Origin of the sequence: Streptococcus sp. KCJ4932 (assembly GCF_004352745.1) — a bacterium.
In the GTDB taxonomy this organism is placed as follows: domain Bacteria; phylum Bacillota; class Bacilli; order Lactobacillales; family Streptococcaceae; genus Streptococcus; species Streptococcus ruminicola.
Window position 1 is genome coordinate 1 of sequence record NZ_SJWW01000007.1, and the last position, 57,671, is coordinate 57,671.

Sequence of the window (57,671 nt, forward strand, 5' to 3'; positions counted from 1 at the left end):
GACAATTAGTCACGCCGTAAATTTAATAAAAACGAATTTCCTATTTAAGAGGTTTTCCCCACTTTTTAAAAACTTGTTAGGCAAGTACGAATGAAGATAAAGTCCCTAACATTTATTGGAAATTCAATAAAGAGAAAGGTTTTTTCATGAAAATTGGTATTGATAAAATAGGATTTGCAACAGCGCAATACGTGCTGAATATGGACGACTTGGCCGAGAGCCGCAATGTTGATCCAGATAAATACAGCAAAGGTCTCCTATTAAATAATCTAAGTATCACGCCAGTCAATGACGATATTGTGACACTTGGTGCTTCTGCAGCAGAAAGTATTCTAAGCGAGGAAGATAAAAATACTATTGATATGATTATTGTGGCAACAGAATCATCTGTTGACCAAAGTAAAGCTGCTTCTACTTATATTCACAGTCTCTTGGGCATCCAACCTTTTGCTCGTAGCATTGAAATGAAAGAAGCTTGTTATGGTGCAACAGCAGCGCTTGATTATGCTCGTTTGCACGTTCAAAAACACCCAAAATCAAAAGTTTTAGTTATCGCTTCAGACGTTGCTCGCTATGGTGTTAACACCCCTGGTGAACCTACTCAAGGTGCTGGTAGTGTTGCTATGTTGATTTCAAAAGACCCACGAATCTTGCTCCTTAATGACAACTCAGTTGCTCAAACGCGCGATATTATGGATTTCTGGCGTCCAAACTATTCTACTACCCCTTACGTTAACGGTATTTACTCTACAAAACAATACCTTGACATGTTGAAAACAACTTGGGCAGAATTCCAAAAACGCTTCAACACTTCTCTTGCAGATTTCTCAGCCTTCTGCTTCCACCTTCCATTTCCTAAGTTAGCCCTTAAAGGCTTTAACAAAGTGATGGATAAGAATCTACCAGAAGACTTTAAAGAAAAACTCAAGGAAAACTTTGAAAGCACTATTCTCTACAGTAAAGAAGTTGGAAATATCTACACTGGTTCACTATACTTAGGTCTTCTTTCACTTCTTGAGAATTCTAAAAATCTTGTAGCTGGAGACCAAATTGCCCTCTTCAGCTATGGTAGCGGTGCTGTCGCAGAAATCTTCTCAGCAACTTTGGTTGATGGTTTTAAAGACATGCTACAAACTAACCGTTTAGAAACGCTTAAAAACCGCATTCGTCTTTCTGTTAAAGACTACGAAAAATTATTCTTTGAGGAAGCTGCTATCGATTCAGAAGGAAACGCCAATATTCCTGAATACAAAACAGGTGCATTTGCTCTCAAAGAAATTCATGAACATCAAAGAATCTATGGTAAAGTAAATGACAAATAAAGTGACTTGGGGAGGATTCTCCAAAAAAACGTTGGCTGAACGCCTTGAACATCTGGAAAAAAATGAACTCATTAGCGCGGAACGCTTAGAAAGCTTAAAAAACAATGAGCTTCTCTCACTAGAAACTGCTAATCAAATGGCCGAAAATGTCTTAGGAACTTTTTCACTTCCATTTTCACTAGCGCCAGATTTTCAAATCGATGATAAAACTTTCAATGTTCCAATGGTAACCGAAGAACCTTCTGTGGTTGCTGCTGCAAGCTTTGCAGCTAAAATCATCAAACGTTCTGGAGGTTTCAAAACTCAAGTTCACTCTCGTAAAATGATTGGGCAAGTTGCCCTTTACGACGTTCCAAATAAAAGTGCTGCTAAAAAAGCCATTGTTGAACACACAGAACAATTAATTAACCTAGCAAATGATGCGCACCCTTCTATCGTTAAACGTGGAGGTGGTGCACGCGAATTGAGCATCGATGAAAAAGATGACTTTTTGATTGTTTACCTAACGGTTGATACTCAAGAAGCTATGGGCGCTAACATGGTTAATACTATGATGGAAGCTTTGGTGCCAAGCTTAGAAGAGTTATCAGGCGGTAAAAGTTTGATGGCTATTTTGTCAAACTATGCAACAGAATCTCTTGTTACCGCTGACTGTCAAGTTGACCTTCGATACCTCAGCCGTAACAAAGAGGAAGCTCAAGAGTTAGCTAGAAAATTCCACTTAGCTAGCAAATTAGCCCAAGAGGATGTTTACCGTGCAAGCACGCACAACAAAGGTATTTTCAACGGTATTGATGCAGTCGTTATGGCAACTGGAAATGACTGGCGTGCTATCGAAGCTGGTGCTAACACTTACGCTTGTAAAGATGGCCAATACCGCGGTTTAGCAACTTGGACCTTTGACGAAGAAGCGCAAGTTCTCCGTGGCCAATTAACCCTTCCAATGCCAATCGCAACACGTGGTGGCTCAATCGGACTTAATCCAACAGTTAAAATTGCGCACGACCTTCTTGGTCACCCAGACGCTCGTCAATTAGCACGTATCATCGTTTCTGTTGGTTTAGCCCAAAACTTTGCTGCCATTAAAGCTTTGACTTCAACTGGCATTCAAGCTGGTCACATGAAATTACAAGCTAAATCACTTGCACTCCTTGCTGGTGCCAAAGATAAAGAAGTCTCTGAAGTGGTTAAAGCTTTACTAGAAGCTCCACATATGAATTTGGAAACTGCGCAGCACATCTTACTAAACTTGCGAAATTAAACAAAATAATTTAATAAGTGAGTCGTGTCTAATGGGCATGGCTCATTTTCTATTTTCAGGCTCATGAAAAAACTGTCCACTGGACCTAACTCGCTTTCTTATTTTTAGGCTCGTGAAAAAACTGTCCACTGAGCTTAACTCGCTTTTCAATTTCTAGGCTCGTGAAAAACCTATCCAGTGGATAGGTTTTTTCTTGACTTTAATTTTCGATAATTATATAATCTAGTTATTAATACTAGATAAAGAGGTAAATATAACTTTATGAAACCAAATTATCCAAAATGGTCTGAATTACCAGAGATTGATTTGTACTTAGATCAAGTACTTCTTTACGTTAATCAAGTTGGAAAAGCCAATCAACAGGATGAAAAAGGCTTAACAGCTTCTATGATAAATAATTATGTCAAACATGGTCACTTAGAAAAACCTGTTAAAAAGAAATACAATCGTAAGCAAGTGGCTAGATTGATTGTTATTACAGCATTGAAAAATGTTTTTTCTATCCAAGAAATCAGCCAAACTTTGGCACTCTTGACCGCTGAAGACCAGTCACAAAAACGCTACGATGATTTTGTTGCTTGTATGAATGGTGAAAAAATTGATGATTTACCACCTGTGGTTGTCTCAGCTTGCCAAACGTTAAAATTGTATTTTCAAACCCATGAATTGGTTCACAAATTAGAAGGAGATTCCCATGAAAGCTAGCATGACTTTAAAACTTAGTAAACGTCTTTCTTTTGGTGAAGAGGTTGCAAATAGTGTCACTCACGCTGTCGGTGCTGTTGCAATGCTGGTGCTCTTGCCAATTACAGCTATTTACAGTTATCACCACTATGGCATGCAGGCTGCTGTTGGGATGTCAATTTTTGACATTAGCTTGTTTTTGATGTTCATGTCATCAACAATCTACCATTCAATGCAATATGACTCACCACAAAAATTTGTTCTACGTATTATTGACCATAGCATGATTTATATTGCTATTGCTGGTTCTTACACGCCAGTTGCTCTTTCACTTGTTGGTGGCTGGTTAGGTTACTTAATCATTGTCTTGCAATGGGGAGCAACCATTTTTGGTATTCTTTACAAGATTTTTGCTAAAAAAATCAATGATAAATTCTCACTATTTCTTTATTTGCTAATGGGATGGTTGGTTGTCTTTATCATTCCAAGTATTATTAGTAAAACTGGGGTGGTCTTTTGGAGTTTGATGCTGGCTGGTGGTTTAGCTTACACAATTGGTGCGATTTTCTACGCTAGAAAACGTCCTTATGACCACATGATTTGGCATTTGTTCATCCTGCTTGCATCTATCTTACAATACATCGCAATCGTGTATTTCATGTTGTAATAAAAAAAGCACTGATTAAAATCAGTGTTTTTTTGTTGCTTCTTGTAATTTTCCATATAAAAGGTAATCGACATCTTTTAAATCTTCGATGGTTTTGCAATTAAGAGCGCACATGATAAGACGCAAATCATCTTTCCACCCGTTAATGATATCGATAACTTTGTTAACTGGGTATTTTTCAACCAATTCTAAGACCGTTCGTGAAAGGCCAACTGCTTTAGCACCAAGTACCAAACATTTGACCATATCAAGCGGATGACGAACACCGCCTGAAGCTAAGATTTCCACTTTATCAACCATTGATTGGGCATTCAAAAGACTTTGCACGGTTGTTTGGCCCCAATCATTTAGATAAGAGCGATTATCACCACGTTGATTTTCAATGTAGGCAAAACTTGTTCCACCACGGCCTGAAATATCAAAGGTTTTAATACCTAAGTCATAAGCCGTCTCAATGGTTTTTAAATCCATACCAAATCCGACTTCTTTTAAAATAACAGGAACTGGCATTTTTGTCGCATAATCAGCCAAATGCTTTTTCCAAGAACGAAATTCACGCTCACCTTCAGGCATCAAAAGCTCCTGCATCAAATTCACGTGAACTTGCAAGAAAATGGGTTGCATTTTCTCAATGGTTTTAAGGCCAAGTTCATATGGTTTGTCAATACCAATATTAGTTGCAAGAAGCAAATCTGGGTAATCTGCTTTACTTGGATAAGAATCATCACCTGGATTTTTCAGCGCAGCACTATATGACCCAGTTACCATGACTAAACCAGTCGCTTGTGCTACTTGAGCAAGCTTACGATTGACGGCTTTTGCTTTTTCTGAGCCACCTGTCATAGCATTGATGTAAAACGGAAAGTCAAAATCACGTCCCGCAAAATGCGTATGCAAATCAATCTCGCTCAAATCATAGTCAGGAAGTGAACGATGAATCAACTCCATATCATCAAAAGAGTTATACGGTGATTGATACTTTAGTGCATACTTGATATGCTCATCCTTACGGTTCATCATGCTAATTCCTCCATGTCTAGTAGCTCAATACCAACTTCTTGCCAACGCTTGATAAGTACTTGACTATCTTCACGATTAAATGATATTGCAATACCACAATCACCACCACCTGAACCTGATGATTTAGCAATCACATCTAGACCATCTTCGGCAGCTTTTAAGGCTAAAAGTTTGTCGTTGTAAATAGCTGAGCTTAAGCCTAGCAACAAATCACTCACATCTTGAAGTGTCTTTTTGACACTTTCTTTGTCACCAGTTTGCAGCGCTTGTTTACAAATTTGAACCTCTTTTTCAGTTGCTGCTAAAAATTCTTGTGAAATGGCAGATTTAACTAGATTAATCATGTCTTTTGAAATAGAAGGCTGCATCGTCCATCCGACCAAAAACTCACATGGCAAAGCTGGTGTGATAACTTCAATTTGATAACCCCAGTCATTATTAAGTACTTCTTGAATTGATTCCTTTTCAATCCATTTTGCTACTTGCTGGCGGTCAAATGAGGTAAAAGCAACCAAATCATCGTATGCAATACAAGCAATATCCCCCATCGAACCATTGTCACCAAGTTTTAAAAGTGTGTAAGACGCCAATTTAAAAAGAAGATCAGCTGACAAGTTCAACTCATAAAAAGCTGATAGAGCTTTTAGGGTTAAAACAGTAACTGACCCGCTTGAACCAATACCAAATTTCTTACCATCTCGCTCCATTTTTCCAGTGATTTCAAGAGAAAAGGCTGGCATTTCTTCAATAGACTTGCCAAGATAATCAGCTAAAGTCTGAACACTTGCTTGAATTAAAGCATAATTTTTATCTTCAGACATTGTAGCTGAGTAATCAAACATATCAGAAGAAAGCTTGATTGTAGAATTCTCTTTAACAACCGCTGTCATATGAATTGGGATATTTTTAATGATTGCAGTCTGCCCTGGTGTCAGCACAGCGTATTCCCCAGCAATATAGAGTTTTCCGCCTGTCTGAACTTTAGTCATTTTCATCTGGTAATTCCTTAGTACGTGAAACGATGACACGATAGTTTTCTTCAAAGCGTTTTGTTAAACGTTCCAAATCTTCTTCTAAACAAAGAACTTTGACATTTGGTCCAGCATCCATTGTGAAGTAACATTTTTCACCTTCAGCACGAAGTTGTTTGACAAAGTCCATTGCCTTATAACTTTCCTCTGTTAGGTAATTAAATGGTGGATTTGCATGTGTGTTTGTGTCATGCATTGCAAGTGCGTTGCGTTCAGTTAACTCACCAACACGTTCAAAGTCGTTATTTTTAAGATAACCTAGCATGTCTTTGTAATCTTGTTCAGATTGTTTGACCCAATCCGCAAAAGTTGTTGACGTTTCTACACAACGTTTCATACCTTCTCGGCTAGAAATTGGTTTCTTACTATCACTCAAGACAAGCATAATCATAGCAAGCTTGAGGTCTGTTTGAACAGGGTAAACTTCACCAGAATCTTTGTCCCAAGCAGCAAGTGGTCCAAAGAATGAACGCGATGAGGAACCTGAAGCAAATTTTGCTTTTTGAGCGAGTTCTGCTTGATTTAAACCAGTTTCAAAGAGTTCGTTACACGCTTTAACAAGGGCAGACAGACCGCTTGAACTTGATGAAAGTCCTGCAGCTGTTGGCATGTTGTTGCTTGTTTCAACCTTGACATATTCTGAACGCTGCCCACGGTATTGATCAATGATGGCAGAAATTTTAGCGTGTTCTTTATCATCTTGTAAAACACCATTGATGTAAAATTCATCGTGGCTGGCTGAATCTGGCAGAAAGGAAACACTTGTTGTGGTAAACATATTTTCCAGTGTCAATGAAATACTGCTGGTTGCTGGAATCATCTTAGCTGCGTCAGCTTTCCCCCAGTATTTGATAATAGCGATATTGGCATATGATTTTACCGTTACAATTTTTCGATCCACGTTTGAACCGCTCCTCCTTCTGTTAATGCTTTACTAATTTTTTCTGCTTGTGCTTTGGTCTGTGCAAGGGCGATAATACATCCTCCAAGACCTCCACCACTCATTTTGGCACCTAGAGCGCCGTTTTCTAAAGAAATCTGAACTAATTGGTCAGCTTTTTCAATGCTAACGCCAATTGCTTGTAAGTGACTGTGTGCTTTTGTCATCAAGGGACCAATTTCAGAAATAGACTTGTCTTGAATCGCTTTTTGAACCATTTCTGTCAAGTCTCCTAAAGCAGCCAAATGTGGCAAATTATTTTCTTCAGCTTGTGCAACTTTTTCAACTGCTTCACGCGTATTGCCATAAATACCCGTATCTGCGATAACAAGATAAGCATCCAAGTCTAGGTCAAGTGTGCTAAAACCAATATTTCGAATAAAGGTAATTGCCTTGTCACTCAAACATGTCTTAGCATCCAGACCACTTGGGTTTGAGTGGGCAATGATTTCTGCTTTATTTACCAAAATTTCAAGAGTATCCATGTCAATACTTTGCTCGAAATAATCAAACACGGCACGAATGGCTGCAATTGAAACAGCAGCTGATGAACCCATACCTCGTTTTTGGGGAATCTCTGAACGAATATCATAAGTGATTGAAACATCAGTATGATTTAGGTACTCTAGCGCTGCGTAAACAGCCGTTGATAATGTGTCATAATAATCAAAGTGAATCTTTTCATCAGCTGGATAGATACGGCATTCAACCTCAATTCCTTGAAGTGGAATAGCAATGGCAGGATAACCGTAAACAACTGAATGTTCACCCATCCAAATAATCTTACTATGCGCCTTTCCGACGCCAATTTTCTTAGTCATTTTCTTCTCTTACAATTTTTAGTTTACACTCCATTTTATCATTGTTCCGCAAAAAAAGCGACTCTTACTAAAAAATGTTATAGCATTCAAATAAATCACGAAAAAATCTGAGACAATCAATCTCAGATTTCTTAATTTTTACATTGTTGATTTTTTAATCAACTTCACCACTCTCTACGACCAAGTCATCTGCTTTTGCAGCATCACCGTAAACTGGAGCTAATGTCTTGTCATAGTCTTCGTGGAAGAAGTTTTCATCACCCAAAGATTTAATTTCATCATTAATCCAATCAAGAAGCTCAGTATTTCCTTTTTGAACTGCTGGAGCAATGGTATCTGTGTCACCCAAACTTGTAATGCCAACTTCGTAACCTTTATTTTCCAAAGCCCATGCTAAAACTTCTGTATTGTCAGTTGATAGCGCGTCACCTCGACCATCTAACAGTGCTTGATATGCTTCGCTGTACTGATCAAATTTTAAAAGATTTACTTTTGGATAATGTTTTTCAAAGTATGTTTCAGCTGTCGTTCCTTTGCCAACGATCAAAGTTTTTCCTTCTAAAGCATCAACGTCAGAAATTAATTGATTACTTGGCGATACGACACCTAACGCTACTTTCATGTATGGCAAAGCAAAATCAACTTGTTTTGCACGTTCATCAGTCACTGTAAAGTTGGCAAGAATAATATCTACTTTAGCTGATGTCAAATACTCAACACGACTTGCTGGGTCTACTGAAACATATTTTACTTTAACTCCCAAATCTTTTGCTAAACGGTTTGCAAAATAAACATCATATCCTTGGTATTTTCCTTTGTCATCAACATAACCAAACGGTTTTTTATCTGAGAAAACTCCAATTTTAATGGTACCGCTCTTCTTGATTGCATCAAGAGAGCGAGCTTTGGCTGTTGACGTAGCTGAAGATGAATTTTTAGTTGTTGAGGATTTTGAAGTTGAGCATCCTGCAGCAAAAACAATTAATAAAAGACTAACAATCGCTAAAAAACGTTTTACAATTTTCATATATAACTCCTTAAAATTTTATTACCTATTTAACCAACTGTAGAAAAATCAAAGACATTCAAGAAATCACGCGCACGTTGAGTTTTTGCTTGCCTGAAAAATAATCTCGCATCACTTTCTTCTACAATTTGTCCCTTTTCAAGAAAAATCACACGATTTGCTATCGCTTTTGCAAACTGTAGCTCATGCGTCACAATAATCATTGTCCTACCTTCATGTGCAAGTTCCCCAATCAACTCTAAAACTTCTCTAACCATTTCAGGGTCAAGTGACGCTGTAACTTCATCAAATAGAAGCACTTCAGGATGTAAAAGTAAACTTCTCACAATAGCAACCCTCTGCATCTGACCGCCAGATAACTCGTGAGGATAACTATTTTCTTTTCCTTCTAAACCAACTCGCTTAAGTAGTTTTAATGCCTCGCCCTTCACTTCCTCTACTGACCTTTTTTGAACCTTTACTGGTGCTAATAAAAGATTTTTTAGAACTGTTAAGTGTGGGAAAAGGTCGTAGGATTGAAATACCATGCCAATTTTTTGGCGAACAAGAGGAAGATTTTTAGACTCTTTTAAAATTTCCTTGCCTTCAAGTTCAACTCTTCCTGCTTGAATTGGTTCCAAACCATTGATACAACGAAGTAATGTTGATTTTCCACAACCTGACGGACCTAGAATGACTAAAACTTCACCCTCTTCAACGGAAAACGAAACTTGATTGAGAATCTTTTGCTCGCCATAAGATTTTTCAATATCTTTAAGTTCTAAAATTGTTGCCAAATGATTCACTCCTTCCAACGTTTTTCTAAATAAACTGAAAATCTCGAGATTGGAAAACAAACAGCAAAATACATCATAAAGATTAAGCCATAAATCCAAATTGCGGTGCTAGGTACCGTCAAACGATTAGCTTCAATAATCTCTTGACCAACTTTTACCACTTCGACAACACCAATCAAAACAATTAATGACGTTGTTTTAATCATTCGTGTCATTAGGTTAACCGCTTGGGGTAATAATTGTCGTAAAATTTGTGGCATAACAACGTAAATGAATAACTGTCGATTGTTTAATCCCAGAGCAAGACCACTTTCAATTTGGTGTTTTGGTAGTGATGTCAACGCTCCGCGAACAAGATCTCCCATCTCAGCTGTTCCCCACATTGAAAAGACAATAAGTGCTGCTACTTCACCAGATAAATTGAGATTAAAAGTTCTAGCTAAACCAAAATAAACAAGAAAGAGCAAGACTAATTGTGGCATGATTCGAATAAATTCTAGATAGATTTGTGAAATAAAGCGAATCACTCTAAAGCGTGAAATCATTATAAAACCAAACAAGAATCCTAAAACCACTGAAATAAGAATGGACACTAGGGAAATATTAATCGTAACTAACAGTCCTTTAAGGAGTCGCAAAAGATTATTTCCCTGAAACAGCACCTGGAGTCCTGAAACCTGCATGATGCAACCTCCTTTCTAGTACCCTTGCCAATAGTGAAATCGGTAAAAGAATAATCAAGTAAGCAACTACCAACATTAACAACGCCTCATCGGTCTCATAATACAGTCCAATCAAATCCTTAGCAATGTACATCAAATCAGCAAGTGCAACAATTGAAAAGACAGACGTCTCTTTGACAAGAAAGATGATATTAGCAACCAACGACGGAAGTGCAACTGCGATTGCTTGAGGAAGGATGACATAAAAAACATTCTGAAGATGTGATAATCCGATGCTCAAACCAACTTCATACTGTCTTTTGGACACTGCTTCCAACCCTGAACGAAATGACTCCGCCATGTAAGAACCACCTAAAAAGATTAGACCAACAATCGCACAAAGCTCCGATGGTAAAACCACTCCAACTTTAGGCAAGCCATAATAGAGAAAATAAAGCTGTATCAAAAGCGGCGTGTTACGAGACAATTCAATATAAATCTGGCAAATTTGACTTAAAATAGCTACATTGTAGTACTTAATCAAACTAATGAAAAAGCCTAAAATAATCGCTCCCAAGATGCCAAATAGAGCCAAACGAATCGTAAGCACCAAAGCTTGTTGATACAAGGGAATATTCTCATAAACAAAGCCCCAATCTAACATAATATCCCTCCAAACGTTATAAAGGTATTATAAAGAATTCTTCTAAAGTCGTGTACTCTAAATATTTTATGCTGTGACATAAGTATTTTTTATAGCACAACACTTAAAAAGAAGCTGAAATGTATCAGCCTCCTTTTGTTTAGGTAGTTAGTTCAGTTGATAAAACCAGTCATAACATAGCTTTTTACTTTTTCTTTTTCAATAATTTCATAAGAGCCATCTATATCACTGGGTCAATATTTAATTCTGGAATAATTCGTATCAAAAATTGTTTTGTGCGTTCTTCTTTTGGTCGTGTAAAGAATTCTTTCGGGTCACCTTCTTCAATGATATGACCACCCTCCATGAAGATAACATGGGTAGCAACATCACGCGCAAAGCTCATTTCATGCGTCACGACAACCATGGTTACTCCTTCTTTCGCCAATTCTTTCATGACATCAAGAACATCACCGATTAATTCAGGGTCAAGGGCTGATGTCGGCTCGTCAAACAAAATCACTTCTGGCTTAACAGCAATTGCACGCGCAATTCCGATACGTTGCTGCTGACCACCTGATAACTGACTTGGATAATAATCTCTTTTATCAAGAAGTCCTACTTTTTTTAGGGCATTTTCAGCAATAGGAATTGCCTTTTCCTTTGGAACTTTTCTGGCAATCACTAAGCCTTCTAAAATATTTTCAAGCGCTGTTTTATTAGCAAATAGATTATAATTTTGAAAAACAAAAGCAGTCTTTTTACGAATCTCTAGCACATCTTTGCGGTTGATTTTAGCTAAATCATAAGTCTTTCCATCCAGTTCTAATTCACCCGAATCAGCATGTTCTAGGTAATTTAATGATCTTAAAAAGGTTGTTTTTCCTGATCCCGATGGTCCCAAAATAACGACAACATCCCCTTTATTTACCGTCAAACTAATCCCATCTAAAACTTTCTTTTCTCCAAATGATTTTTCAATATTTTTTACTGTTAGCATAAATTTCTCCTCACATTATCCCACCAGTTGGCTTTGTTTTTCCAGTAATTTAAAGATGTACTGAATCACTCCACATATAACAATGTAGATAATGAAAATAACAAAATAAGATTCAAAATAATGATAACCATAAGCAGCCTCCACTTTCGCAATCGCTGTAATATCTTTCACTGTCATCACAAAAACAAGAGAGGTACCTTTGACAAGATTAATCACCAAATTACAGAGATTTGGCAATGCCTGACAAATGGCTTGGGGAAAGACAATTCTCAGATAAGCCTGCTTTGCCGTCAAACCGATCGCAAGAGCTGCCTCTAACTGCCCCTTATTAACCGTCAAAATTGCAGAGCGAATAATTTCTGAAAGACTCCCAGTTGTCATAAGTCCAAAGATAACATAGGCATAATAAATCGGATTTAACTCAAAAATATTGATGCCAAGAGCTTTTAAAAATTGGTTTAATAAACTAGGAAATAAACTATAAAAGAATAAAATTAATAAAATAGCTGGCGTAGAGCGGATAAAAGCAAGGTAAATCACTGAAAAAGTAGTTACACCTTTTACCTTATAGATACGACCAAGTGCCAAGAAAAGAGCTGGGAAAAAACTCAACAAAATGGAAACCACCATAATGCCTAGCGTCACTGGAATACCAGCAAGGGCTTTAACAAATGTTTCAACAATATAAGAAAAATCCATAATCTCCTCCTTAGCCCCCTTTTGTTTCCAATTGATTTTCGACAATATGAGTCACTACAGATAATATCAGTGCTAAAATCCAATAAATAACGGCAACTGCTGTGTAAGTTTCTAATGAATAATTGCCCATATTTCTAGAAATGATGAGGTTGCCTTCACCCATCAAATCCACCAAACCAATCGTATAGGCAAGGGCAATATCTTTTAATAAATTAATCACCGCACTAGTGATGTTAGGAAGGGCAATTCTAAAAGCTTGTGGCAAAAGAATACGCACAAAAGTCTGAGAATCTGTTAAACCAATACTAAGACCAGCTTCTAGTTGTCCTTTTGGCAAGGCTAAATACGAAGATTTAAAGACTTCTGAAATACTTGCCGCAAAGAGCAAAGTCATTGCTAAAATCACAAATATCGAACGTGACCAGCCATTTACATCAATCCCTAACCACCATTCTAAAAAACGAGGTAAACCATAAAAAACAAGGAAGATAAGAACAATTGGTGGTGTACATCTTAGTGTAAAGACATAGCCTCTAGCTAAAATGGAAAAGCCATGTTCGTCTGATAGTTGTGCATAAGCTAACAAGAAACCTAATAAACTTCCTAACAAAACAGTTAATGCCAAGACCCACAAGGTAAGAGGTAGAGCTGATAAAATATCTGGAATTACTCTTATTACACGAGACGGTTCATAAGAAACCATAGCTACCTCCTAATCTGTTACATAACTAAAGACATCTTCTCCAAAGTATTTTTCTGAAAGTTTAGCGATTGTGCCATCTTTTTGCAATTCCTTGATGGCTTTATCGTATTCTTTTGCAAATGCTTTATTAGTATCATTTTTATGAATCAATGGGTAAGTTTCAATTCCCTTATATGGGAACCATGTCAATTGGTCAGCGTATTGATGATAAGCACCGTCTTCTTTTTGGACGGCTTCTTCAAATGACAATTTAATTGAGAAGTAAGCATCGTAACGACCTTCAAGAACCCAAGCATATGCGTCAGCAACTGAGAAGCTTTCAGATTCTTTGAGTTCAATCGGGTGTTTAGCTTTTTTGTTGTATTCTTGAATAACATTATACTGTGCGTTTTGTGGTGAGATTGGAACTAATTTACCACCTGCTTTAGCAAAGGAATCAATATCTTTATATTTGTTTTCGTCAGCTTTTCGAACAGCAAAGCCAATCACACTAGCTCCGATAGCTTGGTCAGGAATAACAAATTTTTGGGCGCGTTCTTCAGTGTACCAAGCACCTTTGACTCCGATGTCGTACTTGCCAGATTCAAGTCCGATTAACAAATCTTCATCACTTGTCCCAGTGTATTCAAATTTATAATTTTTTAATTTATCATCTACGGCTTTTAAGACCGCAACTTCAAATCCATCACTTTCCCCTTTATCATTAACAAAGTCATAAGGAACATAGTTTTGCGTGTGAGCGACTTGTAAGGTCGTCACTTTATCAGAACTTGATTGTGAACTGTCTGCACTTGCTGATGTCTTACCTGTTAATTGACGTCCCACAACTGTCGCTGCCACAATCGCTAAAACAACTCCACCTGAAATAATCCATTTTTTCTTGCTCATATAACCCACTCCTTTTTTACCTAAAACTTTTCTTTCATTCCTAAAAACTCTTAAAATCAAACGGCTGCTTTGACAAGAACCTCATCAAGAACAGCTTCTTTCACCCAAGCAATACGTTCTGGCGCAATATCACTTGGAACTGTGCAATCAGCTCCGATGACCACACCTTGACGTCCAGTTTCATCAAGCAATTCTTTGACTCTTGCTTGAATAGCTTCTTTACTACCTTTATACAAAAGTCCCGACTCTGTATTGTTAAAACCACCGAGAACAGTTTTGCCACCAAATAGCTGACGCCCGTTTGCTAGACTAACACCTTCCAATTCAACCGCCCAGTTAATGACATCTGCTGGATAATCTGTATAGTAAGAAATATCATTGGTTGCTCCTTCATAACCGCAGATATGAAGAATATTTGTTCCACCTGCTGAAATAGCACGATGCAAAATGTGGAGTTCACTCGGTTTAATCACATGATCATATTCGTCATGACTCAAACGTGAATCCTGCAAATTCTGAACACTGAGATAAATGCCATCAACCCCAGCTTCTTCAATCAATCGTTTTGTCAAAACTCCGATATCAAAAGCAATCACATCCAAAACTTGTTTTGTCAATTCAGCATCTTCTTTGATGAAATCTTCAATAATGTGATCGCCACTTCCACCTTTACCAGCCAAATGCCATTTAAGATAAGTCGCTGGAGCAAAGATATTATAAAAAGAAGCAATGTCTTCAGGGAAATCCTCACGAATCTTTTTAGCCAGTTCAACTTGTTTGGTAATCCAAGGATGATTTTCGCCAATAGACTTAATCCCCTCAAGGTCTCTAATTGAGGTAATCCCTTCACGAATGAAATCATTTGGATAAGTGAAGAAACCATCGCTCATGATTTTTACAAAATCAGGATTGACGTCTGAAATAAATTTTTGGTGTCCTGCAATGTTTTTATTAAAGATAACAGGATTGAAACCATCGCTTCGTTCATCATCACTTGTGAAATGATACCAAAACCCGACTGGAACTTTGTCAACTGTTTCATTTTTAAATGCTTTTAAAACCCATTCTCTCTTTGTTGTCATTAGCGTAATCTCCTTTTCATTTGGTATGGCAATTATACTATCACGCTTTAGAAGTCTTGAAAAATCTATTTTATTTATGCTCAGCCATAAAAATGAGTTATGATACCAAAAAGTAAAAAAAGAAGGCTGAGAAACTTTTCTCAGCTTTCTTTTTACTCATAAGGTAAATGTGTCAAACTCTTTAGACTATTAATGCGAATAATGTCTTCCTTTCGAATTTGAGATGATTCTTTATTAGTTTGATAGGCTTTGAAGGAAGAAAATTTTAAAAAAATAAGAAGAGATATGACAAGAATAATTGTAACAGCAATTGAGCTATTTCTTAAGTACTTTTCTGTTAAGAGCATTGACACGTCACCTCCGAGTAGCTTTCTAAGCTTATTATAACAGCTTATGCTACTTTAGAAAAATCTATTCTTTTTATCACTAGCCATAAAATCAAGTAATGATTAAGGTCATTTATCACCCGCTATAGGATTTTTTTATCAAGGCTTTAGATATTCTTATCAGAATTTTGCTGATTTTTTAATCTTTTTCATCTATAATAAGTAACAATTATTACAAGAAGGGATGATGTTTTATGAATTTCCAACAATGTCGTTATGTCGAAGTCGTTGCTCGTGTAGGCTCATTTAGCCAAGCTGCTAAGGAATTATACATGACTCAGCCCAACTTGTCTTGCTCCATCAAAGATTTAGAAAATGAATTAGGTGTTCAACTCTTCACGCGCTCCAATACAGGGGCTCGCTTAACCGAAGACGGTCATGATTTTTTGAAATATGCTAAGCGCATTATCGGCGAATTGGATTTGTTGCAGCAACGCTATCATGATGAATTCAAAAAAAGTTTTACAGTTGCCTCACACCACTATGATTTTCTCTCAATTCCTCTTGCCAAAGTGGCGCAAGAATTCAAGCAGGATTATCAGGAATTTCAAACCATTGAAACGACCACTAAAAAAATCTTGGACAGTGTCGCTTCTTTTGAAGCTGATCTTGGGATTATTTACCTAGATGATGAGAATGAACACATTTTAACATCAGCTTTGCAATATCATGATTTGGAATTTACCTCGCTTGGCGAATTTCCAACGCGTGTCTTTTTACGCCGTGACCATCCATTGGCTCACAAATCTGTCATTTCAGAAACAGACTTAAAAGGCTATAATCAAATACGCTTTCGTCAAGAACAGTCTGGACTGAATTTTGATGAAGATGCTCTTGATATTCATGATCAACAACGCATTCTCTACAGCAATGACCGTGGAACTGTCATGAATTTACTCTGTGCAACAGACGCTTACGCTTCAGGTCTTGGCATTGTTAATAGTTTTGTCAAAGACCAGATTGTTCTCATACCTTTGCAAAATAGTCCTAAACACACACTAGGTTATGTGACCAATCGTAAGAAAAAACTCTCTGATATCGGAGCAAGTTTTATCAATGAAATCAAACTCAGCTTAGAAGAATTCTCAGACAAGAGTCAACTTTTCTAGTTCAAGTCTTATCTTTTAAGCTTGTAAGACTTTTATGCTAGAATAAAGAAAAAAGGAGGACGCTTATGGAATTTAAAACCTTAAACAACGGTGTTCAAATCCCCAAACTCGGCTTTGGTGTTTGGCAAATGTTTGACCAAGATGAATGCCAAAAAGCCGTGGAAAACGCTCTTGAAGTGGGCTATCGCCTGATTGACACAGCTGCGCTTTATCGTAATGAAGAGGCTGTCGGCAATGCCATTAAAGCTTCAGGTACCAAACGAGAAGAGATTTTCATCACTACAAAAGCTTGGATTAATCAGCTTGGCTATGACGAAACCAAAAAAGCTTTTGAAGAAAGTCTTAAAAAACTTGGTACTGATTACCTTGACCTCTATCTCATTCACCAACCATACGGTGATACTTATGGCGCTTGGCGTGCTATGACTGACCTTTATAAAGAAGGTCGCATTCGAGCAATCGGTGTTTCCAATTTCTCAACTGGACGCATCGCTGATTTTGCCTTAAATACTGAAATTGTTCCAGCCCTCAACCAGATTGAACTTCATCCTTACAAACAACAAAACTTACTTCGCAAGGCTAATGCAGAATTTGGTATAGCAACACAAGCTTGGAGTCCATTTAACCAAGGAAAGGATGATATCTTCAAGGATGTTACCTTAAATAGCATTGCTGAAAAATATGGTAAAACCGTTGCTCAAGTCATTCTTCGCTGGCAAATTCAAAATGATATTTTGACCATTCCAAAATCTGTTCACCTAGATCGTATCAGACAAAACTTTAACGTATTTGATTTTGAACTCAGCCAAAATGACCTTGATACCATCGCAAAACTCGACCGTTTCCCAAACAACTATGGACCAAATGAAAGCATCGAACAAGTCAAACGCTTATCTGGTTATAAAGCATAAAATTAAGGCAGCAAGATTTGCTGCCTTTTTGTTTGTCATTATTTACAAACTAACCACAAATGTGATGGTATCGTCTTTATAATTTACAGAGATATTGCCCTTGAAAAGTTTGACCATGGTTTGTGCCATTGATAAACCAATGCCATAACCCGAAGTCTTGTTGTTATGCGATTCATCTTCTCGGTAAAAACGCTCAAAGAATTTCGTATAATCAACGTCTTTTCCTTTGGTGTAGGTATTAGAAATTTCAAGTTTAGCTTTTGACAATCTGTTCTTGCTAAGAGTCACCGAAACCTTGCCAGCTGGATCACAATATTTATTGGCATTATCAACCAAAAGTGTGACAAGTTCAAACAACGATTTTTCTTCAGCCTTAACATGAATATTTGGCTGAATATCCATAACGAATTCTTTGCCATCCTTGATAACTGGCCCTTTAAAGTCTTCGGCAGCATCTCTAGCAATATCTGAAAAATTCACATTAGTAAGGACCAACTCAGGCTGTTCTTCCAAGCGTGCCATGGCAACTAAGCTATTAATCAAACCAGTCATTCGTTCCACTTGATCATTAGTGCTTTTAGTCCACTCTGACTCACCATTCATCAACTCAACCAGTTCATTGTTAGCTGAAATGATAGCAAGAGGCGTCTTCAACTCATGCCCTGCATTGGTGATAAAACGACGTTGCCGCTCATAATTGCGAATAAATGGCTTAATCACCTTACCAGACACAATTGAAATCACTAAGACAAAGAAAATAAAACTAATCCCTGACATCCAAATCGACAAATGAACCAAAGCCATATTATCTCTAAATTGATTAGTCGAATCTAGTACCACGATTAAATCGCTACGACGACTAGTCTCAGCTACCATGTAAGAATAAGTGTGGTGGTGGTAAGAAAAATCTCCTCTCGTATCCTTAGAATGATTGATTCTTTCCAAAAATTCTTTGACTTCTTGGTCCGTCAAATCAGAAATATTACTAGAATTTAAGGAGATGATATTGCCGTCGTGGTCCATTTTAGCACTAAAATAACGGTATTGAAAAAGAGTGTCTACTGATACAGTGTCACCAAGCTCACTTGTTGTCTTTGAAATGCTAGGAAAACTTCCACCATTATCAGAAAGGAGAGTCAAGATTTTATTAATCTCATCAACAGTTTGAACATGACGAGCTGAATTCAAAACCCCAACAACAGAAAACAGCACAATTAGAATCGCTAAAGAGGCAATAGCAATAAAACGTAGACGAAGTTTACGAAACATAGCGCCACCTATAATTCTTTCAATTCATAATCACCCATGTCTTCTCCTTCAATCACAAGATTGGCTCCAACAGATTGAAGTTTTTGGCGAAGATAGGAAACGTAAATAAAAACATAACCTTCATCAATATCAGGATCGTCTTTATCATTTGCCCAGACGTGATTGAAAAGCTGCTCCGTTGAGAGTTTCTTGCCAGGATTTAACATAAAAAACTCAAGCATCTTAGCTTCTTTTCCTGCTAAGCGAATGGTATTTTGACTAGCTAGTTCTTGCTCACCAACATTTAGAGTAACACTTCCCAGTTTTAAAATATTCGATGTAAAGTTGGTATCCACTCGACGTGACATCGAGCGAAGGCGCGCAAGCAATTCTTTTAGCGAAAATGGTTTAGTAAGATAATCATCCGCTCCTGCATCAAGCCCTGTCACACGGTCATCAATTTCAGCCATGGCTGTTAGCATGATGATGTGAGCTTGGTTACCTGTTTGACGGATTTCTTGTACAGCTTGAATCCCTGTTTTTCTTGGCATCATAATGTCCATGACCATAACATCATAGGCATTTTCTTTAGCTTTATCAACAGCTGCTTGTCCATCAAAAACCGAATCAACCTCATACCCTTCATGTGTAAGAGCGGTTGTCAACACACGGTTCATCTGAACTTCGTCTTCTGCTATAAGTACTTTCATAATTAATCGTCTCCTTCAACCTGAGAACTTTCCTGAATCAAATTGCGAATGGTTTGCATGCTCAAATCACAAGAAGCCAATTCATCAGCGCAGCGTTTCAGCTCACGCACGATACGCTTAGGGTCTTTGATGTCGTGCTTGTATTTCATCTGATGTTCCAAACTCGCCCAGGAGTCCATAGCAATAGTACGAAGCTGAACCTCGATAAAGTATGAGCCCTGCTCATTTCCAAGACAATCAGGATAAGGGGTCTCAACCTCTACAATCATGTGATAAGAACGATAACCATTTGGTTTGGCATTTTTGATATAGTCTTTTTCAACGACAATCCTGCAATCTTCAAAAGATTGAATCACATCTACCAAACGGTAAATATCATCAACAAAGCCACAAACAATACGTAAACCGATACTGTCACGAATTTGTCGTAGAGCTGACTCCGTTGAGACTTCAAAACCTTTTCGTTGACATTTTTCAACCATGCTTTCTTGTGTCTTAATTCGCGATATAAAATGCTCAAATAACTTATAACCTGTCTCTTTCTTGGTCAGGTCATTTTTTTCTTGAATACGCTGGCTAAAGTCTTCTAAAATCAAAGGAAGATAAACAGCGTATTTCCCATAGATAGATTCTGTCATAATTTTTCCTAACTAAATGTTACTGTCATTATAGCAAATTATCTTAAAATAAGGATAAATCAAACTTCCTATCAAAAAAGAGACCATTAGGTCTCTTTTTTTAGGCTACTTCAAATTGTGAATTGTAAAGGTCAGCATAGAAGCCACCTTCTGTCATCAATTCATCATGACTACCTTGTTCAATGATGTTACCATCTTTCATGACAAGAATTAAATCAGCATTTTTAATTGTTGACAAGCGATGAGCAATAACAAAGGATGTGCGACCTTCCATCAATTTATCCATGGCTTTTTGAATCAACTCTTCTGTACGTGTATCGACTGATGATGTTGCTTCATCTAGAATAAGAAGCGGAGCATCTTTCAAGAGGGCACGCGCAATGGTCAAGAGTTGTTTTTGACCGATTGAAAGGGTAACAGAATCATCAAGGTATGTGTCATAGCCATCAGGAAGCGTCATGATAAAGTGGTGAACACCAACTGCTTTAGCTGCTGCTACTACTTGTTCATCAGTGATATTTTCTTGGTTATAAATCAAGTTTTCTTTGATTGTTCCTTCAAAGAGCCAAGTATCCTGAAGCACCATTGAGAATTGGTCATGGACTTCTTCTCGTGACATCAAACGTGTGTCAACACCATCGATAGCAATTTGGCCTTTATCAATTTCATAGAATTTCATAAGAAGGTTAACGATGGTTGTCTTACCAGCACCAGTTGGTCCAACGATAGCAACCTTTTGACCAGGTTTTGCCACGGCAGAGAAATCATGGATAATAGTTTTATCTTTAGAATAACCAAAGAAGACATTATCAAAGGTAACTTCACCTTTAACATCAGACAATTGACGTTCTTTGTGTGATTCATCTTCCATTTCCTCTTCTTCAAGAAATTCAAAGACTCGGCTCATAGCAGCTGTTGCTGATTGCATTTGTGTGAATGCTTGAGCGATTTGAGAAAGAGGTTGTGAGAAAATGCGCACGTAAGTCATAAAGGCTACCACATCACCCATGGTAATATCGCCATTAATCACCTTAACTGCACCAACCACACAGACCATAACATAACCAAAGTTACCAATGAAAATCATGAGCGGCATCATAATACCTGATAAGAATTGTGATTGCCACATTGATTTGTAAAGATTTGTGTTAAGTGTTTTAAATGCTTGACTAGTTTCTTCAGATGCGTTGTAGCTTGTCACCACATTGTGACCAGAATAAATTTCTTCAACATAACCGTTAACTGCAGCCAAGTTATTTTGTTGGCGTTTGAACAATGGTTGTGATGACCCCATAATCACAACAACCAATAAGAAGCCGATAAAGACAGAACCGATGGCTGTTAGCGCCATGCTGACATTTGAATGGAACATCATGAAAATAGAACCAATCAAAAGTACTGTTGAAGTGACCAATGTTCCCAAACTTTGGTTAAGAGATTGGCCAAGCAAATCCACGTCATTTGTCACACGAGAAAGGGTATCCCCTTGTGAGTGGCTGTCAAAATAGTTGAGTGGCACACGGTCAATTTTTACTTGAATAGCTGTACGTAAACGTTGTGTAAATCGTTGAACAATTGTTGCTACAGTAAAGTTTTGAATGTAACCAACAACTGCAGAAATCACATATAAAATGGCAAGGGTTAAAGCAATTTGTCCAACCTTATCTAGGTCAACACCAGGGATAGTCCCCATTTTAGTTGGTGTCAAGCCTTTCATAATGGTATTTGTAATTTCTTTTAATTTATCAGGACCGATAACAGTAACAGTCGCTGAGATTATGGCTCCAATTACCGCAAGGATAAATGGAAATTGGAAACCTTTAATGTATGGCTTCATTCTGCCATAGAAGGATACTTTTTTCTTATTTTCCATTTTCTAATTCCTCCTTAGATAATTGTGAGTAGGCAATTTCACGATAAACTTCATTATTTGCAAGCAATTCTTCGTGAGTACCTTGACCAACCACTTTACCTTCATCCAAGACCAAAATTTGATCAGCATCCATGATTGTTGAAATACGTTGAGCAACAATCAACTTCGTCATGTCAGCTGTACGCTCTTTCAATTGAGAACGAAGGATTCGGTCAGTCTTATAATCAAGCGCTGAGAATGAATCATCAAAGATGATAATTTCAGGTTTACGAGCAAGTGCACGCGCAATTGCCAAACGTTGTTTTTGACCACCTGAGAAGTTTTGACCACCTTGAGAGACTTGGGCTTTCAATTGACCTTCTTTACTTTCAACGAAGTCTTTACCTTGTGCCAAATCAAGTGCTTCCCACATCTTGTCATCATCAAGCGGTGAACTATTGCTGTCACCCATGTCCATATTTGAAGCAATGTCTCCACTAAAGAGCACAGCTTTTTGCGGAATGTAACCAACAATCTTGTGAAGGGTGTCATGATCGTAATCACGAACATCAACACCGTCAACTTTGATTGTTCCTTCACTTGCATCATAAAAACGAGGAATCAAATTAACTAGAGTAGATTTACCAGAACCTGTTGATCCGATAAAGGCAACCGTATCACCTGCTTTAGCTTTGAAGGAAACATGTTCCAAAACAGCTTCTGAGTGATCGCTATATCGGAAAGACACATCATCAAATTCTACAGAACCTTTTTCGACCGGCTGAACTTTACTTTCTTCAGGATAAATAACAGATGGTTTTGTATCCAAGACTTCATTAATACGACCAGCAGCAACAACTGCACGAGGAAGAATGAAGAAAACAATAATCATCATCATAAAACCAATAACAACTTGCATGGCATATGATGAATAAACAACCATATCTGAGAAAATATTTACCTTATCTTGCATGGCACCAGCAATCTTAGTTGGGTCTTTTGGAATGGCAATATCCTCAATCAAGAAGGCACCAATCCAATAAATGGCCAAAGTCATCCCGCTTGAAATACTTGTCATGACTGGTGACATTAAAGCCATTGAACGGTTGATAAAGAGGTTAAAGTTTGTCACGTTATCATTGGCTTTGGCAAATTTACCATCTTGATAACTTTCGGCATTGTAAGCACGGACAACACGGATACCAGCCAATGATTCACGCGTGATACTGTTCAATTTATCGGTTAATTTTTGAATCATGCGTTGTTTTGGCATTACCATCATGAGCAAGAAAATCAACATCAAAATCATGACAGCCACTGCAACAACCAGCACCATCAACCACTCATGGTTTTTATCAGCAATCTTCGTGATTGCCCAGATTGCCATAATTGGTCCTTTGGTAATAACTTGAAGTCCCATGGTAAAGACCAACTGAATTTGAGTAATGTCATTTGTTGTACGTGTTAAAAGACTTGGAATTGAAAATTTCTTGATTTCCGCATCTGAAAAGTCCAAAACACTATGGAAAATATCATCACGCAAACGCGTACTGAAACTTGCTGCGATGCGTGCGGCTAAGAATCCGACAACTACAGAGGCTGCAAAACTTCCTAAAGAAAGCAAGACCATACGCATACCTGGGGCATCTAGATTCCAAGCAAAAATATCTTTTGCTTTTGTTCCTTGAGTTGAGAGCAAGGATGTGATGTCAGACATGTAATCTGGAATTTTCAAATCCAAGAAAACATTCAAACACACAAATAAGACGGCGATAATCATCATGATGATTTCTTTTGCCGTTAAACGTTTAAAAATTTTTAACATGCGTTACTCCTTGTTTTCTAAGTTTTTCAAAATGCGATCAAAGACACGACCAGAAATTTCTAGTTCCTCACGGCTAATACCATCAAAAATTTGCTTATGAATGGCAACATGAAAAGCATCGATGTCTTTGGATTTTGCTTTACCAAGTTCTGTTAAGACCACACGCTTATAACGCTTGTCAACCTCTGACGGAACCACCTCAATAAAGCCATTTTTTTCCATTCGTTTAATCAAATTACTAGTCACAGATTTTGAAATCTTCAGTTTACGCTCAATATCTTTGATGAAAACTTCCTTGTCTTCATTTTCACGTAAATAAAGCACTGCAAAGCCCTGCGGACCAGCAAGATTTTCGACACCGTGCTGCTCACCGAGTTCATGTACCCGATTCTCCATCAAATTAATAAAGTATCTAAATTGTGAAAAGGGATCTTTGTCTCGCATTTTTTCCTCACTTTCTGAAATTTTTCAAGATTTATTCTTGTAAAATACATTGTAGTTCTTATGAGAACTAATGTCAAGAAAAAAGTTCTCATGGTAATTATTTTTTAACCAGTAAAAAAGAAAAGCTGCATTAACAACTTTTCTTAGATAATAATTCCTTCTAAATGATCTAACTCATGCTGGCAGATTTGTGCTGCTAAACCAGTTAATGTTAGGCTTTGTTTATTCCAATTCTTGTCCATAAAAGTAACATCGATTTTTTGGTAACGTCGTGTTGGACGAGACCCTAGAAGTGATAGACATGACTCTTCAGTGTCAAAAGGAAGAGATTTGTTCGTCATAACTGGATTAAACATCACCAAATCTGCCAAGCCCATATTGACAATAATCACGCGTTTTTTAACACCAATCATATTCGCTGCCATTCCAATACAATTGGCACGATTCGCATTTAAGGTATCCTGCAAATCTTGCGCTAAATACAAATCATCTTTTGTAGCTTCTTGCGACTTTTGCGCCAAGAAAAAAGTATCTTTTACAATCTCTTTAATCATGATTTCTCCAAAAATAATTCCATAATGTCAAAATCGATAGACTTGCCATCAATTTCCATAAAGCCTTCAAAGGTTCCAATCCTACGAAAACCTAAACTTTCATAAAGGTGAATAGCCCTTTTGTTGTCCGTACGAACTTCAAGTGAGAGAATTTTAAGACCTGATTGTCGACTAATATCGATTAAACATGTTAAGAGTTTACGCCCAATGCCTTTATTCCAATAGGCTTTTTTAACTGCAATTCCAATTTCTGCACGGTGTGACAAACGTTTTTTTCGAAAACTTCTACAATTGCATGTTCCAACAATTTGGCCATTTTCTTCAGCTAATAAAAAATGAGATGTCTTGGCATTTTGAAATTTTGCTAAGATTTTCTCTTCCTCAGCAACAGAAAGTCCCATCCCTTCACTGCCATAAGAAAGATTATCTGTCTCTGAACCAACCTGATTACAAAATTCAAGCAAATTTTTAGCATCTTTAACAGTTACTTCTCTCACATCAATCATAAGAAGACCTCTCTTTCGATAGAAATATTATAGCAAATTTTTCAAGCAACCAAAAGAGCCCACCTAGGTGAGCTCGATTCGGTTATTTGATATTAGAGAATTAATTTAAGACAAAATGGCTTGTTGAATCCGTCTATACGGTTCTAAGGTAATATGTTAAACAATACCTTGTGCTGACATTGCTTCAGCAACTTTAAGGAATCCAGCAATATTGGCACCAACAACAAGGTTACCTTCTGCATCAAATTCTTTGGCTGCAGCTGCTGCATTTTCGTAAATGCCTTTCATGATGTTGTAAAGTTTGGCATCTACTTCTTCGAAAGTCCAAGGTGTACGTTGGCTATTTTGTGCCATTTCAAGGGCTGAAACAGCTACACCACCAGCGTTGGCTGCTTTGGCAGGACCAAATGAAACACCAGCTTTTTGGAAGACTTCGATAGCTTCCAATGTTGAAGGCATGTTTGCACCTTCAGTAACAGCAATGACACCATTGTCAACAAGCATTTTAGCTTGTTCAGCATTGATTTCATTTTGTGTAGCACATGGGAAAGCAAGGTCTGCTTTGATTGACCAGATAGTCCCTTCGTTAGCAGGTGTGAAAGTTGCACTTGGACGAGCTTCAGCGTATTTCACGATACGAGCACGTTCCACTTCTTTCAATTGTTTAAGAAGTGGAACATCGATACCTTCTGGGTCATAAACGTAACCTGATGAATCTGAAACAGCAACAACTTTAGCACCAAGTGATTGAAGTTTTTCAGTTGCGTAAATAGCAACGTTACCTGAACCTGATACAAGAGCTACTTTACCAGCGAAATCTTCACCGCGAGCTTTAAGCATTTGTTCAGCAAAGTAAACAGCACCATAACCAGTTGCTTCTGTACGTGCAAGAGAACCACCGTAAGTAAGTCCTTTACCAGTAAGAACTCCTGTGTATTCATTGCGAAGACGTTTGTATTGACCGTAAAGGTAACCAATTTCGCGTCCACCAACACCGATATCACCAGCTGGAACGTCAGTGTCAGCACCAATGTGTTTGCTCAACTCAGTCATAAAGCTTTGACAGAAACGCATGATTTCGTTATCTGATTTACCTTTAGGATCAAAGTTAGAACCACCTTTACCACCACCGATTGGTTGACCAGTAAGTGAGTTTTTAAAGATTTGTTCAAATCCAAGGAATTTGATGATTGATTGGTTTACTGATGGGTGGAAACGAAGACCACCTTTGTAAGGACCAATCGCAGATGAGAACTGAACACGGAAACCACGGTTCACTTGAACTTGACCTTTGTCATCAACCCAAGGAACACGGAAAGAAATAATGCGTTCAGGTTCTACCAAACGTTCAAGAAGATTTTCTTCAACGTATTTAGGATATTTATCAAACACTGGAACCAGTGATTCAAACACTTCTTCTATAGCTTGTAGAAATTCGGGCTCATGAGCATTAAGAGCTTTCACCTTTTCAAAGACGCCAGCTACATACTCTTTACCTGTTGTCATATATATGTCCTCCATAAACGAGATTGTAATTTTGTATTACATTAAATATTATAAATTTTCTGAATATTTCTGTCAAGCATTTACAGTATCTTTTCTAAAAAATTTTCATTTTGATGTTATAAAACGTTACATCTTATGTCACTTAGTTTTTTTCTAACTCTCTAAGCTATAACTTCTAACAATCTTTTTTTCGTGATTTGTGGTATGATTAAGGTGACAATATAGGAGGTAGCATTATGAAAGGTTTATCACTTTGGTCAGGGATTATCGCCCTACTTATCGGACTTTTTCTCTTTATTCATCCCTTCACGACTACAGCCATGATTGGTTGGATTATCGCCATTATTATTTTCTTGTCTGGCTTCACAAGTCTCTTTATGTATTCAAGTAGCGTTAATCGTTCGCTTTGGTACTTGCTACAAGGTATCTTGTCCATTGTTTTTGGAATCATCCTGCTATCAAGCTCAGTTATGTCTCTATCAAGTGCAGTCATGACCATTGCTGCTTATTGGATTTTAATTAGTGGTATCTTACGTTTGATTGGTGGTTTTCAAATGAAAAAAGCTGGATTCTTTGATGCCAATCGTTTCTTAAGTTCAGCAGTTCTCGCCATTCTTCTGGGATTATTCCTCCTATTTAATCCAACTTTGTCAGCTATCTTTGTCGGTCGTTTGGCTGGTCTTCTTCTAATGGCTGTCGGCGTTTCCGGTATTAGTTTTTCATTTAAATTATAATCAACAAAACCCTCGGAAAAATCCGAGGGTTATTTTTTAACGATTATCAATATTTTCTGGATACAAGTCATGGTTCATCAAACGATAATCTGCCATTTTTTCATACTTGGTACCAGGTTTTCCGTAGTTAAAATACGGATCAATTGACAAGCCACCACGTGGAGTGAATTTTCCCCAAACCTCAAGATAACGTGGTTGAAGTAAATCAATCAAGTCTTTACCAATGGTATTGATACAATTTTCATGGAAATCACCATGATTACGATAGCTAAATAGATAAAGTTTCAATGATTTTGATTCAACACACAGTTTATCAGGAATATATGAGAGATAAATCGTTGCAAAATCTGGCTGACCTGTAATCGGACATAGTGAGGTAAACTCAGGACAATTGAATTTAATAAAGTAATCATTATCGATATGACGGTTATCAAATGATTCAAGAATACTTGGATCATAGTCATATTTATACTTGGTATTTTGATTTCCCAGCAGGGTCAAATCTTTCATTTCATCTGTTCTTGTCATTAAAATCTCCCTTTTAATTCCATTTTATTATCAAATATCAGTGTAATTGTGACAAAGGCTGTCCGCTTTGCCACTTGAATCGGTTATAGTGCTCTCCCCAAATCAGCGCAAGCAATTAAGCTGCGCTTTATTCATTTAAATCTCCATTTTAAACGCCACGTTTATTGTCATAAAGTAATGTATGCAGTTGTGGCAAAACTCGCACACTTTTCCATTCTGAATCAGCTGCCACTGTTTCCCAAAGCTGACGCAGACGATTAAGCTGTGCTTCTACAATATTTCCAGAAGCATGTGGTTCAGGATTTCCAGCCGATAAATACAAAACATCAGGCTGATAACGTTTTTGAATCATTTTAGCAAATGTTAAATCCTCATCATTAAAGACAGGAATTTTAAAAGTGACTTGGTCTTTATCCAACTGAGACACAATAAAATCAAGTGTTTCAAAATTCACACTCATCTGACTTGATGGTGGTTTTGGACTAAGAGTGACTTGGTCGATGTCTTTTAGCCAAGTCTGCCAACGAGACCCTTGTGTTTCAATCCCCAGTGTCACACCACGCGCTTTTAACTTAGCAACCAATTCCCCCATATTAGCTCCTAAAAGGCAGGGATTACCACCTGACAAAGTTACATAGTCATAAGCTCCCAACTTATCTAGCTCTGCAATAATTTCATCAGCGGTCATACGTTTTGGCTTTTCTGAACCATCCCAAGTAAAGGCTGAGTCACACCAAGCACAGTGATAATCACAACCAGCCGTTCTGACAAACATGGTCTTTTGGCCAATCGCTCGTCCTTCTCCTTGAAAAGTTGGTCCGAAAATTTCTAGCACAGGAATCATTAGTGGGCGTTTAGTCATCTAAAAGCCACTCCCTTCTGAACTCAGCATATGAACTTGGTGTCTCATACAAACGGACATATTCTACTCTAATTTCACGTTCCTTTGGCAAATGCTTCGCTACTTGCTCAAAAATCCAATAAACCATATTTTCAGCCGTTGTATTCATATAAGGCAAGCTTTCATTAAGGTAACGATGGTCCAAATGCGGCTCCAAATATTCTTTATAAATCTGCTTAATATCTCCAAAATCAACTGCCATTGCGCGATCATCAAGCATGCCAGAAACAGCAATCTGCAAACGATAAGTGTGCCCGTGAAGTGCTTTACATTTACCATCATAATTAAACAAATGATGAGCAGCATCAAAAGTAAATTCTTTTGAAACCATAACACGACGATGACAATAAACTAAAGACTCACCTGTTGGTTTTTTTAGTTCTTTTGGTACTGAAAACATTATTTCCCTCTTCTAGCTAAATATTTTTCCAGACCAGCTTGACGAAGTTTACAAGCAGGACACTCTCCACAACCGCTGCCTTTAATGCCATTATAGCAAGTCAAAGTATTTTCACGAACATAATCAAATTTTCCAAGTTGATCAGCCAACTCCCAAGTTTCTGACTTATCAAGCCACATCAATGGTGTATGAATCACAAAATTGTAATCCATAGCAAGATTTAAAGTGACATTTAGTGATTTGACAAAAGCGTCCCGACAATCAGGATATCCTGAGAAGTCTGTTTCACACACCCCAGTAATAATATCTGTAATACCAAGACGTTTTGCTAGCACCGCAGCAAATGATAAGAACAAATGATTGCGCCCATCAACAAAAGTATTTGGCAAATCATCATCAGGATTTTCAATCTCAATATCACGTGTCAATGCATTTTCAGTTAATTGCCCTAGCAATGACATATCAAGCAAGTGATTTTTAACACCTTGCTCAGCAGCAATATGTTTGGCAACTTCGATTTCAAGACTGTGACGTTGACCATAATTAAAAGTCACTGTTTCGACATGTTCATAATGCTCTAAAGCCCAAAATAGGCAAGTTGTGGAATCTTGTCCGCCACTAAAGACGACAAGTGCTGATTGACGTTTCATTTCAATATCTCTTTTCTAAGATATCTGGGCAAAGAAAAAGCCCCTATGGGAATCCACAGGGGCGCTAATTTCAGTCATTAGGCTGGTTTTTTTTAGCGATGGCTTTTCCCAAACATCGTTATTATTACTTAATAATCATATCATCTTTATGAAAGATATTCAATGGCTAATTGTTTTTAGCAAATTGACTATTATATAAATCGTAATAAAAACCTTTAGCGGCTAGAAGGCTTTCATGGTTTCCTTGCTCAACAATCTGACCATTGTTAAGCACCAAGATTTTATCAGCATCTTGAATGGTTGACAAGCGGTGCGCGATCACAAAGCTTGTGCGACCTTCCATCAATTTCTCCATAGCCTTTTGAATCAAGAGTTCTAGACGTGTATCAACGGATGAAGTTGCTTCATCCAAAATCAAGATCTTAGGATCAGCTAACAAAGCACGTGCAATGGTCAAGAGTTGTTTTTGACCAAGTGAGACATTACTTGATTCTTGGTTCATTTCCATGTTGTAGCCGCCTGGAAGAGTGCGGATAAAGTGATCAACATTAGCAGCTTTTGCTGCTGCCACAATTTCCTCATCTGTCGCATCCAAATTCCCAAAACGAAGGTTTTCTTTGATACTTGCTTCATAAAGCCAAGCATCTTGTAAGACCATTCCAAATTGTTTGCGATAATCTTGGCGTGACAAATTACGAATATCGTGACCATCGACCTTAATGCAACCAGCCGTTACATCGTAAAATCGCATCAACAGATTAATCAGCGTTGTCTTACCAGCACCGGTTGGTCCAACAATGGCAACCATTTCACCAGGTTTAACCTCTAAGTTAAAGTTACGAATCAATGGTTTATCAGCAACATATTGGAAGGATACATTTTCAAAGGTTACTTGACCAGACAAGTCATGTTCTAGTTTTTCAGTTACTTGTGCTGCTTCTTCTGGCTCATCAAGAACTTCAAAAATACGATCAAGTGATGATTTAGCACTTTGAAGCACACTAGACAATTGAGTAATGGTTTGAACCGGTTGACTCACTTGCCATACGTATTGAACAAAAGCTTGCATATTACCAACAGTCAGTTGACCTGAAAGAACTTGTAAAGCACCCAAAACCGCAATAATCAAGTAAGCCATATCCGAAATCGCACTTAAAACTGGCATCATAATCCCGGAAATGAAACTAGCTTTAAAACCAACCTCTTGTAAATTCTGAGTGATGTGACGGAATTCTTCACTTGAAATTTCTTCACGTCCATAAAGTTTAATGACGTTAAATCCTGTCAAATTTTCCTGAACAAAACCATTCATACCACCAAGCGCATCTGCTTGTTTTTTGAAATATGGCTGTGATTTACCAAGAATAAATTTGGCACTAAAATAGGTCAATGGAATAATCGCAATCACGACCAAAGCAAGTCGCCAGTTAAGATAAAGCACCATGCAAATAACCAAAGTAATGGTCGTAAATGCTTCGATGATACGAAGGAAACTTTGTTGAAGAGCATTTGATACTGTTTCCACATCTGACGTAAAACGTCCCAAAACATTACCAAATTGCTGACTGTCAAAGTAAGAAACTGGAATCTTATTAATTTTTTCGCTTAAATCACGACGCAAATCATGAATGGTCTTTTGCACCGCTTTGGTAATGAAAAAGTTTGAACCATAACTACTTAGCTCATACCCCATACCTCGGACAAAGTAGAGCACTAAAATAATGGCAATGTAAGAAATATTAATGTGTGCTCCAGCCACACCGTGAGCCATATTCAAAAGATTCGACGTCAATTCAGTGATAGCAAGACCAAGCACAAATGGTTCAAGTACACTCATGACACTGCTAAAGATTTTTAGAAAAATAGCTAAGAAAAGCGCACCTTTATATTGTCGGAGATAATCCCATAAACGTAGAAAAATATTTCGTTTTGACATTCTTATTCTCCTTTCATTTCTTCTGCTTTATTCAGTTGTGAGTTGGCAATTTCACGATAGATGTCATTTGTTTGCATCAATTCATCGTGTGTACCACGCCCAACAATTTCACCTTTATCAAGCACAATGATTTGATCGGCATCCATGATAGTTCCCACACGTTGCGCCACAATCAAAACGGTTGCTTCTTGCGTCACTTCTTTCAATCGAGCACGCAGTTGAGCATCTGTCTTATAATCAAGCGCTGAGAAAGAATCATCAAAAATGTAGATATCAGGTTTCTTAACCACCGCACGCGCAATTGAGAGACGTTGTTTTTGACCACCTGACAAATTGCTTCCACCTTCTGCCAAATGTGTTTGATAACGGTCATCACGACTTTCGATAAATTCTTTAGCTTGCGCGATATCAGCTGCCGCTTGCAATTCTTCACTTGTCGCATCAGACTTACCATACTTCAAGTTTTCTTCGATGGTTCCGGTAAATAGCAGAGCTTTTTGCGGAATAAAACCAATCTTTTGACGAAGAGCTTTTAGTTGATAATCTCGAACATCAACGCCATCAACCAAAATCTTACCAAGCGTCACGTCATAAAAACGTGGAATTAAGTTTACGAGTGATGACTTACCAGAACCCGTAGAGCCGATAAAGGCAATGGTTTCACCAGGTTTTGCTTTGAAGGAAATGTCTTTTAAGACAGGGCTTTCCGTCTCACCTGGATAAGCAAAAGTTACCTTATCAAATTCCAGATAACCTTTTGTAGCCGTCTCAGTCACACCATCCTCATTTGGGTCGATGGAAATTGGCATCGCCATAACTTCCGAAATACGTTCACTTGAAACCACCATACGAGGATACATGGTAAAGAAATTGGCAAACAAAAGAAATGAGAATAAGGCGTGGAAACTATATTCAATAAAGGCTACCAAATTACCGATTTGTAACTCACCATGTGCAAGTGGATTAAGGGCGAACCAGACAATAGCCACAATCATTGAGATAATGATTAGAACAAAGAGTGGTTCAGTCAAACCAGTTAAAATAAACAAGCGGCTTGATAAGTCTTTATATTCATCATTTTTACTACCAAAACGTTTTTCTTGAAAATCTTCTCTCGCAAAGGCACGAATGACACGTAGACCAGTTAAATTTTCACGAACATATTGGTTGATTTTATCAAGAGTTGATTGTTGCTTTTCTGATAAAGGACGCGTACGAGTTGCCACATAGTAAACAACCAGAACCAAAAATGGAATAGCAACTGCTACAATCCAAGCAAGTGATGGACTGGTTACTAAAATCATTACCACACTAGAAATCATCATCAAAGGTGTAATGACTCCCATACGTAACGTCTGCTCAGCAAACTGCATCAAGATAAAAGCATCACTGGTCATCCGTGTTACCAAGGAAGACACACCGATTTGTTCATATTCTTGATGTGAATATTGCTGTAACTTATCATACATATCGTTTCGCATATCCTTAATCATGTTTGTGGTAATTTTTCCTGCTGCATAAGCAAGAATCACACGTCCAATCATCCCCAAGATGATGACAACCAGCATAACCAGTGCCCAGAAATAAACCTTATCCTTATTTCCAACTGTAACCCCTTGGTCAATCATTCGAGCAAGAGCCGTTGGTAAGCCTAAGTTAACCACTACAAAGGTAAGCGCCCCAATAACATCGAGCACTAGCCATTTGGGGTATCTTTTCAAATAAGTCCAAATGAGTTTCATAGTCTTCCTTTCTAATGTTTATATGAAAGAAGTGACCTTGCTTATTCTGCTAAGTCACTTAGGTATTCATATCTTTCGTATTTTTCAAGTAAGTTTTCATTGGCTTCATCCAATGAACGTTGAAGCTCAGCTAGTTTGCCATAATCGCTGGCATTTTCTTGCATCTGAGCTTCGATAGATTCGATGTCTTCTTCAAGCTTGGCGATTTCATCTTCGATGACTTCCCACTCTTGTTTTTCAAAGTAAGACATACGTTTTTTCTTCGTTTTCTCTTTTTCTGTCTTTTGTTGTGCTTCTTTCTTAACTTGAACAACCGCATTTTCTTCAAATGCTTTTTCATCAAGATAATCTGTATAGTTACCGAAGAATTCTCTCACATGACCATTTTCAAAAGCTAAAATTTTATTAGCCACTTTGTCAAGAAAATAACGGTCGTGACTAACAGTGATAACGGGGCCTTGGAAAGTTTGTAAGAAACTTTCAAGAACTGTTAAAGTTGCGATATCAAGGTCATTGGTTGGTTCGTCAAGAAGCAGAACGTTTGGTTTTTCAATCAAAATCTTCAAAAGGTAAAGACGTTTTTTCTCACCACCAGATAATTTTGAAATCAATGTTCCATGAGTCGAACGTGGGAAAAGGAATTGTTCTAACAAATCCGTCACACTTGTTGTTCCGACACTTGTCTTAACTTCATCTGCTACTTCTTGCAAATAATTGATGACACGTTTGTCTTCGTCCATGTCTTTTGGCAACTGTGAAAAGTAACCAATACGAACAGTCTCACCAATTTCAAGTTTTCCGCTTGTTGGTTGCAAATTTCCATTAATCAAATTAAGAAGCGTTGATTTTCCGACACCATTGTCACCAACGATACCAATGCGGTCTTTATTTTGCACCAAAAGGTTAAAGTCAGTCAAAATTTGTTTATCCGGAAAAGCAAAAGACACATTTTCAAAATTGATTACTTTTTTCCCGATACGACTTGTTTCAAAATTAATTTCCAGCTCTGTTGATTGAGTCGTTCCAGACAAATCAGCTTTCAAATCATTGAAACGATTGATACGCGCTTGTTGTTTTGTCGCACGCGCTTGTGGTTGCGTACGCATCCAAGCCAACTCTTGCTTGTAAAGTTGTTTTTTCTTATGAAGGGTTGCCGCATCACGTTCATCTTGTTCTGCACGCAAGCGTACATAATCCTGATAATTTCCTTGGTATTCTGTCAATTGACTATTAGCCAACTCAAAGATACGGGTTGCGACATTATCTAAGAAATAACGGTCGTGGGTGATGAAGAGAACTGTCTTTTTAGAAGTCTTCAAGTAATTCGTCAACCAAGCGATGGTATCAATGTCCAAGTGGTTGGTTGGTTCGTCAAGTAATAACAAGTCAGCATCATTCAACAAAACTTGCGCTAACTGAACACGACGACGAAGCCCACCAGACAAGTCACCAACTTTTTGTGACAAATCTTCTAGACCTAGTTTTGTTAAAACTGTCTTCACTTCGCTCTCGATAGCCCAAGCGTCAAGCGAATCCATTTCTGCCATGACTTTTTCAAGCTTATCTTGATTGGCTTCATCATAATTAGCCATCAAAGTTTCATAAGTCTTAATCAAAGTCATTTCACGCAAATCCGATGACAAAACTGTATCCAAAATCGTTTTGTTATCATCAAACTCAGGTTCTTGCGTCAAATAGGCAATTTTATATCCATTCTTAGCTGAAAATGGCGACACATCACCATCAAAACCAAGACGTCCCGAAATAACATCTAAAAGGGTTGTCTTACCAGTTCCATTAACCCCGATAATCCCAATGCGGTCAAAATCATGAATAATAAAGGAAATATCACGAAATACTGTCTTGTCACCAACGGATTTCGTTAAGTGTTCTACGATAAAATCGCTCATTTACTTTCCTTTCTAATAAATTCAAAAATAGCTTCTTTATCATTGGCAAGCTTACCAAGTACAATATGTTGTTCGATTGCTTTTAGAATTTGACCAAGCTCAGGTCCTGGTTTGAATTGCATTTCTTTAATCAGCATACCACCGTTGACCACAATCTCATGTTTGTCATGAATGGTTAATTCCTTATCCAAGCGCTCAATCGTCGCAAAATCAACTGGTAGACCAAAACCTAAACGAAGGTCTTCTGCTTGTTCGATAAGATTACGACCATAGCAATACATTTCCATCTTATCAAGCTCATTTGTCAAACGGAAACGATAGATTGACACAATCTTTTCAACATCTTTTTGGAATTGACTTGATGTTTTCCAAGCTCGCAAAAAGGCACGAACATCTTTGACATCCAATGCTAATAGCAAAGCTGCCCAAGCTTGTTCTGATGTTTTAAAGTGATAATCGTCTGCCAAATCATCCAAGAATTGTTGCAAATGATCATGAGCATTCTCAAGATGAGGAAGGTATTTTTGAGCTTCACTTGCAATCATGGCTTTAATCCCTTTACGCCAGAAAGGTGCCATCAATAATTTGTCAAATTCAATAAAAGAGCGCTCTACTGAAATTTTTTCAAGTAAGGGCGCATGTGCTGCCATAGCAGCAAAAGTCTCAGGTTCAATATCAAAATCAAGACTAGCTGAAAAACGGAAACCACGCATGATGCGAAGGGCATCTTCATTAAAACGCTCAGCTGGATTTCCAACCGCACGTAACAATTTGGCTTTCAGGTCAGCTAAGCCATTAAATTTATCAATAATCAAACCTGTTTCATCAAGTGCAAAAGCATTTACCGTAAAGTCACGACGTTTTAAATCCTCTTCAAGTGAGCGAACAAAAGATACGCTACTTGGTCTACGATAATCTACATAAACATCTTCCGTACGGAAAGTAGTGATTTCATACTCGCCACCTTCTTCAAGAACAAGCACAGTCCCATGCTCAATCCCAATATCAACGGTACGGTGAAAAATACTTTTTGTTTCTTCTGGGTAAGAACTTGTTGCAATATCTACATCGTGAATTGGGCGATTTAGTAAGACATCTCGAACGCTACCGCCAACGAAGTATGCCTCATAGCCTGCTTCACGAATTTTTTTTAAAATTGGTAAAGCCTCCTGAAATTCAGAAGGCAGATTGTTTAATTTCATAGTAATTTTTCCAAACCATAAACAAGTTTATCTTGTTTCACAACTGCTTTAATTCCAATATTAACGCCACTCATAAATGAAATACGATCATATGAATCATGACGAAGTGTTAACCCTTCACCTTGTGCCCCAAAAATAACTTCTTGGTGAGCAACCAGGCCAGGTAAGCGAACACTGTGGATACGCATACCATCAAAATCAGCACCACGCGCTCCCTTAAGTGTTTCAACTTCATCTGGAGCACCTTGTTTCTTAGCTTGACGCACTTCGCGAATCAATTCAGCTGTTTTCACAGCCGTTCCTGAAGGAGCATCCTTCTTCTTATCATGATGTAATTCAATAATTTCAAGGTCCGGAAAATATTTGGCTGCTTTTGCAGCAAATTCCATGAGTAAAATTGCACCGATAGCGAAGTTAGGGGCAATGAGTCCACCGATTTTCTTGTCTTCAGAAAGAGCAATCAATTCGGCAATTTCATCTTCAGAAAATCCTGTTGTCCCAACAACTGGAGCAAAGCCATTTTCTAAAGCAAAGCGAGTGTTTTCATAAGCAACAGCTGGCATTGTAAAATCAACCCACACATCAGCATCAAAACCAACTAGTTGTGATTTATCAGTGAATACTGGGACGCCATCAACTTCTTTTTCTGTTGCAAATGGATCAAGCAAAGCTGCTAAGGTTAAATCGTCATCTCCCTTAACCATATTAACTGCTGCTGAACCCATTCTCCCTTTAAAACCTGCTACGATAACTTTAATACTCATGTTTTTCTTTTCCTCTCTAGCATTTAGACAATTGGTGTGAAACCAAATGCAACGGCACCTTCCCCTAAATGAGTAGCAATTACGCCATCAAATGATACGATTTCAAGATTCTTCGTTTGACCTCTTTCAGCCAAAGCTTGATAGAAATGTTGAGCTTTTTCTTCTGCGCGAGAATGAATGATGAAAACTTCGTATTCTCCATTTTCAGTCACGTCAGACAAAACATCAACAAGACGTTTGATAGCTTTTTTCTCAGTTCGCACTTTTTCATAAACTTCAATAACACCTTCGTCATTAAAGTAAAGAATTGGTTTGATGCTAAGCAAGTTACCAATCAAAGCTGAACCATTTGACAAACGTCCACCTTTTACCAAGTGATTTAAATCATCAACCATGATAAAGGCACTTGTTCCATCGATTTGCTTTTGCAATTTAGCCAAAATATCATCAAATGAAAGACCATTTTCAGCCCAATTAAGTGTGTTTTTAACCATGCTACCTAATGGTGCTGAAGTGATTTTACTATCTGGAAATGCAATCGTTAATTCAGGATAATCTTCAATTAAGAATTGGATATTCTGCCAAAATCCTGAAATGCCTGATGACAAAAACAATCCTACAACGTGTGTATAGCCTTCAGTTGAAAGCTGTGTCAAAATTTCATCTAATTTTGCTAGACTTGGTTGGCTTGTCTTAGGTAAGGTTGGTGACATAGCCATTTTTCTGTAAAAATCATCAAGGCTCAAGTCTTTACCTTCAACGTAAGAAATACCACCAATCATGATTGGGATATCTAAGACAAAAAGATTTTCTTTTGCCTTAAGGTCATCTGACAAAACTGCGGTTGTATCTGTTATAACTGCTAATTTCATTAACTTCTAAACTCCAATTTAACCCCTGGACGATCGAGGGCAATTTCGGTTACTTCGTATGTTAGGCGTTGCACAATATCAAGTAAAGGCGCTGCCAAATATTCAACTTCGTCCTTAGTGAATTCACTTGGTTCATTGACAATACGATTTTGAATGTGAACCATTTGTGAAACAACACCGCTAATGACAAACTCTTGTTTTACGACCATAAATTGTAAAACAGAAACGATTGTTGTTTGATTATTGTCTGTGTCTTTTTTCACTAATTGAAATGTGACTTCAAAATTAGTCTTCGGTGTACCATTTTCTTTTTCCCATTCAAGATTTCTTGCATCATAATGGTATTGGTTGACAAATTCTTTTTCACGTACTAATTCCATACTTATCTCCTCTTTGTATATCACTTTTCATTATAGCATATTTCAACTCTATTTTGCACGCTTTTCTTTGAACTTTAAAGCAATACTGACAATTCTTTTTTTAACTCAAAAAAGTGTGCTTACCAACTATCATAGATAGTCAAATCGTATTCTGAAATGAGTTGATTTAATTTGCTACCATAAGACGTATCAGTGGCATAAGTTCCCGTTAGTGCTTCTGTCGCATCTTGATAAGAAGCAGTTCTTGATTTATGCACACCAACATACAAATCTTTTTGAAGAAACTGAGCATAATCCTGCAGAGATTCCTCCAGACTACCATAAGAACGAAATTGCGCATCAATGGTGTAAGAATTCCCATTGCCATCATCCTCCCAAGTCTGCATAGTCACCGATTGCCCCTTATAATCCCCTTTGATGCCAAAGAAATTATAATTGGGTGCTTGACTCAGTTTTGACTGACCACTGTTCGATTCTAAAATGGCTTGCGCAATCATGACCGAAGCGTAAAGGTCATTTTGCGCAGCGATTTGACGAGCTGATTCACCAATAGTTTGAACGAAAGATATGGTCGTCGTGTCTTGAGATGATTGACTAGTGTCTGCGGAGGTTGGATTTGCTGCTTCCTGCGAGTGATAGGCGAAGAAAATCAAGGTCAAAAAAGCCAAAAAGGCTAGAAAAGTCATGCCATATAAGACAGAACGAGGGACATTTTTTCGACGTCGTCTTCCACTAACCCTTCTTCTTTTCTTCCTTTTTCTTACCTTTGCCAAATACATTCAGTCCTTTCAAAAAGTCACCTTTCAGTATAACAAATTTTTGATAAAAAAGAGACTCTTAGCCGTTAATGACACAAATTCTTGAAAAGAGCCTTAGACGAAACTCTCTAAGACTCCTTTTTTCTATTTAAATCAAACAAGACTAGCTAAAATAGTGTTAACAATATTATCAACCGTCACACCATTTTCTGCCAAAAGTTCTTTAGCATTGTAACGATCATGGAAGGCTTTCTCTACACCATAATTTTGAATCTTGATGTCTGTATTTCCAAGGTAACTTGCAATCATTTGACCATAGCCACCTTCAAGCACACCATCTTCTAAAGTCACCGCAACTGGGTGTTCAGATTCCAAACTATCAAGTAATTCTTCATCCAATCCTGTGATGAATTTTGGATTAACAAGGGTTGCTGTGATTCCGTGTTTGTCAGCCAATTCTTTAGCCACTTCTTCAGCTAAACCATAGAAATTGCCAAGACCAAAGATAGCAACCTTGCTACCTTTTTGAGTGACTTGGTTCTTGTTAAGAATTGAATAATCTGTCGTATCAGCTACTCCAGTCTCACGAAGTGGACCAACTGGAATACGAATAGCAACTGGGTGTTCATTTTGTTCAACAGCCCAATCAAGCATCGCTAGATGCTCTTCTTTACTTGTTGGCGCCAAGTAAACCACATTTGGAATGTGAGCCAAAAATGGAATATCGAAGAAACCAAGGTGACTTTCATCATTCATGGCACTAACTGACGCTGAGTAAACCAAGGTTGTCACCGGAAGGTTATTAAGCGCAATGTCATGTGACCATTGGTCATAAGTACGTTGCATAAATGGTGCTGCTACGTACCAGATTGGTTTTGCACCATTTTTAGCAAGACCAGCTGCCATAGTCGCTGCTTCTTCTTCAGCGATCCCTACATCAACAAATTGTTTACCAGCCTTTTGACGTTGCTCTTGATTCAACATAAACATCGGAGTTCCTGCATTTACAGCAACAACCGTTGGGTCTTTTTCAATTTTGTCTAAAACAAATTCTGTCGTAATGCTGTTGTAAGTTTCACCTGAAGTTGTGTGACGAAGGTATTCTCCAGTTTCTGGATTGTAAGGTCCTCCAGCATGGAAGGCTTCGCGATTTTCTTCCATAAATGACACGCCGTGACCTTTTTGTGTATGAATATGTAACAAAACTGGGTGATTCGCATCTTTTACTTCTTCAAAAAGAGCAATTAATTGGTCAAGGTCATTTCCTGCTTCAAGATAATGATAATCAAAGCCAAGTGCCTCAAAGAAATTATTAGCAGCTTTGCCATTGTTTTCACGCAAATCACGAAGTGCTGTGTAAATGCCACCTGTTGGATTTGCTGCGATTGATTGGTCATTATCATTAACAATAACAATCGTATTGGTTCCTTCTGTTGCGATTTGGTTCAAGCCTTCATAAGCCATTCCACCTGACAGTGAACCATCACCGATAACAGCAACAACATTGTAAACTTCATCATTTAAATCACGCGCTTTTGCCACACCTGAAGCCAGTGACAAAGAGGTTGAAGTATGCCCAATTGTAAACAAATCATGTTCACTTTCTTTGGGATTTGTATAACCAGACACGTCATCATAGTGAGCTGGGTCAAGAAAGGCTTGCGCACGCCCAGTCAACATTTTATGAACGTATGATTGGTGAGAAACGTCAAAGATAAATTTATCAACCGGTGAATTAAAGACGTAGTGCATAGCAACTGTCATTTCCACCATACCAAAGTTTGGTCCGTTGTGTCCGCCATGCTGACTTGTTTTTTCAAGCAAAGCTTGACGAGCTTCATCAACCACACGTTGCAAGTCCTCACGAGACAATTTTTTTAAATCTTGTGGCGATGCAATTGTTTCAAGTACCATATATTTCTCCTTTTTATTTGACAATCATTTTTAAAAACTTCTCAGCTTTTTCAAGTATCCCTATCATACACCTTGGAGTCCACTCCAAGTCAAGCAAAAAAATGATTTTTAAAAAGAAAAAAAGAGAGATAATCTCTATCTCTCTTGATTAAGGTATTATTTGGTGACTTTGTTCAACTTTCTGATGGATATATTCAACCAATTCAACAGTTAAATCATATCGCATAAATGGTGTAATGAGGTAAATGCCGTTAAAGAATTTTAAAGCATGATCAATTAATTGTTTACTTTCTTCTAAAGCCAATTGTTGGCATTTTTCCTTGTCATCTTTGACAGCTTCTAGTTTTGCTAGAAAGTTATCTGATAGCTGAATGCCGGGTACTTCATTGTGAAGGAAAATAGCATTGTTATAGCTAGTAATTGGCATAATACCAACAAAAAATGGCGTTTCATAATCTCGTGTTAGCTTTGCTAAATTTTCAATAATCTCACTATTAAAAATAGGCTGTGTAATAAAACAATCTGCTCCAGCAGCAATCTTTCTTTCAATCAATCGACCGCAACGTGATAAATTTTTAACATTTGGATTGAAAGCCGCTGCTGCTGTAAAAGTTGTTTCTTTTTTAATGCTTGCGCCACTGTAACCTATTCCCTTGTTAAGTTGCTTAATCAACTCCAATAACTTGAAGCTCGTGGCATCATAGACGCTGGTTGCTCCCGGAAAATCTCCTATTTTAGATGGGTCCCCTGTAATCGCTAGTACCTGATGAAAGCCCAACACATCCATCCCCAAAAGACGTGATTGAAGCCCAATCATATTGTGGTCGCGACAAGATAAGTGTAGTAAAAACGGTGTTGAAATCTCATTTTTCAAAAGCGAGGCAATACTAACATTACAGATACGTGTCTTAGCTAGCGAATTATCTGCCAGCGTAATTGAAGATACCCCAGCCTCATCTAATGCTTTTACCCCTTCAGTAAACTTTTTAATATCAAGTGTTTTTGGTGGATCCAGCTCTGCTATAATAGTTACTTTTCTTTTGACTTTGTCGACGATAGTTTCTGATTGCTTAACCGCCTTAATCAGTTCTGCTTCTTCAACCATCGGTGTAACAAATTTGCGTGAGACTGGTTTCAAGCCTTTTATTGCACGCTTAACTGCTCTGATATGGTCAGGCGTTGTGCCACAACACCCACCAATCAGACGTGCTCCTTCAGCCACAAGCAGCTCTGCGCTTTTCCCAAAATAATCGGCATTTTGACTAAAACCATATTGCCCACTACCATTGTCATCAACAAAGGATAACAAACTGGCATTTGGATAAACCGACAAATACGACTGAGCAAACAGCGGCACTTGCTTGAGCGATTGAATCATATGATATGGTCCCAAATGGCAATTCAATCCAACTACATCTGCCCCGAGCATCACTAGTTTTCCAAAGATTTCAACCAAAGGACGACCATTTTCGGTTATTCCCGCTTCATGAATGGAAATATTGGTAATAATCGGCAAGTCTGTTAAAGGTCTGACTGCCTTTAAAATTTCGATGATTTCTTCTTCATCGTAGTAAGTTTCAAATAAAAGACCATCAATTTCCTTTGTTTCAAGCAAATAACCAACTTGTTCTAAAGTTTCCTTGATAATCTCATCAAGCGATAATTCGCATTGTTTGAGACCACGAAGAGCACCGACTGTTCCCAAAACAAAGGTATCCTCGCCTGCTGCTTGTCTTGCAATTTTGACGCCTGCTTGATTAATTTCTTTAATCTTGTCACCATAGCCGTAACCTTCTAGTCGATGTCTTTTGGCCGCATAGGTATTGGTCTGAATAACATCAGCTCCTGCTTCAATATAAGCCTTGTGAATGGCTAATACTTTTTCAGGATGCGTCAAATTATAAGCTTCGTAACAATTATCAAGACCATTAGCATAAAGAAGAGTTCCCATAGCACCGTCAGCGACTAAAATATCTGTTTTTAAACGTTCTAATAATCGTGACATAGCTCAACCTTCCTTATTTTCCGTATTTTGCACGAACTTCCTTAGTAGCCTCCACTAGCACTTTTAAAGCTGCAATTGTTTCTGGTTCACGACGTGTTTTAAGACCACAGTCAGGGTTAACCCAGAATTGTTCCAATGATAATTGACGAAGTGGACGTTCAATATTTGCAATAACTTCCTCTTTACTTGGCACACGTGGTGAGTGAATATCGTAAACCCCTAGACCAATTCCAAGTGGGTAAACTGCTGTTTCAAATGATTCAATGACATCACCGTGGCTACGACTTGTCTCAATAGAAATAACATCAGCGTCCAAGTCACGAATAGAATCGATGATTTCATTGAACTTAGAGTAACACATGTGAGTGTGAATTTGAGTATCATCTTTGACAGACGATGTTGCGATGCGGAAAGCATGCACAGCGTCATCGAGATAAGCTTTTTGTTTAGCTTTACGAAGTGGCAAACCTTCACGAAGCGCAGCTTCATCCACTTGGATAATAGCAATTCCAGCATCTTCAAGCAATTTGATTTCATCTTTGATAGCAAGACCGATTTGATTGAAAAGGTCTGCGCGTGAGATATCTGAACGTTCAAATGACCAGTTAGTGATGGTAATAGGTCCAGTTAACATTCCTTTCACAGGACGGTCAGTCAAACTTTGCGCATAAACCACTTCTTTGACTGACAAGGGTTGGATGTGTTTCACATCACCGTAAATAATTGGTGGTTTAACTGCACGAGAACCGTATGATTGCACCCAACCAAGTTTAGTTGTGGTAAAACCAGCTAATTTTTGACCGAAAAATTCAACCATGTCCACACGTTCAAATTCACCGTGTACCAAAACATCGATATCTAAGTCTTCTTGAATCTTAATCCAACGAGCGATTTCTGATTTGATAAAATCTTCATATTCAACATCAGAGATATTGCCACGTTTCCAAGCCAGACGAGTACGACGAACTTCTGGTGATTGAGGGAATGACCCAATTGTCGTTGTCGGAAGTGTTGGCAAACCTAGCTTTTCTTGTTGCACCTTGCGGCGAACTTTATAATCCACACGCTCAGTCGGCACATTTTCTAAACTTTCAAGAGTCACATTTCGGAAATCAGCTGCTTGCAAAGCGTCAAAGTCAACCACATGTTGCTTGTAAGCTTCAGATTCTTGACCATCCAAGTATTGACTCAAAAGTTCAAGTTCTTGCAATTTTTCGTCTGCAAATGCAAGACCATTTTTAAGAACAGGATCAAGGTCAGTTTCATTTTTTGTGGTAACTGGCACATGAAGAAGTGAGCAAGATGGTTGAATCACAAGATTGCCAACTTTAGCTTGTAGCTTTTCGAGCAATTCTGATGTTTTTTCAAAATCAGTTGCCCAGATGTTACGACCATCAACAACCCCAGCAAACACTTCTTTATTTTCAAAATAACCAGCTTCAACCGCTTCAAGATTTTCATCAAGGCCATGAACAAAATCAAGACCAAATGCGGCAACCGGAAGTTCTGATAACTCTTTAGCATCAATCAAAGCTTCGAAATATGTTTGGAAGATAATCTTGGCTTGTGGCACTTCTTTGGCAAAATAAGCATAAACGCATTTTGCTGCTTCAAGAAGATCTGCCCCTTCATCCGTTACAAAAATCGGTTCATCAACTTGAATGTATGTTGCACCAGCTTCAACCAATTCTGTAAAGACTTGTTTGTAAAGTGGCAGAAGTTTTTTCACTGCTGAAGTAAAATCGCTAACCTCAGATGACAAGGCGACATAAGTGATTGGCCCAGTAATAACTGGCTTAGCCTTATCACCAACAACTTCTTTAGCTTCAAGGTACAAATCAAGCAAGCGTGTATTTGTCAAATGCGGTTTAACTTTTGACCATTCTGGAACAATGTAGTGATAGTTGGTGTTGAACCATTTTTTCATTGATGAAGCAACATTATCCTTGTTACCACGCGCAATCGCAAAGAACAAATCCAGATTAATCTCTTCCTTGGCAAAACGATTTGGAATCACGCCAAATTGCACAGACAAATCCAAAATATGATCGTAAAGTGAAAAATCACCCACAGGAATAAAACCAAGACCTGCATCAGCTTGTTTTTTCAAAAATGATAAGCGCAATGCTTTCGCTTCTGCTTGCAATTCATCTTGTGAAATATTACCTGCCCAATAAGACTCAATCAATTTTTTCCACTCACGATTTTCACCCAAACGCGGATATCCCAAATTCGAAACCTTAACCATAGTTACCTCCTATAACCGTATTAGTTTAAAACTATACAATCCAAAAATTTTTATAGTTAAGATTTTAAACGATAAACCCTTATTTTTCAATGGTTCTAGCCATTCTATCTTTTTATGCTTTGCTATAGTTTTTAACTATGCAATTAGAATCTGTTATAGTTTAAAACTATAACGAAAACTTTCACACAAAAAAAGAATTCCCGAAGGAATCCTTTTCATTTGTTAGATTAATAAAATTTTGTATTGTAATGACTTTTAATTATTTTGCTTTTTTAAGGGCTCCGAAGAGAAGACCTGCTACGATTGCACCAATGATAACAAAGACAAGGTAAAGAATTGGAGCACTTGTCAATGCGATAACAAAGATACCACCGTGTGGAGCCATCAATTTAATACCGAATGCTCCGACAAGACCACCAGCTACAGCAGAACCAACCATGAAGCTTGGAATTGCACGAGCAGGGTCAGCAGCACCAAATGGGATAGCTCCTTCTGTGATGAATGAAAGACCCATGATGATGTTTGTCAAACCTGAGTTACGTTCTTCTTCAGTGAATTTGTTTTTGAAAAGAAGAGTTGCAACAAATACTGCAAGTGGTGGAACCATACCACCAGCCATAACTGATGCCATAGCCACTGAACCACCTGTCGCTACTGATGCAGCAAGAGTACCTGTACCAAAAACATATGCAGCTTTGTTAAATGGTCCACCCATATCGATAGCCATCATACCACCAAGAATAGCTCCAAGAAGAACTGCTGATGCACCTTGAAGACCTCCAAGGAAGTTGTTCAAACCAGTGTTAATAGCAGCCATTGGAATGTTGACGAACAACATTGCAAAACCTGTCAAGAAGACACCAAGCAATGGATAAAGCAAGATTGATTTGATACCTTCAAGTGAACGTGGCAAACCAGCACAAGCTTTTTTAACAAGGTTAACTAACCATCCAGCAAGGAAACCACCTACAAGAGCTCCAAGGAAACCTGAAGGAGTTCCTTCAAGATTACCCCAAGCAGCACCGCTTGAAGCAATCGCACCAGCCACGAAACCAGCTACAAGACCTGGTTTTTCAGCGATTGAGTAAGCAATGTAACCTGCCAAGATTGGAAGCATGAATCCAAAGGCAGCATTACCAATTGTTTTGAAGTAAGCAGCTGCTTGGTGATATGTACCCAAGTTAGAAAGTTGATCTTTTGGCACACCCAAAATGTTATCAATCAAGAATGCAAGTGCAATCATGATACCACCACCGATAACGAATGGTAACATTTGAGAAACACCACTCATCAAGTGTTTGTAGAATGCAGCACCAAGACTAAGTTTTTCACTTGATTCTTTTTCTTCAGTAGAAGAACCCGCTGCAGCTTTGTAAGTGTCAGCTTTACCATCAAGGATGATGTTAATTAATTCTTCAGTTTTCTTGATACCGTCAGCAACTGGACGAGATACCAATGGTTTACCGTCAAAACGTGCCATTTCCACTGCTTTATCTGCAGCAACAATAACACCTTTAGCACGAGCGATTTCATCAGCTGTCAAACGATTACCGACACCTGATGCACCATTTGTTTCAACACGAACAGTGACACCCATTTCGTCACCTTGTTTGATGAGGGCTTCTTCTGCCATGTAAGTGTGTGCAATACCAGTTGTACATGCTGTTACAGCAACGATAAGTGGTTTGTCATCTGATACTGGAGCTGCTTTAACTTCTTCTTTTGCTTTATTATCTTCTTCTGCAGAGTCAAAAGTTGCGATGACTTCATCAGCTGTTGAGACGTGACGCAATTTATCAGCAAAACCATCTTTCAAAAGGTATTTTGACAATTCAGCAAGAGCAGCCAAGTGAGTATCGTTTGCTCCGTCTGGTGCTGCAATCATGAAGAAAAGGTAAGTTGGTTGACCATCCAATGCTTCATAATCAACACCTGCTTGAGATTTTGCAAAAAGAACTGTTGCTTCTTTAACAGCGGCGTTCTTGCTGTGAGGCATAGCAATACCATCACCCAAACCTGTTGATGTTTGTGCTTCACGGTTCATGATACCTTGTTTAAAAGTATCAAAGTCAGTGACAACTCCGTGTTCAACAAGGCTTGTAATCATTTCATCGATAACAGCTTCTTTTGAAGTTGCTTTCAAATCAAGAATCATGACATCTTTTCTGAGCAAGTCTTGAATTTTCATAGTTTTTCTACCTCTACTTTTTGATATGTTTCTTTAATGAATTCAGCTGTTGCTAAATCATCTGAGAATGTCGTTGCTGTACCACATGCGACACCCCATTTAAGAGCTTCGATTGGGTCACCTGATTTCACGTATTCACCAGTAAATCCTGCAACCATAGAATCTCCAGCACCAACAGAATTTTTAACAGTGCCTTTGATTGGTTTTGCAAAGTAAGCTGCTTCTGGTGTTACTAGCAAAGCACCGTCGCCAGCCATTGAAATAATGACGTTTTTAGCACCTTTTGCAAGAATTTCGCGGGCGTATTTTTCGATGTCTTCAAGACCGTTCAATTCTACACCAAAGATATCTGCTAATTCGTGATTATTTGGTTTTACTAAAAGTGGTTGGTAGTTTAATGAATCTAAAAGTGTTTGACCTTCAAAGTCACAAACTACTTCTGCACCAGCTTTTTTAGCAATTGGAATCAATGTGTTGTAAACTTGGTTACCAAGGCTACTTGGAGCTGAACCTGCAAAAACAACAGTATCTTCACTTGAAAGACCAGCAAGAATTGCTTTTAATTCTTCAAGTTTTTCATCTGAAATTTTTGGACCAGCACCATTGATTTCTGTTTCTTCACCAGCTTTGATTTTAACATTGATACGTGTATCTTCAGAAACTTGAACAAAGTTTGTTTTGATACCTTCTGCAGTCAAGCCATCTTCAACAAAACGTCCAGTAAATCCACCGATAAATCCAGTTGCTGTATTATCGACATCCAAACGTTGCAAGATACGACTAACATTGATACCTTTACCACCAGCGAATTTGTCATCGCTAGTCATGCGGTTAACGCTACCAAGTTCTAAATGATCCAAACGTACGATAAAATCGATTGATGGATTCAGCGTTACTGTGTAAATCATACTTCAATTACCCTCGTATTTTCTTTTATTTTTTTCATCAGTGCTCCGCTAGATTGATTGGTAATAATTGTAGCATTCTCAATCTTATCGACCTTGGCAAAGGATACCCGACCGATTTTTGATGAATCTGTAACGATGTATGACTTTCTAGCATTTTCAATCACAGTCCTTTTGATAACAGCTTCTTCCATATCAGGCGTTGTTAAAAACTCCTCATCAATGCCGTTGATACCTAAAAAAGCCTTATCAAAGTTCAACTGCTTAATTTGCTCATAAGCCACAGCTCCAATGCTAGCATCTGTTGATTTCTTAACATGCCCACCAATAATAATGGTTTGAATGTTTTTATCAACCAACTTAGCCGCATGGTGAATCGAGTTGGTTACAACAGTTAAATTGTCTTGGTTCAAATAGCCTAACAACAATTCATTGGTTGTCCCTGCATCTACAAAAATAACATCATCATTTGAAATCAAGGATGCTGCTTTTCTAGCAACCAGCATTTTTTCTTGAATGTTTTTGATAGATTTTTGTTGATTGGTAAATTCCTCTTGGAGAGAGTGAGGAAGTTCTGCTCCACCGTGTACTCGGTGAAGTTTTCGCTCACTTTCAAGCTCATCTAAATCCCTGCGAACAGTGGACTCAGAGGTATCTAGCAGGCTCACTAAATCATCTAGCCGAACAAACTTATCATGCGAAAGTTTTTCCATGATTAACTGCTTTCGTTTAGACTTTAGAATCCTCGCCACCTCCTTTTGAAATCGTTTACAGTTAGAATTATACTATATTCCCGGTCAATGTCAAGCACTTTCTATCAAATTCTATCATTTTTCTATCAGACCGTCAATTTTCAGAAAAGATTCTCGAGAATTTCAGAAAAAGCCTTGTAAGAAACATTCTTACAAGGCTTTTTGTTTTTATTCGTTGATTAATGATGTTGAGTGAACAACACGGTTATCACGATCAGGGAAGATATACTTGATAGCTTGATTAATCGCTGTTGGTGCTTCACCAAAACCAGTCGCAATCAAATCAACCTTACCTTCATAATCAGCCGCATCACCAATTGCGTAAACACCTGCTTGACTTGTTTCAAACAATGGTGACACCGCAATGCTTGAACGTTTGTAATCAACATTCCAATTTTTAAGGTTTTTATTTGATGTTGAAAATCCAAAACTTACAATCAAAGCGTCAAGTGGCAATTCAACAGTTTCATCAGATTTCACTTTTTGAACAGTTAAGCTCTTAACAAATTGACCATCACCAGAAAGTTCAAATGGCACATAAGGTGTCAAAATGTTAACGTTTGACTCTTTCAAAACTTCTACACTGTGTTCATGAGCACGAAAAGCATCTCGACGGTGCACAATAGTTACACTTTTAGCTAAGCCATCTAAGTGATTCGCCCAGTCAACCGCTGAGTCACCACCACCACAAATGACCACATCTTTACTAGCGAATTGGTCAAGTTTGTGAACATTGTAGAAAAGGTTGTTGTCAGCGTAAGCTTCTTCACCTTCCAAACCAAGTGTACGAGGGGCAAAAGCACCATTACCACACGCAATCACGATGGCACGTGAAAAATGTTGACCTTTATTTGTTTCGATAGTAAAAATATCACCATCTTTTTCAAATGTTTTGACTTCTTCTTTAAGGCAAATAGCTGTGCTATCTTTGAAACGATCTAGTTGCTTGATCAGATTTTCAGTCAAATCAGCTGCTGTAATTCCAGGAAAACCAGCAACGTCATAAATCATTTTTTCTGGATAAAGAACTGCAGGTTGTCCACCAAGTTCAGATAAACTTTCAATGATTTTCACCGAAACGCCACGCAAACCAGCGTAAAAGGCTGCAAACAAACCAACAGGTCCACCACCAATGATAGTAATATCATAGATTTCACGATTTTCTGACATTTATATTTCCAACTCCTTGTATATTTCTTCGATAATCGACGATTTATAGGCAATGTATTTATCAATATCTTTAGGGAATAGCTTCGCCGCTTTTTCTTTTACCTCGCCATAAGCCAAAACAGTCTCAGGATGACTACGTAAATAATCACGAAAAGCAAGATGACGCTTCAGTTCAGGCGAATTTTCAGGACAAACATAAAGATGATGAACTTGAAGATGCTCTTTGCCTGAGTAAGCAAAAGCTTCTCTACCTTCGATCCCTAAATTTCCCTCATGAACATAACCAATCACTGCTAATTTTTGAATCACCTCAGACAAATCTGTGTCTATAGCAATCACCAAATCGATGTCAATAATTGGCTTTGCCGAAAGCCCTTGAACAGAAGTACTTCCCACATGTTCTATTTTAAGAATTAAGTCACCTAGAGCAGCTTTAAGCTCTTTGGCAATCTTCTCAAAATCATCTTTCCAACTTTCCTGATAAGACAGAACAAGGACTTCCTTCGTTCGCATAAAACCTCCCAAAAATAAAGAGACATACAGCCTGCATGTCCTCTATTATATCACATATTCTATTCTTGCGCGTCTCTCTCTTTGAGAATCTTGCGGAAAATAGCCTCTTCTTCTTTTGTAAAAGCATAATCTTCCAACAAATCCGGTCGACGCTCTAAAGTCTTACGAAGACTTTGTTCAATTCGCCATTTGCGAATATTTTCGTGGTGACCACTCATCAAAACATCAGGAACTTTCATACCTCTGAAGTCATAAGGACGAGTGTATTGTGGGAACTCGAGCAAACCAGATGAGAACGAATCATCTTGGTGACTCGCTTCTTTTCCAAGAACATTTGGAATTAGGCGAACCGTTGCATCCACAATCGTCATCGCAGCCAATTCACCACCCGTTAAAACAAAATCCCCGAGTGAGATTTCATCCGTTACCAAAGTCTTGATACGTTCATCATAACCTTCATAGTGGCCACAGATAAAAATCAACTCATCTTCCTGTGCCAATTCTTCAGCATAGCTTTGATCAAAAGTGCGACCCGCTGGATCCAAAAGAATCACACGAGGTTTCTTCGCATCGATTTTATCAATCGTGTCAAAAATAGGCTGTGCACGAAGCAGCATTCCTTGTCCACCACCGTATGGTTCATCATCAACATGACGAGCTTTTTCGGCATTATCACGGAAATTGTGATAGTTAATGTCAAGCAACCCTTTTTCCTTAGCTTTCCCGACAATAGAGTATTCTAAAGGCGCAAACATTTCAGGAAAGAGCGTTAAGATATCAATCTTCATCGTCAAGTCCTTCCAAAATATCCACATCTACACGATTGGCAGCAACATCGACATTTAAAACAACTGGTGGAATGTATGGTAATAGCAAGTCGCGTTTACCTTTACGTTTAACCACCCAAACATCATTTGCGCCAGGTTGAAGAATTTCTTTGACTTGTCCGACTAAAACGCCGTTTTCATAAACATCAAGCCCGATAATTTCATGATAGTAAAATTCACCGTCTTCAAGCTCTGACAAGTTTTCTTCAGCTACTTTCAAAGTGCACCCTTTGTATTTTTCAATATCATTGATATGATACATGCCTTTAAACTTGATAATATCAAAATTCTTTTGTTTACGGTGACTAGCAATCTCAACATCAATCAAGAAATTATCTTTATCATCAAAAACAGCTAATTTTGAACCCTTTTTAAAACGTTCTTCAGCAAAATCAGTTACTGACAACACACGCATCTCACCTTGAAGACCTTGTGTATTGACAATTTTTCCAACATTATAGTAATTCATTTCAACTCCACATAACTTAGTCTTTATCATTTTACCATAAAAACAGTAAAGAAAAAACCAGCTGCCACTCTGCAACTGATCAAGATAGTCCGTACGGGATTCGAACCCGTGTTACCGCCGTGAAAAGGCGGTGTCTTAACCCCTTGACCAACGGACCATATTAACAAAACCTTTGAGGTTTACTGGGGTAGCTGGATTCGAACCAACGCATGAGGGAGTCAAAGTCCCTTGCCTTACCGCTTGGCTATACCCCATAAACAACATAAACTATTCTATCGCAATTTCACTTGTTTGTCAATAGTTTTTTGAAACTTTTTTAAATCTTTTTTCAAGACTTTGAAAAAGTTTCTTGCCGATTTACATCTCCTAAATCAGCACAAGAAATATTCTATCATAAAGACTGCTATTTGAAAACCCCTTTTTTCAATTTTTTTAACTTTTTTTCAAAAAAAAAACTTTTACCCGAAAAATAGTCAAAACAAAACTCTAAAAACAAAAAGAAAAAGGGCAGCTAATTGCTACTCTTCTCCTTTTTCGTCAATAACAAGTCTTACTTTTTTACCTTGAGTTGGTACCGAATAGACAATCGATCTTATCGCTGTAATGGTACGACCTTTTTTACCGATAACACGACCGATGTCCTGTGCATCCAAATCAAGATGATATTCTAAAAACTCAGGTGTATCTTCAATTTTAATGGTAAGATTATCTGGTTGTGAAATCAAAGGTTTCACAATAGCGATAATAAGATTTTCAATGGTATCCATAGGCTTAGTTTACTCTATTATTTTGAGAATTTTGAATCGTGGAATTTTTTCATAACGCCTTCACGTGAAAGGATGTTACGAACTGTATCTGAAGGTTGAGCACCTTTAGACAACCATTCAAGAACACGTTCTTCTTTAAGTGATACTTGGTTTTCTTCGATAAGTGGGTTGTAAGTACCAACTGTTTCGATGAAACGACCGTCACGTGGAGCACGTGAATCAGCTACGTTGATACGGTAGAAAGGTTTTTTCTTAGAACCCATACGAGTTAAACGGATTTTTACTGCCATTAGTATAAAGTCTCTTTTCTATTTTTTTGTTTAGGTTAATAGCTCTGCTACTAACTCACTTAATTTATTATATCATAAAAAGATAAGGTGTCAAGAAAAAAACTTGACACCTTTTAAAATTTTTTCAATTAATCAATTAAGCTCAATCACACCGTAATGAAACTTTTGGTTTGGTCGCACAAATTGCTTAAACCCATAGGTTTCAAATACCTTATCTCTAAAATGAGCTTTAATGATAATTTTCTTTCTTGCCACGCGCTTTGCTTCTCTCAAAAATTCTTCTGAAAAAGCTGTTTCGTTAGCATATTGGCGTAAGCCATCTAAATTTTTAGACTCCGTAATTCTCTCAGAAAACATTGGATCACAGTAAATGACATCAAAAGAATTATCTGGCAATGTTTTTAAATAAGCTAAATTCTCCGCACAAACCGTGTGAATTGAACGCATGGCTTTATTTAAAGCTTCTGAATCAGACTGATAATGCTGTAATCCTTCTGATACAATAAAATGAATGATTGGGTGGCTTTCCACCGCTGTGACAGTGTGGCCCGCATAAGCCATGACAATGCTATCACTTGCTAAGCCCATCGTACTATCAAGAATTTGCAAAGGTTCTTTTCCCAGCAAATCAACTAAAGCATCATGCGAACTCTTAATACGTAACATTGCAGTATCTGGATGAAATACAAGTTCACTACCATCTTGATTTACCAGGCAAAGCTTATTATCATAAACCAGAAGAAGACCTTCTCTTCCCTTTAAAAGCTTTGTTACTGATTGCTTTTGCCGTTTGATGACAGGCAAAGAAAGCTTCTCTCCGATTATTCTTGCTCTTTTTAATAAATCATCATTTTCCCTTAAACTCGTTGTAATTGCAATAGTCATATATCTATTATAACAAAATCAAAGCAAACTTCTGATAAATTGCCCGCCGTAAATCCAGAAGTAACTAAAAGCAACTATTGAAATCGGCTTGCAAAGTAAAATAATGTAAAGGAATCGTTTAAAAGACATCTTAGATAAACCTGTAATCATAACCAAAATGTCTGCTGGCGAGATTGGTGAAGCCATATTCAGCGCAAAAACTGTTTCGTAGGTTGATGAAGCTAACTTTTCCTCATACTTTGCATAAGTTTGCTCATCAATAAAGAGCATGATGAATGGTTTGCCATAGCGGCGAGTTAACAAGAATAGAATGATACTTCCAATTACTATCCCAACATAATTTAGGATAAAGCCTAGAATAGGTCCAAAAGCCATAAACCCTACAACTGTGGTCACTCCCCCAGGAATAATTGGAATAACAACTTGAATGATTTGTAGAAGAAGAAAGGCGAAACTTCCGAGAATAAGATGACCTTTTAGAGCTCTTGTTAAGGCATCAGGATCATTTAAAATATCCAAATTCTTAAACAGATAAACTAAAAATAGAACCGTTAAAACAATTGAAAAAATTCCTAGAAATTTAACCAGTTTTTTTAAAGCACCATACATCATATCACCCTTTATTTTTATTTGTTACTTTAAAACCATTATACAAGGGTTGCTCCTATTAAACAAGAATTCTTATAACTTTCTCACTATTCATAGCGAAGAGCTTCAATCGGATCTAGTTTACTTGCTTTATTAGCCGGCAAAAGTCCAAAAATAACACCAATTATCGCTGAGAAGATAAGACTTCCTAAAGCAATGTTTAATGAGATTGATGGTTTTACATTTGGAATGCTATTCCCAATAAGGCTTGTTAAACCAGAAGCTAGGCAAAGTCCAATTAAACCACCTAAAATTGTCAATACCATTGATTCAATCAAAAATTGTGTCAAAATCTTTTGACGGGTTGCTCCAAGAGCTTTTCGTAAACCAATTTCTCGTGTACGCTCGGTAACAGATACCAACATGATATTCATAACCCCAATACCACCAACAAGAAGAGAAATACCTGCGATAGCACCAATAACTGCTGTCATCATGCTATAAGCAGAGCTGACTTGCGAAATAACTTGTGACATGTCGAAGATTGTAAAACGACCAGTTCTCACCCCTGACAACTGCGTCAAGAGACGAGCCGCTTCTTTTCCGACTTTTGTTGTTTGTTTGACGTCTTCAACATGGACAAATGCCGCTTGAACTTCATCCACATTAAACTCTGCAGCTAATTGAGTATTGGTCATGACAGCATTACCGCCAGATTGCATACCATATTGCTGAGAACCAGCATTTGGATCTTTATAAACACCAACAACTAAATAATTTTTTGAACCAATTGACACATGTTGGTTTAAGGCATTTTCATTGCTACCAAATAATTTAACTGCAAGCTTGGTATCCAGCATGACAATGCGGGAGAATCGACTGTAATCGCCAGTTTCAAAGCTTCGTCCTGCAAGAACTTTGTATTTTTTAACCGTAAAGTAGGTTCTGTTAACTCCTGTTATGTTAACATTTTTTGACTTTTTCTGATTGCCCTCAACTGTTGACGTTGTACCATTGGTTAAATAATAATTTTCAACATCTGGCAGCTCACTGGTAATTTTTTGCAACCATTCTTCTTTAATGGCTGGTCCTTTATCAGCATCTCTAGGATCTTCATCATCAAAAACATCAATATCGTCAGTCTTTTTAGTTGTGTAATAGAGCTGAACATCTTGGCTGTCTGAAGCGAACATATTAGTGACTTGATTAGTCATTCCTTGCCCCAAAGCCATGATAACCACGACTGAAGCTACACCAATAATAACCCCTAAAGTCGTCAGAAACGAACGCATCTTGTGCCCCATAATTGAACTTAGGGCGAATTTCCAATTTTCCATTATAATCCTCCCCTAATCAATTCTGACACTTTCTGTCGTGTCTCGCGTAATCTCACCATCGCGAATAACAATTTTTCGTGTGGCAAAATCAGCAATTTCAGGTTCATGCGTAACCATAACAATTGTTTTTCCTTCACGATTAAGCTCAGTCAATAATTGCATGATTTGGTCACTTGTCTTGGTATCAAGTGCACCGGTTGGCTCATCAGCAAGGATGATTGATGGATTATTCACCAAGGCACGCGCAATAGCCACACGTTGTTTTTGACCACCTGATAACTCTGATGGCAAATGTTTCATGCGTTCGCTGAGCTCAACTTTTTCCAAGAACTGCTTAGCTAATTGACGTCGTTTTGACGAATTTACCCCGGCGTAAACAAGCGGAAGCTCAACATTTTGCAAAGCAGACAATTTTGAAAGAAGGAAAAATTGTTGAAAAACAAATCCGATTTCTTGATTTCTAACTTTGGCTAATTCCTTTTCTTTGAGTTCTTCTACTTGTGTTCCATTTAAACTATAATCACCTGAGGTCGGTCTGTCTAACAAACCAATGATGTTCATTAGAGTTGATTTACCAGAACCAGATGGACCCATAATTGCTACGAATTCACCTTCATAGACTGTCAAATCAATTCCTTTGAGGACATTAAGCTCTTGATCACCATTACGATAGGATTTTACGATATTACTTAGCTGAATTAATGCTTTTTTCTCATCTTTCACTACTTACTCACCTCTTATTTTTCTGTTGTAGCGGCATCTTCAGTAGTGACTTTATCTACTTTCTCACCATTCTTCATTGATTTTTCAGGGTTTGAAATAACTGTTTGTCCGACTTCCAAACCACTTAAAATTTCTTGTTGAGAAGCATCTGCATTACCAACGGCTACTTCAACTTTGCTGATTTTCTTAGTCGCTTTATCGTAAACCCAAACAAATTTCTTGTCACCTTCAGATACAAGAGCATCAACAGGAACTAATTTGTTTTTATTTTCGTTGACAACTTCCACAGAAACTGTAAAGCCTTGTTGAAGATTTGCTGTGTCTCCAGTCAAATCAATCTTGTAATCATATGAAGCTGCACTGTTTGATGAGCCATTTGATTCAGAAGAGGCTGTTTG

58 protein-coding genes and 2 tRNA genes (1 of these 60 running past the window's edge) are annotated in these 57,671 nt (G+C 37.9%); 7 read left to right on the top strand and 53 right to left on the bottom strand.

Going from position 1 to position 57,671, the window contains the following annotated elements:
• Positions 1–146 precede the first annotated feature (146 nt).
• The 4 genes from E0E02_RS04045 to E0E02_RS04060 all read left to right on the top strand — a co-directional run bounded on the left by E0E02_RS04045 (position 147) and on the right by E0E02_RS04060 (position 3,934).
• On the top strand, positions 147–1,322 hold the full coding sequence (locus tag E0E02_RS04045) for a hydroxymethylglutaryl-CoA synthase (RefSeq protein ID WP_133017914.1): 1,176 nt from the start codon (positions 147–149) through the stop codon (positions 1,320–1,322).
• Positions 1,312–2,583 carry a hydroxymethylglutaryl-CoA reductase, degradative gene (locus E0E02_RS04050; RefSeq protein ID WP_133017915.1) on the top strand — a complete coding sequence of 424 codons (1,272 nt, stop codon included), beginning with the start codon at positions 1,312–1,314 and terminating at the stop codon, positions 2,581–2,583. Before E0E02_RS04045 ends, E0E02_RS04050 begins: the two co-directional genes overlap by 11 nt.
• A gap of 261 nt (positions 2,584–2,844) precedes the next feature.
• On the top strand, positions 2,845–3,288 hold the full coding sequence (locus E0E02_RS04055) for a DUF1836 domain-containing protein (RefSeq protein ID WP_133017916.1): 444 nt from the start codon (positions 2,845–2,847) through the stop codon (positions 3,286–3,288).
• Positions 3,278–3,934: a hemolysin III family protein gene (locus tag E0E02_RS04060; RefSeq protein ID WP_039696776.1), complete on the top strand. Its 657-nt coding sequence runs from the start codon at positions 3,278–3,280 to the stop codon at positions 3,932–3,934. The genes E0E02_RS04055 and E0E02_RS04060 overlap by 11 nt, the downstream gene beginning before the upstream one ends.
• A 21-nt stretch (positions 3,935–3,955) precedes the next feature.
• Here E0E02_RS04060 and fni read toward each other — a convergent pair whose 3' ends face one another.
• The 13 genes from fni to E0E02_RS04125 all read right to left on the bottom strand — a co-directional run bounded on the left by fni (position 3,956) and on the right by E0E02_RS04125 (position 15,226).
• Positions 3,956–4,954 (bottom strand): type 2 isopentenyl-diphosphate Delta-isomerase, encoded by a 999-nt coding sequence (gene fni, locus E0E02_RS04065; protein ID WP_074867798.1) that lies wholly within the window; start codon positions 4,952–4,954, stop codon positions 3,956–3,958.
• Positions 4,951–5,949: a phosphomevalonate kinase gene (locus E0E02_RS04070; RefSeq protein ID WP_133017917.1), complete on the bottom strand. Its 999-nt coding sequence runs from the start codon at positions 5,947–5,949 to the stop codon at positions 4,951–4,953. The genes fni and E0E02_RS04070 overlap by 4 nt, the downstream gene beginning before the upstream one ends.
• Complete coding sequence (mvaD, locus tag E0E02_RS04075; protein ID WP_133017918.1) at positions 5,936–6,886, bottom strand: diphosphomevalonate decarboxylase; 951 nt, start codon at positions 6,884–6,886, stop codon at positions 5,936–5,938. The genes E0E02_RS04070 and mvaD overlap by 14 nt, the downstream gene beginning before the upstream one ends.
• Positions 6,868–7,746 carry a mevalonate kinase gene (gene mvk / locus E0E02_RS04080; protein ID WP_133017919.1) on the bottom strand — a complete coding sequence of 293 codons (879 nt, stop codon included), beginning with the start codon at positions 7,744–7,746 and terminating at the stop codon, positions 6,868–6,870. Before mvk ends, mvaD begins: the two co-directional genes overlap by 19 nt.
• A gap of 154 nt (positions 7,747–7,900) precedes the next feature.
• The gene (locus E0E02_RS04085) at positions 7,901–8,773 is read right to left on the bottom strand and encodes a cysteine ABC transporter substrate-binding protein (RefSeq protein ID WP_039690569.1); all 873 of its coding nucleotides are present in this window, start codon (positions 8,771–8,773) and stop codon (positions 7,901–7,903) included.
• Positions 8,774–8,802: 29 nt separating this feature from the next.
• Complete coding sequence (locus E0E02_RS04090; protein ID WP_165937134.1) at positions 8,803–9,549, bottom strand: amino acid ABC transporter ATP-binding protein; 747 nt, start codon at positions 9,547–9,549, stop codon at positions 8,803–8,805.
• A gap of 5 nt (positions 9,550–9,554) precedes the next feature.
• On the bottom strand, positions 9,555–10,232 hold the full coding sequence (locus E0E02_RS04095) for an amino acid ABC transporter permease (protein ID WP_133017921.1): 678 nt from the start codon (positions 10,230–10,232) through the stop codon (positions 9,555–9,557).
• Positions 10,192–10,875, bottom strand: coding sequence for an amino acid ABC transporter permease (locus E0E02_RS04100; protein ID WP_039696770.1), 684 nt, complete (start codon positions 10,873–10,875; stop codon positions 10,192–10,194). The genes E0E02_RS04095 and E0E02_RS04100 overlap by 41 nt, the downstream gene beginning before the upstream one ends.
• A gap of 220 nt (positions 10,876–11,095) precedes the next feature.
• A complete protein-coding gene (locus tag E0E02_RS04105; protein ID WP_133017922.1) occupies positions 11,096–11,854 on the bottom strand; it encodes an amino acid ABC transporter ATP-binding protein in 759 nt (252 codons plus the stop codon).
• A 15-nt stretch (positions 11,855–11,869) separates the two neighbouring features.
• Positions 11,870–12,553 carry an ABC transporter permease subunit gene (locus E0E02_RS04110; protein WP_133017923.1) on the bottom strand — a complete coding sequence of 228 codons (684 nt, stop codon included), beginning with the start codon at positions 12,551–12,553 and terminating at the stop codon, positions 11,870–11,872.
• A gap of 10 nt (positions 12,554–12,563) precedes the next feature.
• The gene (locus tag E0E02_RS04115; RefSeq protein WP_133017924.1) at positions 12,564–13,256 is read right to left on the bottom strand and encodes an amino acid ABC transporter permease; all 693 of its coding nucleotides are present in this window, start codon (positions 13,254–13,256) and stop codon (positions 12,564–12,566) included.
• Between the two features lie 9 nt (positions 13,257–13,265).
• Positions 13,266–14,144: a transporter substrate-binding domain-containing protein gene (locus E0E02_RS04120; protein WP_074563868.1), complete on the bottom strand. Its 879-nt coding sequence runs from the start codon at positions 14,142–14,144 to the stop codon at positions 13,266–13,268.
• 56 nt (positions 14,145–14,200) lie between these two features.
• Positions 14,201–15,226, bottom strand: a complete 1,026-nt coding sequence (locus E0E02_RS04125) for a uroporphyrinogen decarboxylase family protein (protein ID WP_133017925.1) — start codon at positions 15,224–15,226, stop codon at positions 14,201–14,203.
• 580 nt (positions 15,227–15,806) lie between these two features.
• Here E0E02_RS04125 and E0E02_RS04135 point away from each other — a divergent pair.
• Entirely contained in the window at positions 15,807–16,721 is a 915-nt protein-coding gene (locus E0E02_RS04135) for a LysR family transcriptional regulator (RefSeq protein ID WP_074602145.1), read from the top strand.
• Between the two features lie 65 nt (positions 16,722–16,786).
• Complete coding sequence (locus E0E02_RS04140; protein ID WP_133017927.1) at positions 16,787–17,632, top strand: aldo/keto reductase; 846 nt, start codon at positions 16,787–16,789, stop codon at positions 17,630–17,632.
• A gap of 42 nt (positions 17,633–17,674) precedes the next feature.
• On the opposite strand, the gene E0E02_RS04145 is transcribed toward E0E02_RS04140, so the two are convergent.
• The 9 genes from E0E02_RS04145 to gdhA all read right to left on the bottom strand — a co-directional run bounded on the left by E0E02_RS04145 (position 17,675) and on the right by gdhA (position 26,915).
• On the bottom strand, positions 17,675–18,901 hold the full coding sequence (locus tag E0E02_RS04145; RefSeq protein ID WP_093814667.1) for a HAMP domain-containing sensor histidine kinase: 1,227 nt from the start codon (positions 18,899–18,901) through the stop codon (positions 17,675–17,677).
• Positions 18,902–18,909: 8 nt separating this feature from the next.
• Positions 18,910–19,590, bottom strand: a complete 681-nt coding sequence (locus tag E0E02_RS04150; RefSeq protein WP_074602153.1) for a response regulator transcription factor — start codon at positions 19,588–19,590, stop codon at positions 18,910–18,912.
• 2 nt (positions 19,591–19,592) lie between these two features.
• The gene (locus E0E02_RS04155; RefSeq protein ID WP_133017928.1) at positions 19,593–20,228 is read right to left on the bottom strand and encodes a GTP pyrophosphokinase family protein; all 636 of its coding nucleotides are present in this window, start codon (positions 20,226–20,228) and stop codon (positions 19,593–19,595) included.
• A 100-nt stretch (positions 20,229–20,328) separates the two neighbouring features.
• Positions 20,329–22,101: an ABC transporter ATP-binding protein gene (locus E0E02_RS04160; RefSeq protein WP_133017929.1), complete on the bottom strand. Its 1,773-nt coding sequence runs from the start codon at positions 22,099–22,101 to the stop codon at positions 20,329–20,331.
• Positions 22,091–23,905, bottom strand: coding sequence for an ABC transporter ATP-binding protein (locus tag E0E02_RS04165; RefSeq protein WP_133017930.1), 1,815 nt, complete (start codon positions 23,903–23,905; stop codon positions 22,091–22,093). The genes E0E02_RS04160 and E0E02_RS04165 overlap by 11 nt, the downstream gene beginning before the upstream one ends.
• Positions 23,906–23,908: 3 nt before the next feature.
• Positions 23,909–24,349, bottom strand: coding sequence for a MarR family transcriptional regulator (locus tag E0E02_RS04170; RefSeq protein WP_039696758.1), 441 nt, complete (start codon positions 24,347–24,349; stop codon positions 23,909–23,911).
• Positions 24,350–24,492: 143 nt separating this feature from the next.
• Positions 24,493–24,903, bottom strand: coding sequence for a peptide deformylase (locus E0E02_RS04175; RefSeq protein ID WP_074560351.1), 411 nt, complete (start codon positions 24,901–24,903; stop codon positions 24,493–24,495).
• On the bottom strand, positions 24,900–25,409 hold the full coding sequence (locus E0E02_RS04180) for a GNAT family N-acetyltransferase (RefSeq protein ID WP_133017931.1): 510 nt from the start codon (positions 25,407–25,409) through the stop codon (positions 24,900–24,902). The genes E0E02_RS04175 and E0E02_RS04180 overlap by 4 nt, the downstream gene beginning before the upstream one ends.
• Positions 25,410–25,565: 156 nt before the next feature.
• Positions 25,566–26,915: an NADP-specific glutamate dehydrogenase gene (gene gdhA, locus E0E02_RS04185; protein WP_133017932.1), complete on the bottom strand. Its 1,350-nt coding sequence runs from the start codon at positions 26,913–26,915 to the stop codon at positions 25,566–25,568.
• Positions 26,916–27,151: 236 nt separating this feature from the next.
• Here gdhA and E0E02_RS04190 point away from each other — a divergent pair, with 236 nt between their 5' ends.
• Positions 27,152–27,649 (top strand): DUF308 domain-containing protein, encoded by a 498-nt coding sequence (locus E0E02_RS04190; protein ID WP_039696754.1) that lies wholly within the window; start codon positions 27,152–27,154, stop codon positions 27,647–27,649.
• Positions 27,650–27,685: 36 nt separating this feature from the next.
• Here the strand turns inward: E0E02_RS04190 and queF are convergent, their stop codons facing one another.
• From queF to E0E02_RS04345, 31 genes are all read right to left on the bottom strand, one after another.
• Positions 27,686–28,177 carry a preQ(1) synthase gene (gene queF, locus E0E02_RS04195; protein ID WP_039696752.1) on the bottom strand — a complete coding sequence of 164 codons (492 nt, stop codon included), beginning with the start codon at positions 28,175–28,177 and terminating at the stop codon, positions 27,686–27,688.
• A gap of 148 nt (positions 28,178–28,325) precedes the next feature.
• Positions 28,326–29,039, bottom strand: coding sequence for a 7-carboxy-7-deazaguanine synthase QueE (queE, locus tag E0E02_RS04200; RefSeq protein WP_039696751.1), 714 nt, complete (start codon positions 29,037–29,039; stop codon positions 28,326–28,328).
• Entirely contained in the window at positions 29,032–29,478 is a 447-nt protein-coding gene (gene queD, locus E0E02_RS04205; protein ID WP_133017933.1) for a 6-carboxytetrahydropterin synthase QueD, read from the bottom strand. The genes queE and queD overlap by 8 nt, the downstream gene beginning before the upstream one ends.
• Complete coding sequence (gene queC / locus E0E02_RS04210) at positions 29,478–30,128, bottom strand: 7-cyano-7-deazaguanine synthase QueC (RefSeq protein ID WP_074867853.1); 651 nt, start codon at positions 30,126–30,128, stop codon at positions 29,478–29,480. Before queC ends, queD begins: the two co-directional genes overlap by 1 nt.
• 166 nt (positions 30,129–30,294) lie before the next feature.
• On the bottom strand, positions 30,295–32,064 hold the full coding sequence (locus tag E0E02_RS04215; protein ID WP_133017934.1) for an ABC transporter ATP-binding protein: 1,770 nt from the start codon (positions 32,062–32,064) through the stop codon (positions 30,295–30,297).
• A gap of 2 nt (positions 32,065–32,066) precedes the next feature.
• Positions 32,067–33,806: an ABC transporter ATP-binding protein gene (locus E0E02_RS04220; RefSeq protein WP_133017935.1), complete on the bottom strand. Its 1,740-nt coding sequence runs from the start codon at positions 33,804–33,806 to the stop codon at positions 32,067–32,069.
• A gap of 41 nt (positions 33,807–33,847) precedes the next feature.
• Positions 33,848–35,716, bottom strand: coding sequence for an ABC-F family ATP-binding cassette domain-containing protein (locus E0E02_RS04225; protein ID WP_133017936.1), 1,869 nt, complete (start codon positions 35,714–35,716; stop codon positions 33,848–33,850).
• Positions 35,713–36,918, bottom strand: a complete 1,206-nt coding sequence (locus tag E0E02_RS04230) for a CCA tRNA nucleotidyltransferase (protein ID WP_039696743.1) — start codon at positions 36,916–36,918, stop codon at positions 35,713–35,715. The genes E0E02_RS04225 and E0E02_RS04230 overlap by 4 nt, the downstream gene beginning before the upstream one ends.
• Positions 36,915–37,682 (bottom strand): 4-hydroxy-tetrahydrodipicolinate reductase, encoded by a 768-nt coding sequence (gene dapB / locus E0E02_RS04235; protein WP_074626670.1) that lies wholly within the window; start codon positions 37,680–37,682, stop codon positions 36,915–36,917. Before dapB ends, E0E02_RS04230 begins: the two co-directional genes overlap by 4 nt.
• A gap of 23 nt (positions 37,683–37,705) precedes the next feature.
• Positions 37,706–38,554, bottom strand: a complete 849-nt coding sequence (locus tag E0E02_RS04240; RefSeq protein ID WP_074867865.1) for a DegV family protein — start codon at positions 38,552–38,554, stop codon at positions 37,706–37,708.
• Positions 38,554–38,934, bottom strand: coding sequence for a DUF1149 family protein (locus E0E02_RS04245; protein ID WP_006531236.1), 381 nt, complete (start codon positions 38,932–38,934; stop codon positions 38,554–38,556). Before E0E02_RS04245 ends, E0E02_RS04240 begins: the two co-directional genes overlap by 1 nt.
• 119 nt (positions 38,935–39,053) lie before the next feature.
• On the bottom strand, positions 39,054–39,713 hold the full coding sequence (locus E0E02_RS04250) for a glucosaminidase domain-containing protein (protein ID WP_133017937.1): 660 nt from the start codon (positions 39,711–39,713) through the stop codon (positions 39,054–39,056).
• Positions 39,714–39,845: 132 nt separating this feature from the next.
• On the bottom strand, positions 39,846–41,606 hold the full coding sequence (locus E0E02_RS04255; RefSeq protein WP_133017938.1) for a 1-deoxy-D-xylulose-5-phosphate synthase: 1,761 nt from the start codon (positions 41,604–41,606) through the stop codon (positions 39,846–39,848).
• A gap of 148 nt (positions 41,607–41,754) precedes the next feature.
• Positions 41,755–43,611: a bifunctional homocysteine S-methyltransferase/methylenetetrahydrofolate reductase gene (locus E0E02_RS04260; RefSeq protein WP_133017939.1), complete on the bottom strand. Its 1,857-nt coding sequence runs from the start codon at positions 43,609–43,611 to the stop codon at positions 41,755–41,757.
• Positions 43,612–43,624: 13 nt separating this feature from the next.
• Complete coding sequence (gene metE / locus E0E02_RS04265; protein WP_133017940.1) at positions 43,625–45,859, bottom strand: 5-methyltetrahydropteroyltriglutamate--homocysteine S-methyltransferase; 2,235 nt, start codon at positions 45,857–45,859, stop codon at positions 43,625–43,627.
• Between the two features lie 259 nt (positions 45,860–46,118).
• Positions 46,119–48,047: a fructose-specific PTS transporter subunit EIIC gene (locus E0E02_RS04270; protein ID WP_074867876.1), complete on the bottom strand. Its 1,929-nt coding sequence runs from the start codon at positions 48,045–48,047 to the stop codon at positions 46,119–46,121.
• Positions 48,044–48,955: a 1-phosphofructokinase gene (gene pfkB / locus E0E02_RS04275; protein WP_074563908.1), complete on the bottom strand. Its 912-nt coding sequence runs from the start codon at positions 48,953–48,955 to the stop codon at positions 48,044–48,046. The genes E0E02_RS04270 and pfkB overlap by 4 nt, the downstream gene beginning before the upstream one ends.
• Positions 48,952–49,695 (bottom strand): DeoR/GlpR family DNA-binding transcription regulator, encoded by a 744-nt coding sequence (locus E0E02_RS04280; RefSeq protein ID WP_279347008.1) that lies wholly within the window; start codon positions 49,693–49,695, stop codon positions 48,952–48,954. Before E0E02_RS04280 ends, pfkB begins: the two co-directional genes overlap by 4 nt.
• 177 nt (positions 49,696–49,872) lie before the next feature.
• Positions 49,873–50,874 (bottom strand): NAD(P)/FAD-dependent oxidoreductase, encoded by a 1,002-nt coding sequence (locus E0E02_RS04285; RefSeq protein WP_133017941.1) that lies wholly within the window; start codon positions 50,872–50,874, stop codon positions 49,873–49,875.
• Positions 50,875–51,387 carry a GrpB family protein gene (locus E0E02_RS04290; protein WP_074964553.1) on the bottom strand — a complete coding sequence of 171 codons (513 nt, stop codon included), beginning with the start codon at positions 51,385–51,387 and terminating at the stop codon, positions 50,875–50,877.
• Positions 51,388–51,446: 59 nt separating this feature from the next.
• Complete coding sequence (trmD, locus tag E0E02_RS04295) at positions 51,447–52,175, bottom strand: tRNA (guanosine(37)-N1)-methyltransferase TrmD (protein WP_074602212.1); 729 nt, start codon at positions 52,173–52,175, stop codon at positions 51,447–51,449.
• A complete protein-coding gene (rimM, locus tag E0E02_RS04300; protein WP_133017942.1) occupies positions 52,165–52,683 on the bottom strand; it encodes a ribosome maturation factor RimM in 519 nt (172 codons plus the stop codon). Before rimM ends, trmD begins: the two co-directional genes overlap by 11 nt.
• Positions 52,684–52,768: 85 nt before the next feature.
• Positions 52,769–52,840 (bottom strand) — tRNA-Glu (locus tag E0E02_RS04305).
• Between the two features lie 25 nt (positions 52,841–52,865).
• Positions 52,866–52,937 (bottom strand) — tRNA-Gln (locus E0E02_RS04310).
• Between the two features lie 264 nt (positions 52,938–53,201).
• Complete coding sequence (locus E0E02_RS04315) at positions 53,202–53,450, bottom strand: KH domain-containing protein (protein ID WP_003065320.1); 249 nt, start codon at positions 53,448–53,450, stop codon at positions 53,202–53,204.
• Positions 53,451–53,467: 17 nt separating this feature from the next.
• The gene (rpsP, locus tag E0E02_RS04320; protein WP_074563913.1) at positions 53,468–53,740 is read right to left on the bottom strand and encodes a 30S ribosomal protein S16; all 273 of its coding nucleotides are present in this window, start codon (positions 53,738–53,740) and stop codon (positions 53,468–53,470) included.
• A 132-nt stretch (positions 53,741–53,872) separates the two neighbouring features.
• Positions 53,873–54,625, bottom strand: coding sequence for a class I SAM-dependent methyltransferase (locus tag E0E02_RS04325; RefSeq protein WP_133017943.1), 753 nt, complete (start codon positions 54,623–54,625; stop codon positions 53,873–53,875).
• Positions 54,626–54,643: 18 nt separating this feature from the next.
• Entirely contained in the window at positions 54,644–55,234 is a 591-nt protein-coding gene (locus E0E02_RS04330) for a VTT domain-containing protein (protein ID WP_074563916.1), read from the bottom strand.
• An 86-nt stretch (positions 55,235–55,320) separates the two neighbouring features.
• Entirely contained in the window at positions 55,321–56,550 is a 1,230-nt protein-coding gene (locus tag E0E02_RS04335) for an ABC transporter permease (RefSeq protein WP_074563917.1), read from the bottom strand.
• Between the two features lie 12 nt (positions 56,551–56,562).
• A complete protein-coding gene (locus E0E02_RS04340; RefSeq protein ID WP_133017944.1) occupies positions 56,563–57,273 on the bottom strand; it encodes an ABC transporter ATP-binding protein in 711 nt (236 codons plus the stop codon).
• Between the two features lie 14 nt (positions 57,274–57,287).
• Positions 57,288–57,671, bottom strand: partial view of an efflux RND transporter periplasmic adaptor subunit gene (locus E0E02_RS04345; RefSeq protein WP_133017945.1) — the 3' end only. 822 nt of this gene lie beyond the right edge of the window; only the last 384 of its 1,206 coding nucleotides appear in the window; its start codon lies off the right edge, out of view; it ends in the stop codon at positions 57,288–57,290.

Coding starts and splice junctions, on each gene's coding strand:
- E0E02_RS04045 (WP_133017914.1), top strand. CDS start 147: ATGAAAATTGGTATTGATAAAATAGGATTTGCAACAGCGCAATACGTG.
- E0E02_RS04050 (WP_133017915.1), top strand. CDS start 1,312: ATGACAAATAAAGTGACTTGGGGAGGATTCTCCAAAAAAACGTTGGCT.
- E0E02_RS04055 (WP_133017916.1), top strand. CDS start 2,845: ATGAAACCAAATTATCCAAAATGGTCTGAATTACCAGAGATTGATTTG.
- E0E02_RS04060 (WP_039696776.1), top strand. CDS start 3,278: ATGAAAGCTAGCATGACTTTAAAACTTAGTAAACGTCTTTCTTTTGGT.
- fni (WP_074867798.1), bottom strand. CDS start 4,954: ATGATGAACCGTAAGGATGAGCATATCAAGTATGCACTAAAGTATCAA.
- E0E02_RS04070 (WP_133017917.1), bottom strand. CDS start 5,949: ATGAAAATGACTAAAGTTCAGACAGGCGGAAAACTCTATATTGCTGGG.
- mvk (WP_133017919.1), bottom strand. CDS start 7,746: ATGACTAAGAAAATTGGCGTCGGAAAGGCGCATAGTAAGATTATTTGG.
- E0E02_RS04085 (WP_039690569.1), bottom strand. CDS start 8,773: ATGAAAATTGTAAAACGTTTTTTAGCGATTGTTAGTCTTTTATTAATT.
- E0E02_RS04095 (WP_133017921.1), bottom strand. CDS start 10,232: ATGCAGGTTTCAGGACTCCAGGTGCTGTTTCAGGGAAATAATCTTTTG.
- E0E02_RS04100 (WP_039696770.1), bottom strand. CDS start 10,875: ATGTTAGATTGGGGCTTTGTTTATGAGAATATTCCCTTGTATCAACAA.
- E0E02_RS04105 (WP_133017922.1), bottom strand. CDS start 11,854: ATGCTAACAGTAAAAAATATTGAAAAATCATTTGGAGAAAAGAAAGTT.
- E0E02_RS04110 (WP_133017923.1), bottom strand. CDS start 12,553: ATGGATTTTTCTTATATTGTTGAAACATTTGTTAAAGCCCTTGCTGGT.
- E0E02_RS04115 (WP_133017924.1), bottom strand. CDS start 13,256: ATGGTTTCTTATGAACCGTCTCGTGTAATAAGAGTAATTCCAGATATT.
- E0E02_RS04120 (WP_074563868.1), bottom strand. CDS start 14,144: ATGAGCAAGAAAAAATGGATTATTTCAGGTGGAGTTGTTTTAGCGATT.
- E0E02_RS04125 (WP_133017925.1), bottom strand. CDS start 15,226: ATGACAACAAAGAGAGAATGGGTTTTAAAAGCATTTAAAAATGAAACA.
- E0E02_RS04135 (WP_074602145.1), top strand. CDS start 15,807: ATGAATTTCCAACAATGTCGTTATGTCGAAGTCGTTGCTCGTGTAGGC.
- E0E02_RS04140 (WP_133017927.1), top strand. CDS start 16,787: ATGGAATTTAAAACCTTAAACAACGGTGTTCAAATCCCCAAACTCGGC.
- E0E02_RS04145 (WP_093814667.1), bottom strand. CDS start 18,901: ATGTTTCGTAAACTTCGTCTACGTTTTATTGCTATTGCCTCTTTAGCG.
- E0E02_RS04150 (WP_074602153.1), bottom strand. CDS start 19,590: ATGAAAGTACTTATAGCAGAAGACGAAGTTCAGATGAACCGTGTGTTG.
- E0E02_RS04155 (WP_133017928.1), bottom strand. CDS start 20,228: ATGACAGAATCTATCTATGGGAAATACGCTGTTTATCTTCCTTTGATT.
- E0E02_RS04160 (WP_133017929.1), bottom strand. CDS start 22,101: ATGGAAAATAAGAAAAAAGTATCCTTCTATGGCAGAATGAAGCCATAC.
- E0E02_RS04165 (WP_133017930.1), bottom strand. CDS start 23,905: ATGTTAAAAATTTTTAAACGTTTAACGGCAAAAGAAATCATCATGATG.
- E0E02_RS04170 (WP_039696758.1), bottom strand. CDS start 24,349: ATGCGAGACAAAGATCCCTTTTCACAATTTAGATACTTTATTAATTTG.
- E0E02_RS04175 (WP_074560351.1), bottom strand. CDS start 24,903: ATGATTAAAGAGATTGTAAAAGATACTTTTTTCTTGGCGCAAAAGTCG.
- E0E02_RS04180 (WP_133017931.1), bottom strand. CDS start 25,409: ATGATTGATGTGAGAGAAGTAACTGTTAAAGATGCTAAAAATTTGCTT.
- gdhA (WP_133017932.1), bottom strand. CDS start 26,915: ATGACAACAGGTAAAGAGTATGTAGCTGGCGTCTTTGAAAAGGTGAAA.
- E0E02_RS04190 (WP_039696754.1), top strand. CDS start 27,152: ATGAAAGGTTTATCACTTTGGTCAGGGATTATCGCCCTACTTATCGGA.
- queF (WP_039696752.1), bottom strand. CDS start 28,177: ATGACAAGAACAGATGAAATGAAAGATTTGACCCTGCTGGGAAATCAA.
- queE (WP_039696751.1), bottom strand. CDS start 29,039: ATGACTAAACGCCCACTAATGATTCCTGTGCTAGAAATTTTCGGACCA.
- queD (WP_133017933.1), bottom strand. CDS start 29,478: ATGTTTTCAGTACCAAAAGAACTAAAAAAACCAACAGGTGAGTCTTTA.
- queC (WP_074867853.1), bottom strand. CDS start 30,128: ATGAAACGTCAATCAGCACTTGTCGTCTTTAGTGGCGGACAAGATTCC.
- E0E02_RS04215 (WP_133017934.1), bottom strand. CDS start 32,064: ATGTCAAAACGAAATATTTTTCTACGTTTATGGGATTATCTCCGACAA.
- E0E02_RS04220 (WP_133017935.1), bottom strand. CDS start 33,806: ATGAAACTCATTTGGACTTATTTGAAAAGATACCCCAAATGGCTAGTG.
- E0E02_RS04225 (WP_133017936.1), bottom strand. CDS start 35,716: ATGAGCGATTTTATCGTAGAACACTTAACGAAATCCGTTGGTGACAAG.
- E0E02_RS04230 (WP_039696743.1), bottom strand. CDS start 36,918: ATGAAATTAAACAATCTGCCTTCTGAATTTCAGGAGGCTTTACCAATT.
- dapB (WP_074626670.1), bottom strand. CDS start 37,682: ATGAGTATTAAAGTTATCGTAGCAGGTTTTAAAGGGAGAATGGGTTCA.
- E0E02_RS04240 (WP_074867865.1), bottom strand. CDS start 38,554: ATGAAATTAGCAGTTATAACAGATACAACCGCAGTTTTGTCAGATGAC.
- E0E02_RS04245 (WP_006531236.1), bottom strand. CDS start 38,934: ATGGAATTAGTACGTGAAAAAGAATTTGTCAACCAATACCATTATGAT.
- E0E02_RS04250 (WP_133017937.1), bottom strand. CDS start 39,713: ATGTATTTGGCAAAGGTAAGAAAAAGGAAGAAAAGAAGAAGGGTTAGT.
- E0E02_RS04255 (WP_133017938.1), bottom strand. CDS start 41,606: ATGGTACTTGAAACAATTGCATCGCCACAAGATTTAAAAAAATTGTCT.
- E0E02_RS04260 (WP_133017939.1), bottom strand. CDS start 43,611: ATGTCACGATTATTAGAACGTTTAAAAACAGATATTTTAGTCGCTGAC.
- metE (WP_133017940.1), bottom strand. CDS start 45,859: ATGGTTAAGGTTTCGAATTTGGGATATCCGCGTTTGGGTGAAAATCGT.
- E0E02_RS04270 (WP_074867876.1), bottom strand. CDS start 48,047: ATGAAAATTCAAGACTTGCTCAGAAAAGATGTCATGATTCTTGATTTG.
- pfkB (WP_074563908.1), bottom strand. CDS start 48,955: ATGATTTACACAGTAACGCTGAATCCATCAATCGATTTTATCGTACGT.
- E0E02_RS04285 (WP_133017941.1), bottom strand. CDS start 50,874: ATGTCAGAAAATCGTGAAATCTATGATATTACTATCATTGGTGGTGGA.
- E0E02_RS04290 (WP_074964553.1), bottom strand. CDS start 51,387: ATGCGAACGAAGGAAGTCCTTGTTCTGTCTTATCAGGAAAGTTGGAAA.
- trmD (WP_074602212.1), bottom strand. CDS start 52,175: ATGAAGATTGATATCTTAACGCTCTTTCCTGAAATGTTTGCGCCTTTA.
- rimM (WP_133017942.1), bottom strand. CDS start 52,683: ATGAATTACTATAATGTTGGAAAAATTGTCAATACACAAGGTCTTCAA.
- E0E02_RS04315 (WP_003065320.1), bottom strand. CDS start 53,450: ATGGATACCATTGAAAATCTTATTATCGCTATTGTGAAACCTTTGATT.
- rpsP (WP_074563913.1), bottom strand. CDS start 53,740: ATGGCAGTAAAAATCCGTTTAACTCGTATGGGTTCTAAGAAAAAACCT.
- E0E02_RS04325 (WP_133017943.1), bottom strand. CDS start 54,625: ATGACTATTGCAATTACAACGAGTTTAAGGGAAAATGATGATTTATTA.
- E0E02_RS04330 (WP_074563916.1), bottom strand. CDS start 55,234: ATGTATGGTGCTTTAAAAAAACTGGTTAAATTTCTAGGAATTTTTTCA.
- E0E02_RS04335 (WP_074563917.1), bottom strand. CDS start 56,550: ATGGAAAATTGGAAATTCGCCCTAAGTTCAATTATGGGGCACAAGATG.